The sequence below is a fragment of the Gordonia sp. NPDC003422 genome (assembly GCF_053588675.1).
Genome location: NZ_JBSFQL010000003.1, coordinates 1 through 56,765, shown reverse-complemented (window position 1 = coordinate 56,765; position 56,765 = coordinate 1). Strand labels below are relative to the sequence as shown.

Here is a 56,765-nt window from a genome sequence, read left to right as displayed (position 1 = left end):
GCCTGCGCGGCAAACCGCATCGACAGCACCGCCCCGATCGCAAAGTTGGGCGCGATGAGCACGCCGGTGCCGGGACTGTCGGCCAGCCAGCCCGCCACGATGCGCAGGCGCTCCTCGGTGAAGCCGGTGGTTCCGACCACAGCGTGAATCCCGTTGGAGATGAGGAACTTCAGGTTGTCCATGACGACGTCGGGGTGGGTGAAGTCGACGACGACCTCTGTGTCGGTGTCGGTGAGGAACTCGAGCGCATCGCCCTTGTCGACACCGACGGTGTACGTGAGATCGTCGGCCCGATCGACCGCGGCGACGATCGCCTGGCCCACCTTGCCGGCACTGCCCAGCACACCTGTCCGGATACCGCTCGCCATCTCTGCCCTCTCGTCGTCGGTCTCGCCAAGTCAGTGTAGTGATCGAGGCCGATGGGTCCGACGGTCGGCGGGCACCTGACGGCGGAGGATTGCTGTTGTGAACTCGCCGGGCTCCTCACCCGCCCGGCCGATGACCGATCCATCTTCAGCCCAGATCGACGATTGCCCGGCGGTGTCGGCGTAGCCCTCCCCGGTCGGACCGGCGAAGCTCGCCAACACCACCGGCACCTTTGCCGACGTCGCGATGTGCTGCGCCCGACGTTCTTGCTCGTCGAGCTCGTTTCGGTGGTGCACGACACCGCACGCATAGACATCGATGCCCAACGCAGTCAGTTCTCGGGTGTGCTGTTCGATACCGGTGTCTCGGCAGATCGCCAGTCCGACACGCCATCCGTGCACGTCGATCACGGCCGGCCCAGCACCCCGCTGAAAGTGCTGCGCCTCCCCGGCACCCAGATTGACCTTTCGGTAAGCGATCCGCAGCCCATCCGCGTCGACCTGCACAGTGGCTATCGACGGGCCATCGACTGGCGCGCCGACCAACGCGATCCCGTGCACGTCGGCGCACGCGTCGATCAGCGGCCGCAGGACTGCACGATCACGCAACACGTCCACAAGTGCGGCATCGAAGCGATACCCGGTGAGCGACAGTTCCGGAAAGACGATCAGATCTGATGCGGCCGCACGGATCATCGCTGCATGCGCCGCCACTGTTGAATCCAGGTCCCCGACGACTGCGGGCTGCCCGGCAGCGACGCGAAGGATGCTCGCTGCTCCAGTCATTGCAGAAGTATCGCCGACTTGTCCCTGTATCACCGCACAACCGCGTTCCGCGGAACGGCCCCTCACCGTTCGAGCCGGCCCGGAAGCCACCCAACGCTGGTCGAGATCGACCAGCGGATGGTGCGTTCCGCGGAACGTTCAGTAGATCGGCGCGCCACCACGGCGATGGTCGAAGACGAGTGACGTGGTGGTGCCCGCGACCTCACGTCGGCCGTTGAGCATTTCGACGAACTGACGCAGGGTCTCGGTGTCGGCGGTGGCGACGTGGAGTAGGTAGTCGTCGGTGCCGGCGAGGAAGAAGACGTCGATCACCTCGTCGTGGGTGGCGATCTCGCCGACGAACCGGCGGATCTGCCCCCGGGCATCCGATTGCAGGCTCACTGCGACCATGGCGCGCAGCGGACGGCCGACCGCCGCGGGGTCGACGTCGGCGAAGAATCCTCGGATCACCCCGCTGTCGATGAGGCGCCGGACCCGGCCGTGGCAGGTGGACGGGGCGATGCCGACCCGCTGGGCGAGCTCGTTGTTGGGCATGCGAGCGTCGGTCTGCAGCAGGCGCAGCAACGCGCGATCGGTCGCGTCGAGCTCTGCGGTCTGAACATCCTTCGAAAGCGGGGGCACCAGAACCTCCTCATCTAGCTAATCTTCAGTAGCTTCCGCATCTGTGAGAATTTTATACATCAATATTGTACTGATTCCGATGTTCCTTCAGTCTGGTTACACGTTCAGCGACGAGCGTTCCCCGAAACAGCCCGAAGCACCAACACGACGAATCGGAGACATCATGCGCGTCGGAATCCCCACCGAGATCAAGAACAACGAGTACCGCGTCGCCGCGACCCCCGCAGGTGTCGCCGAACTGCACCGTCATGGCCACGAGGTCGTGGTGCAAGCCGGCGCCGGCGAAGGCTCGGCCATCGACGACCGCGACTTCAAAGCCGCCGGTGCCCAGATCCTCGGGACCGCTGCCGAGGTGTGGGAGCAGGCCGATCTCCTCCTCAAGGTCAAGGAGCCCATCGAGGCCGAGTACGGCCTCATGCGTGCCGACCAGACCCTGTTCACCTACCTCCACCTCGCGGCGAGCCGGGCCTGCACCGACGCACTGCTGTCGTCGGGTACCACCGCGATCGCCTACGAGACGGTCCGTGCTGCCGACGGCTCGCTGCCGCTGCTCGCACCGATGAGTGAGGTCGCCGGGCGTCTGGCGCCACAGGTCGGCGCCTATCACCTCATGCGATCTGAGGGCGGACGCGGCGTTCTCATGGGTGGCGTGCCCGGCACCGAACCCGCGCAGGTCGTCATCATCGGCGGTGGCGTCAGCGGCGTGAACGCGGCGACCATCGCGGTTGGCATGGGTGCGCAGGTCACCGTCTTCGACCTCGACATCACCAAGCTCCGCGCTGTCGACGCCCGATTCGGCGGACGCGTACACACCCGCTACAGCACGTCGCTCGCGCTGTCGGAGGCCATCGTGACCGCCGACCTCGTCATCGGCGCGGTCCTGGTGCCGGGCGCCAAAGCCCCTGTCCTCGTATCGAACTCATTGGTGGCGCGGATGAAGCCGGGCGCGGTGCTGGTCGACATCGCGATCGATCAGGGCGGCTGCTTCGAGGACTCGCGTCCCACCACGCACGACGACCCGACCTTCTCCGTCCACGACACCGTCTTCTACTGTGTGGCCAACATGCCCGGCACCGTGGCACGCACCTCGACGCAGGCGCTCACCGGCGCAACCCTCCCCTACGTCTTGCGCCTCGCCGATCAGGGCTGGGAGCAGGCCTGCCGGTCCGACGCCACCCTGGCCGCCGGACTCAGCACGCATGCGGGAGAGCTGTACTCACCAGAAGTCGGTGCGGCACTGGACATCCCCGTCGCAAACGCATAGTCAGAAGCGCACAGTCGTCGTGCCGCGGCGTCGGCCGCGCCAGCCGTAGCGTCGTTCGGTGATGTCGCCGTGACCGTCGTATCCGACACGCAGCACGGTCGACGCGCGGGTGCCGTAGCCGGGCATGTTGACGAAAATCGGTGACAGGTCGGCCTCGAACGCCTTGGGCACGCCGGTATCCGGCAATCGTGCCTTGTCCGGACGGCGCTGATCGGCGAGCAATTCGAGATAGGGTTCAACAGAGGATTCCGCACCCGAATCCGCCTGCACCAGAACGGCCATCGCCGCGGCGCCGTCGGTCACCTTCGGCCAGTCGCTGTCCAACGCGCCGTTCGACAGACCGTGTACTCCGTCCGACACGCGCTCGGCCCTCGGTTCTGGGCGATTGGTCATCCACCACATCTGCGCTTCGTCGGCAACGAGCAGGTTGACCGGATCGAAGTCGGCCGCGTCGGCGCGTGCAGCGAGAGCAAAGGATTCGGGCGTACCGGCCCCGAGCAGGAAGTCCACCGGCAACTCCCCACGCGAACGCACACCCAACCGCTTCGCCGGCCCGACGCGGACATTGGTGACCATCGCTGCGCGCGCAGGAGTTTCGGCGTGGATGCCCATCCAGGTGCCGCCGGCCAACACGTCACGTCCGCCGATCACCGGCAAATCCGACCATCGAGCCAGGGCCCGCGTCCGACGCCGGTGGAACTCATCGCGATTCGCCGCGACGACAAGTCGATACCGCGGGTGGGCGTTCCAGGCGAACAAGATCAGACACATGGGAACTCAGTCGCTCTGCTCACCGATCGGAACGTACTGACTCATGTTCGCCAAACGTCGTTGGGCACCGGCGATCTCCCGCACGGCTTGCGCGACCAGGCTCCGATCCAATGGGGAAAGCCGCCGCATCGACAGTTCGTCGGTGACCTGCTCACCCTGATCGAACTGCGCCACCTGATACGTCAACCGGACACGTTGCAGCACATCGAACACCTCGATGAGAGTGCCGGCCTGATCGTCGGAGAGCATTTCGCTGCCCGACGCGGCCACCAATCGCGACCGGGTGTCCAACGCACTCGACCCGACGCTCAATGCAGCCCACCGTGCGATGTTGACCACCGGCGTCAGGGCGTGGTGCTTGATGTCGAAGGTGTCGTTGCGCGTCAACACATCTCGGATCGACCGCATCCGCGCCTTGGTGGCCAGCGATTCCTGTAGCAGAAGACTCAGGGTGCGCGGGTGTGAACGCAGATCACTCAGCATCTCGCCCGCGGCGCCCGGACCGGATGCACCCCAGATCGCGCGGGCATCGAGCATCAGCGACGTGAAGATCATGCCCTTGTTCTCCAGCGGATCGTCGATCCAGCCGACCGCCGCCGTCCGCCACTGTGTGTGCGTGCGGGTGAACAGCGGCATCGACGCCAGCGCACCGTTGGTGTCGATACGCATCCCGGCGTCACGCAACACGTCGTCGAGACGCCCGAACGCCGCGCGGTAGCCGGCCACCTCGTCGTCGGACACTGAATCTGCGAGCGACACAGCAGAATCCACATCCGAACTGAGCACCGGTTCACGGCGCGCATTGCTGCCCAGCGACAACCAGGTCAGCGCTTTGGCGTTCACCGCCGGGTCGTCGGCGAGGACAAGTTCGAGGCCGCGACGCACGATGGTGTCGTTGATGAAGGACAGCACCCGGGTGATCTCGTGCACCGGCCGCCCACGACGCACGAGGTCGGCTACGAGCTGCGGCGTTCGGCGCGCGTGCCCGGCCACATCCGCGGCGGTGGTCGCGCGCGCGATCTGTCCACGCAGCGTCATCCCCGTACCGGCCGGTGCCGCAACGAAATCCGACGGTGCGACCACCCCGATCACGACACCCGCGGCATCCACCACCGGGATCACCGCCAGATTGCGTTCCAGCAATTCGGTCAGTGCCTCGACCGACGGCGTGTCGTGCGGTACGACGAGGGCAGCGGTGTCGAGCACCTCGACGAGGGGGGTGTCGAGGCTGCGCCCTTCCGCGACCACCCGCACACGGATGTCGGCGTCGGTCAGCAGTCCGTGCCGACCGTCGTCGAGCGGCACCACCATGTAGTCCTGGCCACGATCGGTCATCAGCGATGCCGCGTCGCGGACAGTGAGGTCGGGCGTACCGACGACCGGCGGTGTGCGGATCAGCTCGGCCACCGTGCCACCGACCGCATCGACGGCATCGCGCCGCCGAGCGACCGTCAGCTTGTCGACACTCCTGTCCATACCCGAAATACTAAGAGAAACGGCCCGCCATCCGGGTCACCGGATGGCGGGCCGCCTCAGATCAGACGCGCAACGATCAGGCGTCGGCGGTGGCCGCCTCGGCCGGAGCCTCGTCCTTGCTCTCGTCGACCGGGACCAGGCTGATCTTGCCGCGGTCGTCGATGTCGGCGATCTCCACACGGAGCTTGGAGCCGACGTTCACGACGTCCTCGACCTTGTTGATCCGCTTGCCCTTGCCGAGCTTGGAGATGTGCACCAGGCCATCGCGACCCGGGAGCAGCGACACGAACGCACCGAAGGCGGTGGTCTTGACGACCGTGCCCAGGAACCGCTCGCCCACCTTCGGCAGCTGCGGGTTGGCGATCGCGTTGATCCGATCGATCGCAGCCTGCGCCGACGGTCCGTCGGTGGCACCGACGAACACGGTGCCGTCGTCCTCGATGGAGATGTTGGCGCCGGTCTCCTCGGTGATGCCGTTGATCGTCTTGCCCTTGGGGCCGATCAGCTCACCGATCTTGTCCATCGGGATCTTCACGGTGGTGATGCGCGGTGCGTACGGGCTCATCTCGTCGGGCTCGTCGATGGCCTCGGCCATCACGTCCAGGATGGTCAGCCGGGCGTCCTTGGCCTGGCTGAGCGCACCCGCGAGCACCTGCGACGGAATGCCGTCGAGCTTGGTGTCGAGCTGCAGGGCGGTGACGAAGTCCTTGGTGCCGGCGACCTTGAAGTCCATGTCGCCGAAGGCATCTTCGGCGCCGAGGATGTCGGTGAGGGCGACGTAGCGGGTCTCCCCGTCGACGGTGTCACTCACGAGACCCATCGCGATACCGGCCACCGGGGCGCGCAGCGGCACACCGGCATTGAGCAGCGACATGGTCGACGCACACACCGAACCCATCGAGGTCGAACCGTTGGAGCCGAGCGCCTCGGACACCTGACGGATCGCGTATGGGAAGTCCTCGACGCTCGGGATGACCGGCGACAGGGCACGCTCGGCGAGCGCGCCGTGGCCGATCTCGCGACGCTTCGGCGATCCCACACGACCGGTCTCACCGGTCGAATACGGCGGGAAGTTGTAGTGGTGCATGTAGCGCTTGGACGTCTCGGGTCCGAGCGAGTCGATCTGCTGCGCCATCTTGACCATGTCGAGGGTGGTGACGCCCAGGATCTGGGTCTCGCCGCGCTCGAACAGGGCGCTTCCGTGCGCACGCGGGATCACGGCGACCTCGGCCGAGAGCGACCGGATGTCGGTGATGCCGCGACCGTCGATGCGGAAGTGGTCGGTCAGGATGCGCTGGCGCACCAGCTTCTTGGTGACCGAGCGGTAGGCCGCGCCGATCTCCTTCTCGCGACCCTCGAACTGCTCGCCGAGTTGTCCGAGGATGTCGTCCTTGAGCTCGTCGGTCTTCTCGTCGCGCTCCTGCTTGCCGGGGATCGTGAGGATCTCCGACAGGCGGTCCTTGGCGGCACCTTCGACGGCGTCGTAGGCATCCTGCGCGTACGGCGGGAACAGCGGGAACTCGCCGGTCTCCTTGGCCGCAGCGGCGGCCAGCGACTTCTGCGCCTCGCAGAGACGCGCGATGAAGGGCTTGGCAGCCTCGAGACCCTCGGCGACGATCGCCTCGGTCGGGGCCTGCGCGCCGCCGGCGATGATGTCGATGACGTTCTCGGTGGCCTCGGCCTCGACCATCATGATCGCGACGTCGGCGGTATCAATGGACCCGCTCGCTCCGCTCCCGGCGTCCGAATCGCCTTCACCGCCCACGATGCGTCCGGCGACGACCATGTCGAAGACTGCGCCTTCGAGCTGCTCGACGGTCGGGAACGCGACCCACTGGCCGGCCTTGTTCTCCTCGGTCGGGATCAGCGCGACGCGCACGCCGCCGACTGGACCGGAGAACGGCAGGCCCGCGAGCTGGGTCGATGCCGACGCCGCGTTGATCGCGACGACGTCGTAGAGGTCATTCGGGTTCAGGCTCATCACCGTGACGACGACCTGGATCTCGTTACGCAGACCGTCGACGAAGGACGGGCGCAGCGGGCGGTCGATGAGACGGCAGGTGAGGATCGCGTCGGTCGACGGGCGGCCTTCGCGGCGGAAGAACGATCCGGGGATACGTCCGGCGGCATACATCCGCTCCTCGACGTCCACGGTCAGGGGGAAGAAGTCGAAGTGCTCCTTCGGGTGCTTCGACGCCGTGGTGGTCGACAGCAGCATGTTCTCGTCGTCGAGGTAGGCGGTCACCGAACCGGCGGCCTGCAGGGCGAGACGCCCGGTCTCGAAACGGATGGTGCGGGTACCGAAGCTGCCATTGTCGATGATGGCGGTGGCTTCGGTGATGGCCTCGTCGTAGTCTTCGAGACCTTCGGTGGTGGTCACATCTGTCATGTGGGGTGTAGATCCCTTCGTGACGGCCGCATCGTGCGGCCGTGGTGATGGCCGCACCGGGCGGCCTGTTTATGCGGATATGGGCAGGTCACGTACACGTACTCGCGCACGCGAAAACCAGCCCAGAACGTGCCATGTGAGTCGACGGCCGGAGTGAATGCTCAGACGGCCATCGATCGAAGCGGCCGGAACACATCTGGGTTCCGGCGGCCACTACCGAGGACCGATCTTCATTCGTCGTCACGCCCGTAGGACTGCACGGCAACGATCCATCTGTCAGTTTATCATCGCGCGGTCACAGGTCTTGACAGATACAAACCGGCCGCGTCTCCCGAGGTCGGGAAACGCGGCCGGTGTGCGAAAAATGTGCGCTCAGCGACGCAGGCCGAGGCGCTCGATCAGCGAGCGGTAGCGCTCGATGTCGACCTTGGCGACGTACTTGAGCAGGCGGCGGCGACGGCCGACCAGCAGCAGCAGGCCGCGGCGGCTGTGGTGGTCGTGCTTGTGCTGCTTGAGGTGCTCGGTGAGGTCGGTGATGCGCTTGGTCAGCATCGCGACCTGCGCCTCGGGGGAACCGGTGTCGGTCTCGTGGAGGCCGTACTCGGTGAGGATGGTCTTCTTCTCGGCAGCAGTCAGTGCCATGGTGTTCTCCTGAACTTCTCAGTGCCGCGTTCGCAAACTCCTGACGTGCCGCCGCGGACTGCAGCAACGCCGACTGACCAGGCTACCAGCGGCAACCGCGGGCACCCAAATCGTCACTGCTCCGCAGTGAGAATCGCGCGCGTCTTGTCGACGTCGGCGGCGATCGCGTCGATCAGCGCATCGACGCTGGAGTATGCCTCCATCGCACGGATGCGGCTGACGAAGTCGACGGCGACGTGCTGTCCGTACAGGTCGGCCGACGCATCGAGGACGAAGGCCTCCACCGTCCGGGTGCGGCCCGAGAACGTGGGATTGGTACCCACCGACACGGCCGCCTGGTAACGCTCCCCCGGCGCCACCTGACCCACCACAGGTCCGGCGCCGAGCACCGTGAACCACGCGGCGTAGACCCCGTCGGCCGGGATCGCCGCGTACATGGGAGGCGCGACATTGGCTGTCGGAAAACCCAATTCGCGACCGCGTCCGTCACCGCGGACCACCACACCCTCAACGCGGTGCGGCCGCCCGAGCGCCTCGGCGGCGGCGTCGACATCGCCCGCGGCTACACACGACCGGATGTAGGTGGAGCTGAAGGTGACAGCATGCTCGCCGAACAACGAGATCGCCTGCACCTCGAACCCGAACTTCGCTCCGAGTTCGGTCAGCTTCGCAACGTCACCCGCGGCCTTCCTGCCGAACGTGAAGTTGGCGCCCACCACAACGTCGGCCGCGTGCAAACTCTCCACCAGCACGTCGTGGGCGAAGTCCTTCGGTGACCGCGACGCCAGTTCCGGCGTGAACGGCATCACGCAGAAAACGTCGATGCCGAGTTCCTCGGCGAGTTCGGCCCGGCGGGTCAGCGTCGTCAGTTGCGGCGGATGCGAACCTGGCCGGACAACCTCGGCCGGATGCGGATCGAACGTCATCAGCACCGACGGCACGCCACGCTCGCGCGCGGCTGTCGTCGCCGCACTGATCAATTGAGCGTGACCGCGGTGTACTCCATCGAAGACACCGATGGTGACCACGCATCTCCCCCAATCCGCAGGGATGTCGTCGAGACCTCGCCATCGCAACACGCGCACCAGCCTACGACCACGACGGTCTCCAAACCACCGACAGCCCGACGCCGTTGGCAAACAGTTCGCCCGCAATCCATCACGATGTCGGGCATCGACGCCCACGCGCTACGCCACCGCACGTCGACTCGGCTGTGCGCCCGTCGGGAACGATAGAGTCAAGGCATGCCGAATTCCCGCGCGTCTACACCGCGAACGAAACCGGCGGCCACCGAGCGACCGGTGACCGAGCTGTCGTCGGTCACCCAGGATTACCTCAAGATCATCTGGACGACCCAGGAGTGGGCCGACGTCAAGGTGACCACGAAGATGCTCGCCGAGAAGCTCGCGGTCTCCCCCTCGACGGCGTCCGAGGCGATCCGCAAACTCGCCGACCAGGGCCTGGTCTCACATGAGCGCTACGGCGCAGTGACGCTGACCGAAGAAGGCCGGACCGCGGCGATCCTGATGGTGCGCCGTCATCGGTTGCTCGAGACTTTTCTGGTTCGCGAACTCGGCTACGGCTGGGACGAGGTGCACGACGAGGCCGAGGTTCTGGAGCACGCCGTGTCCGATCGACTGATGGCTCGGCTCGACGCGAAACTCGGACATCCCGACCGGGATCCGCACGGTGATCCGATCCCGGCCCTCGACGGCTCGGTGCCCAGTCCCGACCTGCGCCTCCTATCCGACCTGGAATCCGGCGAATCCGGCACGGTGGCAAGGATTTCCGACGATGATCCGGAGATGCTCCGCTACTTCGACGAGGTCGGGGTGGCGCTCGACAGCGTTCTCACCGTCGCCGAGAAGCGACCGTTCGCGGGCACCATCACCATCTCGGTCGACGGCGACGGACAACTCGATCTCGGCGACATCGCGGCGCGGGCCATCTATCTCGCCGATCACTGATTCAGCGGCCGTCGCGGACCACCATCACAAAGACCTCACTTGTGGTCAGGACCGTCGGCAGTTCCGAAGGTCTCTGGACAGAAACGAGGCCCCTGTCGCAGCGCAAGTCCTCGGACTGGGAACCTCGTCGTCGAGCACAGAAGTCGGCGCGCCCAGATGGCAGCAACGGTGGGACCGTGGAAAACGTTGTAGTAGAACGTACCCTCTGGGCGACACCTTCTGCTACGACGTTCGCCAGTCGACCTTGAGGTGGGAAGAACGCGGCCGCCATGCGGGCCGGAGCTTCGGCGCGAGGGGCACCGCGACAACCGGTGCCGAATTGGAGAACGAAGGTGCTGCAGCACTCGCGTTCTCCAACTCAACTCGAGTTCTCGCAGCTCGAAGGCCACACCCTGTGTCGCGTCGGCTCAACTGCGTGCAGCACAGATTCTCCACCGAACACATGGTGTCCTCGGCACCTCCTTGACACGCAGCATTTCCCCAGTTCAGAGGGCTGTCACCGAACTCGTCGGATCAGCTCCCGTTGAGCGCGTCGACCCACGTCGGGATCATCGACGCTCCCCAGGCGATCAGCCAGACGACCGCCACGACCGCGGCGAGCACCACGAGCCAGGCCAGCACACGGGCCACCGCGTTACCCCTCTGGCCGATGAGGATCTTCACGAACTCGACGAAGATGTCGATCAACCGCACCAAAGTCATCATGTTGCAACGCCTTTCAGGTCCCCGATGGTCATGTCCCCGACGGCCATGTCCCCGATCGTCATGTCATCGTGACGTTGGAGAACGTCAGAACGGGCCAGCACACGATGGAACCGAGGAAGGAGATCACCTTGTCGGTGGTGCTGTCGACGTCCGACAGATGCGACGTGTGCGTCACGGTCCAGATGACGCCGATGATGAAGTAGGGAATGCCGATCAGGATCAGGGCGCCGATGAATTCCGACACCTTCATCTCGTGGTCGAGGATGCGACTGACATAGCCCCACAACGAGGTCGGCGTCGTCCGTGTATCAGACAAGAGGCTTTCCTTTGCGAATCCGGCGACGCAGGTCGCGCATCACGATGTAAAAGCCGCCGAACCGAAGTGGTCGCGGCAGAAAGCGATTGACGAAACCGACGAACAGGAAGAGGTTGTCGTAGCGTCGCTGATCGATCGGCCGCCAGCGCAAGCCCAGCTTCTCGCGGAACAGGGGTGGCAGCGAACCTATCGTCAGGAACCGAAGCAGCCCACGTAACGGCAGGCCGAGTAGCGGATTGATCATGCGAAGGTCGACGAGGTCGTTGATGAATTTCGCCTGCTGCTCGTCGTAGCTGATCCGCTCGCACGCAATGTTCCAGTAGTGGTCGAAGTCTGCGCGGGTTGCCGGCCACATGTCGTCGGTCACCTGCAACGTCGTGGCCAGCGGACGTGCACTCTGATAGAACTTCTCGGCCTGCTCCGAATCCATGCGTCCGTGCAGCAACTGGTGAGTGTCCTCGAAACCGATGAACAGGCATGCCGCGACCCACATCTGGAGTTCACGATCGAAGGCGTTGTACTTGACTGGCGACGACTCGGTGCTCCGGACCTGCCGGTGGGCCCAGTTGATCGCCTCTGCGTAGGCCGCTCGTTCGTCGTCGGTCCCCAGGATGGCCACCGCCAGATACTGTTCGGTGGTTCGGAGCCGCTTCCACGGATGCTTCATCAACGCGCCCGACTCGACCTTGGACTCCATCACGCCGTAGGCGACCTCCGGCCAGCCGAGTTGCATGGCGACATTGGCCGCCGAACCCGCTGCGGCCCAGAAATCGAACGCGTCTTCCAGGTGACCGCGAACGAAGTACTCGTCAGCACGACGCTGCGGGGTGCTGACCGTGATCCGGGTCTGCTCCACAGAGAGATGCTCTGTCGCGGTCGTGAGGTCGGGCAGATACCTACTGCCCCCTGGTCTGCGTGCCACGCTTGTCATCTCGACCCCCATCGTTGCGTGCAAAACAATCTGAATACTGGTGTAGTCAGACTAACGTGCGCCTGTTCAGGGCTACTGTCAAGCAGTTCCGACGATCGGATGCGCAATTGGGGCCATTGGTCCCGAGGGAGTACTCGGACGCATGTACTCAGCCGGCCTGAGTAGAAGCACGCATGCAGCGACGATCCGGACGGGCGACAGTTTCTGTCATGACCAATGAGATTCCTCAGTCCGCGACGACCACCGCCTACTACATTCAGGCCGCCATCGCGTTCGGCGTCAGCCTCGGCGCCTCGATCATCGGCATCGCCTATCTCCCTCTCGACGCGTGGCAACGCGGCTTCCTCGCGATCACCCTGCTGTTCCTGACCTCCAGCACATTCACCCTCGCGAAGGTGGTCCGGGATCGTCAGGAGCAGACCAGTGTCCGCGCCCGCCTCGATGGGGCCCGCGTCGAGAAACTCATCGCCGAGCACGACCCTTTCAAGGGCGTCGCCTGAACGCCTGGTCAGCGCAGGGTCGCCGGGCGCACCACCATCACCGAACTCGCCCGGCGACCTTTCTCCTGGACAAGCGCGATGGCCCGTTGTGCGGGGTCGACGACCACGTAGACACCCTTGATGCCAATCGGATCCAGCCAGCGGCCCTGACTGATCGACTCCGCCTCGTCGTTGTCGATGTCGCGGCGCGGGAACGAGATCTTGACCGCCTCGTCGATGTCGAGGCTGACGTGCGGTCGCTCGGCGACCTGCTCGAGAGTCAACGCATGATCCAGCGTGAACGGTCCGACGGCCGTCCGTCGTAGTGCTGTCAGATGCCCGCCGACGCCGAGCGCAACGCCCAGATCCCTTGCCAGTGAACGGATGTAGGTACCCGCGGAGCAGTCGACCACGACATCGAGGTCGATGAACTCGCCCTCACGCCGGATCTCGACGACCTCGAATCGCGAGACGGTCACCGGCCGGGGCGCGAGATCGAAGTCGGCACCCGTGCGTACCAGGGCGTGGGCGCGCCGACCGTCGACCTTGATCGCACTGACCTTGGCCGGCACCTGCAGGATATCGCCGGTCAAGGTGGCGATCTGTGCCGTGATCTCGCCGTCGGTCACCGATGAGGCGTCTGCCGAGGAGATGACCTCACCTTCACGGTCGTCGGTGGTGGTGGCCGCACCCAGCCGGATGGTCGCGGCGTACGACTTGGTGGTCAGCGACAGCAGGCCGAGAAGCTTTGTCGCACGCTCGATTCCGATGACGAGAACGCCGGTGGCCATCGGGTCGAGGGTGCCCGCGTGTCCCACGCGTCGAGTGTTGAAGATCTTGCGGCAGCGCGAGACCACATCGTGGCTGGTGATGCCCGCCGCCTTGTCGACGATGAGCAAACCGGCGTTCTCGATCGATGCGTCCGCCATGTCACACCAGCGCGATCGAGGTCATGATGAGGCCATCGTCGATCAGCCACCGACCCGGAAGTTCCAGCAACGGCGTTCCCCCGTCCGCCGCGGCGGGGTCGATGAGAATGCGTGTTCGGAAGGTGCCCGACGTCGCGTCGGCCTGTTCGAACGTGATGTGCGCATCCTCGAAACCGAGCCAGCGTCCGGTCACCGGAAACCATGCCTTGTAGGTGGCCTCCTTGGCGCAGAACAACAATCGGTCCCAGTGGAGGTCCGAGGATCGCGTGGCGAGCACCGCACGTTCCTCGGGGAGACTGGTGTGATCGAGCACGCCGTCGGGCAGTCGATCATGGGGCTCGGCGTCGATCCCGAGCGATCGGACCTGCATCGAATAGGCAACCACCGCACCACGATATCCATCGCAGTGGGTCAGACTGCCGACCACGCCCGACGGCCACACCGGCGATCCCTTGTCTCCGCGCAGAATCGGCTCCGGACCGAAGCCCAACTGGCCCAACGCCTGTCGGGCGCAATGGCGCGCGGTGGTGAATTCACGACGACGCTTGTCGACCGCCTTGGCTACGAGACTGCGTTCGGCCGGCAACGGTTCGAGTCCGGGCGGATCCGAGAAGGCCTCGGCGGACGCGACTCCCGCGGGCACCAATCGTTCGATCACGAATTCTGACTCCCTGCTCGTCGTGCGCGCCGCTCCTCGATCCGCCGCCGGAACTCGGCGGCGCGCTCAGCATAGTCGGGTGGGAGTTCGAACCGGGCACCGTGCTCGGGAAGGTCTTCGGGCCGCAGTCCCTCGTCGGGGATGATCTTGCGCAGCAACGGTTGCGGCAGCCCCCGACGCTTCCATTCGCGTGGGTAGCCGACGGACACCTCTTCGAACCGGATGTCGTCGTACCAGGTGGTCCGCGGGATGTGCAGGTGCCCGTAGACGCAGCAGGCCGCATTGAAGCGGGTATGCCAGTCCGCGGTCAGTTCGCTGCCGCACCACAGCGCGAATTCTGGGTACATCAGGGCGTCGGTGGGTTCGCGGCGCAGCGGCCAGTGGTTGATCAGGACCGTCTTCTCGGCGGGGTCGAGCGCTTCGAGCCGCGTGCGCGTCGACTCGATCCGAGCACGGCCCCAGGCGTCGCGCGTTCCGAACGGCTCCGGGGACAGCAGGAACTCGTCGGTGGCCACCACATTGCGCTCGCGCGCCAACGCGAGCGCGGTGAGTTTGTTCGCGGTGCCCTCGGGCCGGAAGGTGTAGTCGTAAAGCAGGAACATCGGCACCACCCGCACCGGTGGCGTGCCGTCGCCCGGGTCGAACAGCGGGTAGATGTCCTCGGGTGTCACGACGCCGAGGTCGCGGCACGCCTGCACGAGGTAGTCGTAGCGGGCCACGCCGAACACCTGGAGCGGATCTTTGGCAGTCGTGTAGAGCTCGTGATTACCGGGCACCCACACGACGGTGTGGAAACGGGTGCGCAGACGGCGGAGGGTGTCGACGATGTCGTCGGTGCGCTCGGCCACATCGCCGGCGACGATCAGCCAGTCGTCGGGTGAGGACGGCCGGATCTGGTCGACGATGTGCTCGTTACCCCGATGCGCGACGTGCAGATCGCTGATCGCCCACAGAGTTGCCACAAGGATCCATCGTGCCAGACCGAGTGGTACCGACGCCGCTCCGCACGCATCGATCCGCATCCGAGGGGCCGACGTGAGAAACTTCACCGGTGTCCTACGGCGTGAGCGACCCGACCTGGCGTCCGCCGACGCCCAAGCCTGGTTTTTCTGATCGCGGCCCGTGGCTGGTGCGCGGGATCATCAGCACGATCCTGCTGGTCGCACTCTTCATGGGATACGCACTCGGACTGCAGGTGGTCAGCGAGATGGAACCGGCGCCCGACTGGGGTTTCTGGTTCGTCGAAGCCGGCTTCTGGGTCGCCTTCGTCCTCGTCCTGCTGATCTGGGGCCGCAAGGTCGCCCAGCGCATTCTGTCCGCCGTGGTCGCGATGATCTTCGGCGCGGCCTACCTCGTGCTGGTCAGTCCGACCTTCCACCGCTGGCTCTTCGTCGACCTCGATCTCAGTGCTGATGACCTGGCCCGCATCGAACCGTGGGTGGCGAGGTCGATCTATGCGGCGCTCTACTGCGGATGCATCTTCGGGTGGACCATTGCCCGTCGACGCAGCGGATTCGCGTTCCTCGGCATCTTGATCGTCGGTCCGCTCATCGCCGTTGCTGCGTGGCAGATACCGAAGATCGACTGGACGGCAGACGCTCCGGCTGTTTTCTACCAGCAGTCCGCGGTCGACTTGGCCGTCGTGGTCGGTGGCATTCTCATTTTCTGTGTGGTCGACGCGTTCCGTCTGTTCGGCCGATCGTCCGACGGCCCAGGCACGACGCAGCCACCGGCCAACCAGTGGCAGTCGCAACCCACCCAGGCATTCGACCCCCACTATCAACAGCCCGCCTACCAGCAGACCCGCTACGACGATCGCAGGCCACCAGGCGCCTGGTGATCAGGCGGTCTCGGCACCCACGCGATGCCACCGCCCGGACCTGATGCGCCAGACCACCGTGGCGAGACGCACCAGCATGAACACCACCAGCCCCGACCAGATGCCGGCCAGGCCCCAGTCGAACACCAGCGACAGCCAGATCAGCGGGAGGAATCCGAGCAGCGCGCCGGCCAGCGTCGCCGTTCGCAGGAACGCGGCGTCGCCGCTGCCGAGCAGCACGCCGTCGAGCGCGAACACGACGCCGGCAATCGGCAGCATCGCGACGAAAAACCACCACGGCACGCCGATCGCGTCGAGAATCGCGGCGTCGGAGGTGAAGACGCGGGGAATGATCGACGCCCCCGCCGCGAACACGCCGGCGGCAAGCCCGGCGGCGACCAGCGATACCACGGTCACGCGTCGTGCGACCGATCCGGCGGCCCGCACACTGCCGGCACCGAGCGCCGCGCCGACGAGCGCCTGGGCGGCGATCGCGAGCGAGTCCAGGAACAGCGACATGAATTCCCACAGTTGCAACACCAACTGGTGAGCGGCGACCTGTGCGACACCGAAGCGTGCGGCGACCGCAGCGGCCGACAGAAAGCAGATCTGGAACGAGAGACTGCGCACGACGAGGTCGCGGGCCATCACCAATTGCTTGACGATCACCGGCCACCGCGGCCGCAACGCCGACCACGCGGAATCCGTTGTGCCGCCGATGCTCTCGCGCATGATGCGGACCGTGAACAGTAGACCGGTCAGCGCTTGGCCGACGACGTTGGCCACCGCGCTGCCGGGCAGACCCAGTCGCGGAAAGGGTCCGACGCCGTGCACCAGGCCGACGACGAGTACCGCGGCCACCGACAGCCCGACCGCCACGTAGATCACCGGGCGACGGGTGTCCTGGACGCCGCGCATCCATCCGTTGCCCGCCATCGACAGCAAGATCAGTGGCACGCCGAAGACAGCGATCCGCACCCACCCGGCGGCGTCGTCGGCCACGACAGCGGCATCCGGCGACGATGAGCCGACCAGCGCTCGCAGCACCATCGGAGCCAGCGGATAGGCAACCGCGACGATGGCGACGCCGACCCCGAGTGCAATCCAACTCGCTTGCACACCTTCGACAATCGCGCCCGGACGGTCGCCCGCACCGAATCGTCGGGCCGATCGGGCAGTCGTTCCGTAGGACAGGAACGTGAGCTGGGTACTGATGATGGAGAGCACCAGGGTGGCCACGGCCAGCGCGGCGAGTTCGTCACCGCCGAGTCGTCCCACAACGGCCAGGTCGAGCAGCAGGTAGAGGGGTGGCGCGATCAGCACGGCCAGCGCCGAGACCGTCAATGTGGCGATCCGCCGCACGCCCGCGTCGCCGATGTCGGTCAGAGCGACGTCACCAATCGGGCGACCACTTCCGCGGCTGTCCCCTCGTCGCTGTATCCGGACGCCTGGCGATGACCACCACCGCCGTGTGCGCGCGCAATCGGCACGAGGTCGACGATGTCCTTGGAGCGCAACGACACCGTCCACTTCCCGGGCTCGATCTCCTTGAACACCGCGGCCACCTCCGCCTCGCCGGCGGTCCGCACGATATCGATCACGCTCTCGGACTCCGACCAGCTCATCCCGGCCAGCGCCTGCTGATCCACCACGGCGTACACGAGACCTTCGCCGTTGCAGGCGTCCGGTTCCAGCCGAGCCGACCCCAGCACCTCCGACATCATGGTGAACCACACGAACGGGTGCGTGTCGAACAGAGCCCGGCTCCACTTACGGGCGTCGACACCCATATCCAGCAGCCGTGCCGCGACCCGGAACGACTCCGGCCGAGCCCACTTGAACGACCCGGTGTCGGTCGTCAGACCTGCATACAGGCAGGTGGCGATGTCCTCGTCGAGTTCGACGTGCAGTTCGTCGAGGACCTGCAGCACCAGCAGCGCCGTGCAATCGGCGTGCGGGTCGATGAAGTCGAGGTCGCCGAAACCCGTATTCGACGCGTGATGGTCGATCGTGATCGACCGCTCCGCCGCACGGAACGACGCTTCCAGCGCCTCGAGCCGATCGGCCGTGGCCGCGTCCACGGACACGGTCACCGGATGCCCGTGCACGTCACCGGCGTCGACGAGCAGCTTGCTGCCGGGCAGGCGACCGAGGACTGCCGGCAGCTGCTCGCCGCCGGGATAGGAGACCTCGACCTCGACACCCAGACGGTCGAGCGCGAGCCCGAGCGCCAGGCCGCTACCGATCGTGTCGGCATCCGGGCGCACGTGACACAGGATCGTCACCGCCTTCGCTGCGGCGAGTTCGGCGGCGATCTCCGCGGGCGAAGAAGGACTCACTCGTGGGTACCCTCTTCGTCGGGGGTGCGGTACGGATCGGCATCGCCGGCCGGGCGGGCGTCGCGCGCCTGCCGGGCGACGAGTTCATCGTTGGCGCGCGCCCGTGCGACCAGTTCCTCCATCTGCCGCGCCGCGTCGGGCACGGTGTCGAGGACAAATCGCAGGGTCGGCGTGAAACGAACGCCGGTTCCGGCACCGACCTTGGACCGCAGGACACCGGTCGCCTTCGCGAGCCCCGCCGCCGCACCGTCGAAATCGGGTTCGACGTCCAGGGATTCGCCCATCACCGTGTAGTACAGGGTCGCGTCATGCAGGTCTCCCGATACACGCGCATCGGTGATCGTCACGTAAGCCAGTCTCGGGTCCTTGATCTCGTGCGCGATCGCAGACGCCACGATCGACGAGATCCGCTTGGCCAAGCGCTGTGCCCGTGCCGGGTCAGCCATCTCCAGTCCTCCCTCGCGGTGTGAAAAAAGGTACTCCCCTTCCCGATTTGGCACCGCGTTGCGGGCTGTTCGGGAAGGGGAGCAGGTCATGCGTCAGTCGCGTGCCTTCTCCTGCAGCTCATACGACTCGATGACGTCGCCGACCTTGATGTCCGAGTACGTCAGCGTGAGACCGCATTCGTAACCGTCGCGGACCTCGGTCACATCGTCCTTCTCCCGCTTGAGCGAGGCGATGGTGAGGTTCTCGGCGATGACGATGTTGTCACGCAGCAAGCGCGCCTTGGCGTTGCGCCGGACGATGCCCGACTGCACCAGACAGCCGGCGATGTTGCCGACCTTCGACGACTTGAAGATCGCGCGGATCTCGGCGCGGCCGAGCTCCACCTCTTCGTAGATCGGCTTGAGCATGCCCTTGAGCGCGCTCTCCACCTCGTCGATGGCCTGGTAGATCACCGAGTAGTATCGGATCTCGACGCCCTCACGGTTGGCCAGCTCGGTGGCCTTGCCCTCCGCGCGGACGTTGAAGCCGATGATGATGGCATCCGAGGCCGCCGCCAGGTTGACGTCGGTTTCGGTGACACCACCGACACCGCGACCGATGACGCGCAACTGCACCTCGTCGTCGATCTCGATACCGAGAAGCGCCTCTTCGAGGGCCTCGACGGTACCGGCGTTGTCGCCCTTGAGGATCAGGTTCAGCTGACTGGTTTCCTTCAGCGCCGAATCCAGGTCCTCGAGGCTGATCCGCTTGCGGCTGCGTGCGGCCAGCGCGTTGCGCTTGCGCGCATTGCGGCGGTCGGCGATCTGCCGAGCGGTGCGGTCCTCTTCGACGACGAGCAGGTTGTCACCCGCGCCGGGCACCGACGTGAAGCCGATGACCTGAACCGGGCGCGACGGCAGTGCCTCGGGCACGTCCTCGCCGTGCTCGTCGACCATGCGTCGGACGCGCCCGTAGGCGTCGCCCGCGACGATCGAGTCGCCGACCTTGAGCGTTCCGCGCTGCACGAGCACGGTCGCCACCGGACCGCGACCGCGGTCGAGGTGCGCCTCGATGGCGACGCCCTGGGCGTCCATGTCCGGGTTGGCACGCAGATCCAGCGATGCATCTGCGGTCAGCAACACGGCCTCGAGCAGAGCGTCGATGTTGGTGCCCTGCTTGGCAGAGATGTCGACGAACATCGCCTCGCCGCCGTACTCCTCGGGAATGAGGCCGTACTCGGTGAGCTGACCGCGGATCTTCGACGGGTCGGCGCCTTCCTTGTCGATCTTGTTGACCGCCACCACGATCGGCACGTCGGCCGCCTGCGCGTGGTTGATCGCCTCCACCGTCTGCGGCATGACGCCGTCGTCGGCGGCGACCACCAGGATCGCGATGTCGGTGCTCTTGGCACCGCGGGCACGCATGGCGGTGAACGCCTCGTGACCCGGGGTGTCGATGAACGTGATCAGGCGGTCGTCACCGTTGAGGTGGGTGTTGACCTGGTAGGCACCGATGTGCTGGGTGATACCACCGGCCTCGCCCTCGCGGACGCTGGCATTTCGGATGGTGTCGAGCAGTCGGGTCTTACCGTGGTCGACGTGGCCCATGACGGTGACCACCGGCGGGCGCTGTTCGAGATCCTCGTCGTCGCCCTCGTCCTCGCCGTAGGTGAGGTCGAAGCTCTCGAGGAGTTCGCGATCCTCGTCCTCGGGGCTGACCACCTGCACGGTGTAGTTCATCTCCGAGCCGAGCAGCTCCAGCGTCTCGTCATTCACCGACTCGGTGGCCGTGACCATCTCGCCGAGGTTGAACAACGCCTGGACCAGCGATGCCGGATTGGCGTCGATCTTGTCGGCGAAGTCCGACAGCGACGCACCGCGAGCGAGACGGATGGTCTCGCCGTTGCCGCGGGGCAGCCGAACGCCACCGACGGCCGGTGCCTGCATGTTCTCGTACTCGGCGCGTTTCGCCCGCTTCGACTTGCGACCCTTGCGCGGGGCCCCACCGGGGCGTCCGAAGGCACCAGCAGCGCCACCGCGACCGCGGCCACCGCCGCCGCCACCCGGACGTCCGCGGAAGCCACCACCGGGAGGACCACCGGGAGCACCGGTCGGCGCACCGCCACCGCCGCGGTAGCCGCCACCACCGCCGGCGCCGCCACGGCCACCGCCCGGACCGCCACGGCCGGGACGACCGGCGTCGGGGCGACCGGCGCGACTGGGCATCGCACCCGGATTCGGGCGCGGGGGCATGCTGCCGGGACTCGGACGGGGTCCGCCCTGGCCGGGAGCCGGACGGCCCCCGCCGGGACGCGGACCACCCTGACCGGGAGCGGGACGACCGCCGCCCGGACGCGGACCACCCTGACCGGGGCCGGGGCGCGGAGCCACCGGACGCGGCGCGGGGGCCGGAGCAGACGAGTACGGGTTGTTGCCGACGCGAGGCGCACGCGGTCCCGGCTTGGGACCGGGACGCGGACCCGGTGTCGCAGACCCCGGCTTGGTCGAACCCTGTTGGGCCGGTGCGGACTGCGCCGATCCCGACTGGGCGGCCGGTGCGGCAGGCTTCGCCGAGGCCGCCGGGGCACTCGGAGTGGGCGGCGGGGCCTGTGCTGCTGCGGGGGCCGGTGCCGACGCCGCAGGAGCGGGAGTGGCCTCGGCCACGGGGGCCGGCTTGGCAGCTCCTGGCTTGGGTCCCGGCGCGGGCGCCGGACGAGACGGCGCACCCGGCTTGGGAGCGCCGTTGGCACGGGGGCCGGGCTTGGCGCCCGACGATGCGGACGGCTTTGCGCCACCGTCCTTGGCGGATCCCCCGTCGCTACCGGGGAAGGATTCACGCAGTCGACGGGCCACGGGGGCCTCAACGGTCGACGACGCCGATTTGACGAATTCGCCCTGCTCCTTCAGCCGCTCGAGCACTTGCTTGCTCGTCACGCCGAGTTCCTTGGCCAATTCATGCACGCGGGCTTTGCCTGGCACTGCTCTCCTCACTTGGAGGCCGAGCGGCTTGCCCGCCACGGCCTCGATTTATGTCCGATACATGCTCATCGTGGGGACTTCACGGGGTGCTCATGTCTTCTGCTACCTGTTCCGGCTCCGGAGAGCCTTGTGTGTCGATGACCGCACCGAGCTGTTCGGTGAGGTCCGCCGGGTCCACAGCCAGGCCGCGTACCCGAAGTGCCGGTGCGAACGCCCTACGTCGCATCGCTGCGGACAAACAGTCCGCCCGCGGATGCAACCAAGCGCCCCGACCCGGCATGGTCTTCGCTCGATCGACGACGATCACCGGCGACCCGTCGCGTACAGCCACGACGACCCGAGCCAGTTCTGAAGCCTCTGCCCGCTGCCGGCATCCGATACACGTTCGGACGGGCCTGCGGCGAGCGGAACGATCACGTCGGCCTCCGTTGGACGGAACCGACGACTTTCGCTGAACCATCGATCAGTCTAGCGCGAACCTGTCGCTCCAGGACAACTGGCCGTCACCGACCCTGTCCCGGGTCGCCCTCGGCGTCGGCATCCGACCGGATGTCGATGCGCCAGCCGGTGAGGCGGGCGGCGAGTCGGGCGTTCTGTCCTTCCTTGCCGATGGCGAGCGACAGCTGATAGTCCGGCACCACCACCCGCGCCGCCTTGGCGGCCGCATCGACGACGTTGACCGAGACAACCTTCGCGGGCGACAGTGCATTCCCGACGAAGACGGCGGGATCGGTGTCGAAATCGATGATGTCGATCTTCTCGCCGGCGAGTTCGCTCATCACGTTGCGCACTCGCTGACCCATCGGGCCGATGCAGGCTCCCTTGGCGTTGAGTCCGGCGACCCCGGTGTGCACCGCGATCTTGGACCGGTGACCCGCCTCCCGCGCGACCGCGACGATCTCCACCGACCCGTCCTCGATCTCGGGAACCTCCAGCGAGAAGAGTTTGCGCACCAGGTTGGGGTGTGTCCTCGACAAGGTGATCTGGGGGCCACGCGGTCCGCGCGAGACCCCGACCACGTAGCACTTGATGCGCTCGCCGTGGACGTACGACTCGCCCGGGACCTGTTCGGCAGGCGGGATCACGCCCTCGGTGCTGTTGGCGTCGCTGCCGATCTGCACGATCACCATCCCGCGCGCATTCGCCCGGGCATCCTGTTGGACCACCCCGCCGACGATCTCACCCTCGTGGGTGACCAGGTCACCGAAATTCTTCTCGTTCTCCGCGTCACGAAGACGCTGGAGGATGACCTGCCGCGCCGTCGTGGCGGCGATCCGGCCGAAGCCTTCGGGGGTGTCGTCCCATTCGTGGACGACGTCGCCGTTCTCATCGAGCTCCTGCGCCATCACGCGCACCGCGCCGGTCTTGCGGTTCACGTCGATCCGCGCGTGCGGCGCAAATCCCTCGGTGTGGCGATAGGCCGTCAGCAACGCGGTCTCGATGGCCGTGATGACGGTGTCGATCGAGATCCCTTTGTCGGCCTCGATCATGCGGAGGGCGTTGATGTCGATGTTCATGCGGGCTGCGCTCCTATTCATTTGTTCTGTGTTCACTTGTCTGGACTGTTCACTTGTCTGCTGCGCGGACCCTGGCCTCGATCTCGGCGGTGTCGAGGCCACACATTTCCAGTTCGGCAACGCTCGGGCGGCTGAAATCGACCTGCACGACCGCCTTGGTTATGGAGTTGAGATCAACGGTCGCGACGTCGAGCCGACCCTTGCGGTTGACGACGATCGACACCTGGTCGTCGGTGATCGGTCCGACGCGGCCGGCGATCGTCGCCTTCCCGCCATCGGAACCGCTGTCGACGACGACCTTGCGCCCACGGGCGCGGCGCCAATGCCGCGGCAGGGTCAGCGGGCGATCCACTCCGGGGGAGGTGACCTCCAACGTGAAGGGGGTGTCGGCGAGGTCCGGTGCGGCATCGAGTACCTCGCCGATCTCGTTGCTCAGTTCGGCGAGCACATCGAGGTCGCTGCCGCCGTCGCGGTCGACCACAATCGAGAATTCCTCTTGCCCGTCCCGGGTGCGGACCACCGCGTCCTCGAGGTCGAAACCCCGATCCGTGACCAGCTTTTCGACGAGTTCGCGCAACCCCGCTGAACCGATCGGCATCGCACTCTCCTCGTCTTCACTTGTCGTGTCTGGCGGGTGGATCGACGCGGCCGCACCGCGATCGTGGCGGCGTTCGCGCGCACCTGCCTGTCACATCGTAATGGATTCACCCGGCGCCCCATGCCATCGCCCGACTGGCATCATGTGTCGGGTGAGCCCATCAGTGAGTCGACGGTCCGTGCTGCGTGGCGGACTCGCCGTGACCGCCGGAGTGACACTGGCCGGCGTGTCCGCGTGCGGCGACGAAGGCCCGTCCGCCGAGCAGCTGACCGCCGAGGCGCTCCTACCGTTGGCGCGAACCGCGCAAGACGATTCGGATACCGCCCGCACGCTCATCCCGGCGCACGCGGATTACGCCGCAGCACTGGCGGTGGTGGCCGATCAGCGCGCGGCGCACGGGCTGGCCTTGAGGGAGGAGATCACCCGCCTGCATCGCGACACCGCAAAGCAACTCGAGGCCGCCGCGTCCTCGTCGACCACATCGGTGGCACCCACGCCCGGCAGCCCCGCGGTCACCTCCGTCGACGGATTTCGGGGGCAACTGCGACTCTCGGCTCGCCAGGCCCATGACGCCGCGATCGTCCGCAGCGGCTACCCCGCCGGCCTGGCCGGTTCGGTCGCCGCGTCCGTGAACGCGATGGTCGAGGTGCAGTTGGCATGAGCAGCACCATCGATGCACTGGTGGCGGCGGCCAACGCGGAGAACGCGGCCATCTTCACCTACGGGGTGATCAGCGCCTACGTGTCGTCGGCCCGACGCGCGGAGATCAGCGACCAGCTCGCCGCCCACCGTGCGCAACGCGACGGGGTGAATGCCGCCATCAGCGCCGCCGGCGGCACCCCTCCGGAAGCGGCGTCCGGCTACACGCTGCCGGTCCAGGTCAGCAACCCGGTGACCGCGGCACGCGCGGCCCTCGCTGCCGAAACAGACTGTGCCACTGCCTATCGTGTGGTTCTCGAACAATCCGAATCGGATGTCGCGCGCCGGATCGGCGTCGACGGACTCACCGCATCGGCGCTCGACATCAGCTACTGGCGACGCGCGTTGGCGATCACGCCGGTCACGGTGACCTTCCCCGGCAGTCCCACGTAGTTCACAGGGTGGTGGACTCCGTCGGTCAGCCGCGGACGGCAGCCACCACGGCGTCGACGGCGCCGTCGACTGCGACCTCGGTGGTCTCTCCGGTGAAACGATCGCGAATTTCGATGGTGCCGTTGGCGTATCCGCGGCCCACCACCACCACGGTCGGCATGCCGAGTAGTTCGGCGTCCTTGAACTTCACTCCCGGGGACGCCTTGCGGTCGTCGAGCAGGACCGACACCCCGACTGCGTCGAGATCCTCGGCGAGTTCGTTCGCACCGGCGATGGCTGCCTCGTCCTTGTTGGCGATCACGAGATGCACGCCGAACGGCGCCACCTCGCGGGGCCAGCGAAGCCCCTTGTCGTCGTGGCACTGCTCGGCGATGACCGCGACGAGACGGGAGACGCCGACGCCGTAGGAACCCATCGTCAGGCGGACGGGCTTGCCGCTCTCGCCAAGCACGTCGACCTCGAAGGCGTCGGTGTACTTCTGACCCAACTGGAAGATGTGCCCGATCTCGATGCCCTTGGCCGACACCAGCGGCCCCTTGCCGTCTGGTGACGGATCGCCGTCGCGCACCTCGGCGGCCTCGATGGTGCCGTCGGCGACGAAGTCGCGGCCCGCGACCAGGTTCACCACATGCTTGCCGGGCTCGTCGGCGCCGGTGATCCACCTGGTGCCGTCCACCACCCGCGGGTCTACCAGGTAGCGAACACCGTTGGCCTGCAGTCCCTTCGGACCGATGTAACCCTTCACCAGGAACGGGTTGGCGGCGAAGTCTGCGTCGGTGAGCAATTCGACCTCGGCCGGTTCGAGCGACGCTTCCAGACGCTTGAAATCGACCTCCCGGTCTCCGGGGACCCCCACGCCGAGCAGTTCCCAGTCGCCGCCCGGCTCCCGCGTCTTCACCAGCACGTTCTTGAGGGTGTCGGCGCCCGTGAAGGTACCTTCGAGTGCTTCGTTGGCCCACGCGACAAGGGTGTCGATGGTCGGGGTGTCACCGGTGTCGTGCGCCACCGCTGCAGGTGCGTCGTCGAACGGGATCGCTTCGGGTGCGGGCGTGATGACCGCCTCCACGTTGGCCGCGTAGCCCGATTCGATGCAACGGACGTAGGTGTCCTCGCCGACCTCGCTCTCGGCCAGGAACTCTTCCGAGGCGCTACCGCCCATCGCGCCGGACGTCGCGGCGACGATGACGTACTTGACTGCCAGCCGCGCGAAGATCCGCTGGTAGGCGTCGCGGTGCGCGATGTAGGCGGCCTTGAGACCGTCGTCGTCGAGGTCGAAGGAGTACGAATCCTTCATCACGAACTCGCGCCCGCGCAGAATGCCGGCGCGCGGCCGTTCCTCGTCGCGGTATTTGGTCTGGATCTGATAGAGGATCACCGGCAGATCCTTGTACGAGGAGTACTCGCCCCGGACCAGCTGCGCGAACAGCTCCTCGTGGGTGGGCCCGAGCAGCATGTCGGCGCCCTTGCGATCCTTCAGCCGGAACAACGCGTCGCCGTACTCGGTCCAGCGGCCGGTGGTCTCGTAGGGGTCGCGCGGCAAGAGCGCGGGAAGCAGGATCTCCTGCGCGCCGATGTTGTCCATCTCCTCGCGGACCACGTTCTCCACGGCCTTGAGGACGCGCACGCCGAGCGGCAGCCAGCTGTATACGCCGGGCGCGGCGCGACGGACGTATCCGGCGCGGACGAGGAGCTTGTGGCTGGGCACCTCGGCGTCGGCCGGATCGTCGCGCAGGGTTCGCAGGAACAGGGTCGACATGCGTGTGATCACGGCCCCGAGTTTAGTTAGGGTGTGGCGGTGCTCGTCATCCTGCCTCCCTCCGAGACCAAATCCGACGGCGGCGCCGGCGCGCCGCTCGACCTCGACACCCTCGCCTTCCCCGAGCTCAATCCGATTCGCAAGCGGATCGGCGAGGCACTCGTCGCTCTCTCGTCGGACCTTGACGCGAGCCGACGAGCACTCGGGCTCGGGGCGACACAGCTCGCCGAGGCCGATCGCAACGCCGACCTCTGGCTCTCCCCTACCCGGCCGGCCATCGAGCGGTACACGGGCGTTCTCTACGACGCACTCGATCACCGGTCGCTGACGCGCGCGGGCAAGACGAAGGCGGCCGATCGGCTTGCGATCGGTTCGGCTCTGTTCGGTGTGGTGCGCAGCTCGGACATGATCCCGGCGTACCGCCTGTCCGGTGGGTCGAAGCTTCCGGGCATGAGAACGCTGGCCGCCGAATGGAAGCCAGACCTGTCCGACGCACTCGACGCCGTCGACGACTTCGTCGTCGACCTGCGGTCTGGGGTGTATCAGCAACTTGGCCCGGTGCGCGGCGCGGTGACCGCGACCGTGGTCACCGAAGCCGCAGACGGATCACGAAAAGTGGTGAGCCACTTCAACAAGCACTACAAGGGACTCGTCGCACGTGAGCTGGTGCGCACGCGGCGAAACCTCCGCGACGTGAACGCACTCGCCGCGGTGCTGGCAGACGCCGGTCAGCGAGTCGAGATCGCCAACGCACTCGAGATCGTCGTGATCACCGACTGAGTGTTCGGATCAGCGCCGCGGCCGGCACCCCCGACAACCGGAGCCGAATCGGAGAACGCGAGTGCTGCAGCACTCGCGTTCTCCAACAGGACACAGAGTGTCAGGCGCGACTCCTCGACAGGCTGTATTTCCCCCAGTTCAGAGCGGTGGTCACCGAGCTCGTCGGATCAATCGAATTCGAAGCGAGTGGCGCCACCTGGCTCGACGGTCTGCAGCACGGTCGCTCCGGTGATCGTCACCTTGTACACCCGCCACGGTGGCGGTCCCGCCGACGGCGCGCTGAAGTCGGCAGTCAATGCGATACCGCTGTCATCGACCCGACATGGCCAGTCGACCGCCCACAATGCCGCCATCTCGGCGACCACTTCGGGGTCATCGACGATCGCGGCCGTACCCTGCAGGACGACGTCGAACTCCTGTGTGGCCAACGACAAGCTGCAGCGCGGATCCCGAGCCACATTGCGCCCCTTGCGTGTCGATGCGCCCGTCTCGAACCACAGCGCGCCGTGGTGCCAGAGCGCACCGACACCGGTGACGTGCGGGCTGCCGTCGGCGTTGATGGTGGCGAGCCACCATGTATGCCGGTCGGGACCGCTGGTTCCCGGTACCTGGTCGACTCCACGGTCGAGTGTTTGCGCGACGGGCTCCCAGCTGAGGGTGTCGAGCTCATACAGTTCGGCGAGATTTGTGGCTTTCATACGGGTTCTGACTCGTTCGGTCGACGACAGTCATCGGTCCCACGCGCCGCTATCCTCGACGCAATGCTGGTGTGGATCAACGGAGCCTTCGGCGCAGGTAAAACCCAGACCGCCTTCGAACTGCATCGGAGGCTGCCCGGCTCGCATGTGGCCGACCCCGAGCTGATCGGTTACGGCATCCACAGGATGCTGCCGCCCGCCGCGCGAAACGACTTCCAGGATCGACCTCAGTGGCGAACGGCCGTGGTCGCAACCCTCGCCGACGCCGTCGACGCTTCAGACGGCCCGGTGATCGCGCCTATGACCCTTGTCGTACCCGCGTATTTCGATGAGATCATGGACGGACTGCACTCCCGTGGAATCGACGCCCGACACTTCGCGCTGTGCCCGCGACCGGAGACCCTGCGGCGTCGGCTCCGGCAGCGCAGCGGGTATGCGTTGGGACGGGTCGTCGGCCGCTCCGAGACCTGGGCGATGGCACAGATCGATCGGTGCGTCACGGCGCTGTCCTCGGAACGCTTCGCACACCACATCTCCAACGACGACCTCAATGTCGATCAGGTCGTGGAGTTGATCGCCGAGAAGCTCGGCGTCGAACTCTCGGGTGAGCGGCTATCGGCCGCGCGGTATCAAGTCCGCCGTCTCACCGTCGGAGCTCGCCACATCCGGTTCTGAATCGGGTTCGGGCTCGATCGGGTCCGCACTCCCACCGATGCGCCGCGGACTGACGACCGCGAGGAGGACGGCACCGACGAGCACGACGATTCCCATCACGAGGCAGGCCGACGCAACGGCGCTGTCGAAGGCCGCGGTGGCCTGCACCCGAATAGATTCGGCCAGAACAGGATTCATCGCTCCGATCTTGTCGGCGACGACGAGTGCCTCGGCGAGTGTGCGCGACACCGGCGCCGCGATGTCGTCACCGCCGGGCACGGAGGCGAGTTGGTCGAGCAACGGCGCGAGATGGTGTGCATATCCGGACGCCACCACACTTCCGGCCACCGCGATGCCGATGGCGGCGCCGAGCTCACGGCCGGTGTCGTTGACCGCCGACCCGACGCCCTGCGACTCGGCGGGTGTGTTGGACATGATCGCGGTGGTCGGTGGTGCGGTCGCAAACCCTTGGCCGAAGGCAACCACCATGGTCATCGGCAGCACCCCGAGGTAGGTCGAATAGTCGATGACACCCATCAACACCATGCCGAGTCCCGTCAGCGCGTTACCCAAGACGAGCACGTACCGAAGATTGACGCGCACGGCGAGCCACGCGCTGACCGGTGACATCACCATCAGCACTGCGACGATCGGCAGCATCGCCGTCGCCGCCATCAACGCCGACATGCCGATGCTCAGCTGAAGTTGCTGCAACAGAACGAAGAAGATGCCCAGCGATGCGAAGAACTGCAGGACCACACACAGGAAACCCGCCGAGAACGCGCGATTCACGAACAGGCGCATGTCGAGCAACGGGTTCGACGATCTCAACTCCGCGATCACGAACACCACGCCGAGCAGTACGCCGCCCACGAGGCACCCGATTACCAGGACCGAATCCCATCCGTGCCCGGGCGCCTCGAGAAGTCCGACGACGAACAGCGCAACACCGGCCGGTGCGAGCAGCGATCCCACGACGTCGAACCTGCCGGGATGCTCGTCGCGCGAGGTGCCGATGGTCATGGCCAGGAAGGTGAGTAGCGCAGCGAAACCACCGAGCACGAGCAGGATCGACTGCCAGTCGAAGAACTCCAGTAGGAGCCCGGACAGGAAGAATCCCGCCAGTCCCGACGCGCCGGCCACCGCGGCCCATATGGCCACCGCCATGTGCCGACGATCCGCGGGCATGTGCGAGGTCAACAGCGACAGCGTCGCCGGCATGATCAGGGCTGCAGCGACTCCACACAGCGCTCGCGACGCGATGAGTTCCCACGGTCCGTCCAGGACCACGGCCACCAGTGAGCCCACGGCAAACAAGGCAAGTCCCACGATCATGACGCCGCGTCTGCCGCGTCGGTCGCCGATCGCACCCGCCGGGAGCAACAGCGCGGCGAGTGCCACCGTGTAGGCATCCACCAGCCAGGTGAGTTGCGACGACGTGGTCTGTATGTCGGCCGCGATGTAGGGCAATGCGAGATTCAGCGCGGTCATCGCTGCCATCACCAACCCGAGCGCCGAGCAGACCACGATCACCAACCAGGTCGCCGACGCTCGCGGAGCCCAACCCACCTCCGGGAACGGCGCCTTCTTGACCACGCTTGTCGTCACACTCGTCATCGATGCCCCTCCCAAACGAGACGATGCGTCTCGTCTCGCTCCCACGGTAGGTCATCATCTCGCACCGAGTGAGGGATTCGCCTCGATACGATGACCGGGTGAGCGTTGGCCATGTCTCGGAGCACGATCCGGTACCGGTGCGTCGACGCAGCGAACGGTCGCGCCTGGCGATCCTCGAGGCCACCCGGGCACAGCTCATGGAGCGCGGCTTCGACGGCCTGACCATCGAGGGCGTCGCAGCGGCTGCCGGTGTCGGGAAGCAGACCATCTATCGCTGGTGGCGCAACCGCACCGCACTGGTCGCCGATGTGCTCGCCGACGAAGCGGCAGCCATCTCCCCCGAGATCCCGTTCAGCGGCGGGCTCATCGAGGACCTGACGGCGTGGACAGGCCGCGTCGCCGACATCCTTGCCACCGAGCAGGGTCGCGCGATCGTTCGCACGTTGTCGGCAGCAGGTCTCGAGGATGCCGCAACCGAGGAGCGGTTCAAGGCCAGTCTGAGCGAACCCATGCGCGAGAAGATTCGGGCGCGATTTGCCGCCGCCGACTCGCCCGTCGGGGCCGCAGCCGCCGAATCGGCGATGGATGCGATCGTCGGCGGCATGCTGTTCGCCGTGTTGCTCGACGGCGCGGATTTCCGACGCGAACGTGCCGAGTTGCTCGCGCAGATCGTCGTCACCGGAGCTGTGTCTCTCGCGGACTGAACAGCGGCGGGGAAATCAGTCCTCTGGATCGACCGACATGCCGGCGTCAGCGGCTTCCTGAGCGGCCTGCCCCTCGGCGACTTCCTCCGGCGTGAACCGCATGAACAGCACGACGATTGCGGCAAGTACTGCGATCCCCGCGCAGCACGCGAACGCGAGCCCGTACCCGTCGGCCTGGGCGGCGAGTTGCACCGGATTCATGGCCTCCACCGGACCGGTGGTACCGCCCTGCGACAGCGCACGCGACGTCACCATCGCACCGACCGCGACCAGACCGATCGCGCCGCCGAGGTTCTGCGCGACCTGGGCGAGCGCGGTCAGCGGGCCGATCTCGTTCGGTCCCACGCCCGCCACGACCGACAGCGTCAACGGGATCACGGCGAGGCCCACACCGAAACCGATCGTCACGACCGGCAGTCCGATGCTCGGGAAGTAGTCGGGCATGTCGGTGGCGATCGACGATGCGTACAAGCAGCCGAACAGGATCACCGCGCCACCGGCAAGCACGAGCCACCGCGGCTGGATCATCAACGACAGCTTCGACGCGAACGCCGCCGCAATCCCGAGCCCCAAGGCGAACGGCACCACGGCCAGACCGCTCTGGATCGGCGAGTACTTCAGGATTCCCTGCAGATAGAGGGAGATGAACACCGCCATACACATCATGATCATGCTGGCCAACAGGATCGCGACCAGGGCGGCCACGCGGCTCGTGTTGTCGAACAGCACGAACGGCAGGATCGGGTTGGCCGCCCGACGCTCCACGACGATGAACGCGGCCAGGGCCAGCGCACCCAGAACGAACGAACCGACGACGATTGGTCGGGTCCAGCCGTTGGGCCCCTCATTGACCGCGAGTACCAGCAGGGTGCAGCCCAGCGTTCCGAGCACCGCACCCGGCACGTCGAGCGCCAGCCGCTCTCCCTGCGATTCGCGGAGCACGAAGACTGCGCCGATCGCTACGAGAAGTCCGATCGGGACGTTGATCAGGAACACCAATCGCCACGACAGTTCGGTGAGCACGCCGCCGAGAATCAATCCGGCCACCGACCCGAGACCGGTCATCGCCGCATAGATGGCGAAGGCCTGGCTCCGGGCCTTGCCGGGTGCGAAGGTGGTGGCGACCAAGGCCATCGCCGTGGGTGCCGCGATCGCCGCAGACGCACCCTGCAGTGCACGCCCGATCACCAGGCTCGGCTCATTCCACGCCAACCCGCACAGCAGGGAGGTCAGGGTGAACAGTGTGACGCCGACGATGAACATCCGTTTGCGGCCGAATGCGTCACCCAACCGTCCACCGAGCAGCATCAGGCCGCCGAAGGCGAGGACATAGCTGGTGATAATCCAGTTGGCGCTCGATTCCGAGAGCGACAGCGAGTCCCGGATCCGCGGCAGCGCCAACGCGGCCACCGTGCCGTCGAGCACCATCAGGAGCTGCATACCCGACAGGACGAGGATCGCGGGGCCGAAGACACGACGGTATTCCGGTTGCGCCGTGGGCGTCTGATGCCACGTTCCGGAAGTCGCCATAACGGACGACGCTACCGCCCGATGGGCGTCATATGCCAATCCCCATTGGTCTGGTCGATTGTCCTACCGCGACAACTAGACCGCTCCTTCGGTGAATCCGGCGACATCCCCGACGATGACGATTGCGGGCGGTCGGAGCCCTTCGGCGGCCGCCACCGCACCCGCACCCGCCAGGTCGGTGCGCAGCACCCGCTGCGTCGGCAGCGACCCGTTCTCGATCATCGCGACCGGTGTCGTCGCAGGCCGTCCGCCGGCCAGTAGTGCGTCGGCGAACACCTCGACGCGTTCGACGGCCATCATCAGGACGAGGGTGCCGCGCAGCTTGGCCATCGCCGACCAGTCGATCAGCGAGTCCGGATGTCCCGGCGGGACGTGCCCGGAGGCGATGACGACCTCGTGGGTCACCCCACGATGGGTGACCGGGATACCGGCCGCGGCCGGTGCCGCGATCGAACTGCTGATACCGGGTACGACCGTCACCGGTACGCCCGCGTCGACACAGGCCTGCAGCTCCTCGAAACCTCGGCCATAGACATAGGGGTCGCCGCCTTTGAGGCGGACGACGAACTTCCCTTCACGGGCCTTGGCGACCAGGACGTCGTTGATGGCCTCTTGCTTCATCGCTCGGCCGTAGGGCACCTTGGCCGCGTCGATGATCTCGACCTGTGGCCCGAGCGCCGCGAGCAGTTCGGCGGGCGCGAGGCGGTCGGCGACCACCACGTCGGCCTCCATCAGCAGACGTTGACCACGGACGGTGATGAGGTCGGGGTCGCCCGGACCACCTCCGACCAGCGCGACGCCGGCCGGGTGCGGAGCGTCGTCGTCGACGGTCAGGGACCCGTCGGCGAGCGCTTTCGAGATGGCGGCCCGCAACGCCGCCGACAACCTGTGGTCGCCACTGGCGAGCACACCGAAATGCACGTCTCGATGGCGGCCCGACGCGGGCGTGACGGCGGTGCCGAACCGGGCGTCGTCGGCCCGTACGCAGAAGGTATGACGCTGTTCGGCCTCGGCGACCACGGCCGCATTCACGGCGGGATCGTCGGTACAGGCCATCGCGTACCAGGCACCGTCGAGGTCACCGGCGACGTAGGCGCGACGGTGCACCGTGACACCCGGGTAGGACTCCACGGCAGGCGTCGGATCGATGGCGATGATGTGCACGTCGGCACCCGCCGACACCAGATTGGGCAGACGTCGCTGGGCCACTGATCCACCGCCGACGACCACCACCTTGCGGCCGGTGAGGTCGAGTCCGACGAGGTAGTGGGTGCGGATCTCGTCGTCACCTGTCACAGGATGGTCGTGGGTGTCGGGCATGGCAGGAGATCCTACCGACGACCACCCCTCAGAGCGGGAGCTCCCCGGTCCGGCGGATGTGTGCCCACACGTCGGCGACGGGGACACCGAGCCGATGCGCCGACGATTCCAGCATCGCACCGAGCAGCAGCGAACTGCAGTACTCGCCCGCACTCGGGTCGTCGGCCCGGGCCCGGATCTCGTTCCACCACGTCGGGTTGTGGTCGGCAGCTGCCTCCGCCATGGCGATGGCGGTGTCGAATCCCGCGAGCACCGGGGTGGAATCCGCGATGGGTTCTCCACCGGCCGGCTGTTCGCAGCTGCCACAGCAGCCCGCGCACCCCGGGCCCTCGGGCAGGTCGGCGAGCACCTGGATGTTCAACGGCTCCATGATCGTCATGCCAGTCCCTTCGCGCGCTGCCGCTCGAGTGCGCGCTCGCGCGCGGCCTCGAACTTCTCCACCTTCACGTTCATCTGCTCGAGGAAGTCGGCGAGCAACTCGCGGTAGTGCTCACCGAGGGGACCGAAGTCGTCACGTTCAAAGATCCGCCACTTGCGCAGGACTGGCATCACGACCTCCGAAAGGTGTTGCGGCAGATCATAGATGCCGCCCTTGGCGATCAGAACCGCGTTGCGGCGGAAGTTCGGCATGGTGGCGCCGGGCATCTGGAAGTTCGAGACGATCCCGTAGATCGCGGCCATCGTCTGATCGGGCACCAGGTCGAGCGCGCCGGCGACGATGTTGCGATAGAAGAGCATGTGCAGGTTCTCGTCGGCCGCGACCCGCTGCAGCATGCGGTCGGCGATCGGATCACCGCAGGCCTTGCCGGTGTTGCGGTGCGACACCCGGGTGGCCAGCTCCTGGAAGCTCACATAGCTGACGGCGTAGAGCATGTCGAAGCTGTGGTCGCGCTGACCGTCGTCCTCGGGCAGCGGGTTGAAGCCCGACGTCATGTGCTGCATGCGGATCTCTTCGAGCTCCACCGGGTCCACTCCGCGCGTGACCACGAGGTAGTCGCGCATCACCGTGGAATGGCGCATCTCCTCCGCGGTCCACCGACCGACCCACCATCCCCACGCGTCGTCGAGGCTGAAGTTGTCGGCGATCACGCGGTGATACGACGGCAGGTTGTCCTCGGTGAGCAGGTTGGTGATCATCGCGGCCTTCGCCACGTCGGACAGCTTGGACTGCTCGGGATCCCAGTCGTCGCCGCCCAGGGCGGCGAAGTTGCGGCCCTCGTCCCACGGCACGTAGTCGTGCGGATGCCAGTCCTTGGTCATCTTCATGTGTCGCTCGACCTCGGTCTCGCACACCGGGAGCAATTCCCGGAGGAGGTCCGAGCCGGTCATTCCGGAATCGTTGAGCTCGGGTGATCCGATGAGGATGGTCACGTGCACTCCTGATCTGATGAGTTGCCTGATTCGGGTAGCTATCACTCTGCGGTGTGAAAGGTGGTGCGATCGTGGGCCCAAAGTCCCGAACCGACCGGGACCGACGTCGCGAGTTTGGCCACCGACTCCGGTAAATTCGGGGCCATGCCTGATGACAGCTCCCCAGGCCCTGACAGGCCCGTGCGCGCGTACCTCGTCGACGACCACGAACTCGTTCGACGCGGCCTGCGTGATCTGCTCGGCACCACCGGCGACATAAAGGTGGTCGGCGAGGCGGCATCCGTCCGCGAGGCGCTGGTCGGCATCTTGGCGACCAAGCCGGATGTCGCCGTGCTCGACGTCCGCCTGCCCGACGGCAACGGCGTCGAACTGTGCCGCGACGTCCGGGCCGCCGAACCGTCGATCCACTGTCTGATGCTGACCAGCTACGCCGACGACGACGCCCTGCTCGCCGCGGTCCTCGCCGGCGCGTCGGGCTTCGTGCTCAAGCAGATCCTCGGCAACAACCTGGTGGCCGCAGTCCGCACCGTCGGACGCGGCGGTTCGCTGCTCGACGATCGCAGTACCGCCGCACTTCTCGCCAAATTGCGCAACGGCAAGGAAAAGCACGATCCGCTCGCCGAACTGACCGCGCAAGAACGCGAAGTGTTCAACCTCATCGGCGAGGGCATGACCAACCGCCAGATCGCCGGGAAGATGTTCCTGGCGGAGAAGACGATCAAGAACTACGTCTCACGCATCCTGGCCAAACTCGACATGCAGCGGCGCACCCAGGTCGCGGTGATGGCCACCAAGTTGCGCGACGGGAAGCTCTGAGGCACTCAGCCAACCAGCGGCACCGACCACGTCAACGTGGTTCCGCCGCTGTGTTTTCCGTGTCGGGGCGTGGTTACCACTGTGAACGTCCCGTCGCATTCCTCGGCCCGGCGAGTCAGGTTGTCCAGTCCGCGGTAGGTGACGTCGGTGCCGATACCCACTCCGTCGTCGGTGATCTCGACCGTGAGGACGTCGTCGGCACTCACCGACACCCCGATATGCTCGGCGTGGGCGTGGCGGAGCGCGTTGCTGAGCCCTTCGCGGAGCACCGCATCGATGTGCGGCCCAAGCGATTCGGGGACGACGGTGTCGACTGGGCCGTCGAAGGACACGCTCGGCGAGATGGGCGCATGCACCGAGAGCTCGGACACGATGTCGAGCACCCGACGACGCAGCGTGGAGGTGTCGTGGTGGCCGGGCACGGTCTGCAGGTCGAAGATCGACGTCCGGATCTGCGCGATGGTGCGATCGAGGTCGGTCATGATCTGCTCGAGGCGATTGTTGACCGACTCCGGATCGGGCGATGTTCCTGCCGACGCATGCGCCAACAGCGTCTGGACCGACATGCCGACCGCGAAGAGTCGCTGGATGACGTGATCGTGCAGGTCACGTGCGATGCGATGCCGGTCCTCGAGAACCTCGAGATCGCGGGCCACCTGTTGCTGTTCGGCATAGACGACGGCGAGCGAGGCCACCTCGGCGACACCGGCGAGCCCGGCGATCTCCTCGGGCTCCCAATGAGGACGGTCGTGGTGGGTGATCAGAATCCAGCCGAAGGCGCCGGCGGCGCGCTGCAGCGGCTGCACCGTGGTCCACTGTGCACCTCGCCGCACCAACGCGGGGGCGATCTCACCGCTGCGCTGCACTTTGAGCGAGGTCGCAGACGGACTCGCGAACGCGTCGGGTTCGATCGCCGCACCCGTGTGGCCGCGGATCTCCACTTCACCCGCGTCGTCGGTGACGATGAACACATCGATGGCGCCGACCAGATCGGCGACATCGGTGCACAGGCGCGACATCGTGTCCGACAACGCTATTCCGGCAAGCGGCTCGGACCCGCGCCGGGCAACCAACTGCATCCAGCGATGACGCGTACGCGCCCGCTCGAACAGCCGCGAGTTGTCGACCGCGATGCCCGCGGCCACCGCAAGCACTGCGATCAGGGTCTCGTCGAGTTCGGTGAACTCCGATGCAGATCGCTTCTCGGTGAGGTAGATCCGGCCGAAGATGGCCCCACGGATGATGATCGGCGCACCGAGGAATGTCGTCATCGGCGGGTGATGAGGCGGAAAACCCACCGACGCAGGATGTTGGGAGAGGTCGGGGATGCGCAGGATGTGCGGGTCGTCCATCAGCACGCCGAGCACGCCGCGGCCCACCGGCAAGTCGCCCATCTGCGCACGTTGTTTCGGTGTGATCCCCGTGTACACAAAGGCGCTCAGGTCGCCATCGGGTCCGCGAACACCGAGCGCACCGTAGCGGGCGTCGACCACGCCGACCGCGACCTCGACGATCCGCTGCAACGCGTCGTCGAGGTCGAGTCCCTGCCCCACCACGAGTACCGCTTCGAGCAGGTCCCGCATCAGGGTCGGGTCGTCGGCGCCGTGGCGTGCGACGGCGTCGAGCGCTTCTCGCAGACCGCTTTCTCGCATGCTTCTGTCCCTCATGCTGCGGCCGCACTGAATATCGTTGCGGCATGGACGAAACGTCGGATCGCGTGCGGTACGGCAACCGGATGAACGTGCAGGTACGACGCATGCACAGCCATCGTCGCGACACCGTGCATCGATGCCCGGCCGTCCGGACCGGTCCACGCCCACGCCGGACCGGGGGCGTCGGCACCAACGGCAACGACGTGGCTGCGGTGGAATTCGTGGCCGGTCACGCGGTCGCCGCTGCGGTACAGCACCGAATCACCGACGGCGACGGCGTCTCGGTAGCCGAGCGTCAGCGTCGGACCGAAATGCCCCTCGATGTCGAGGACTCCGCTCATCGGATGACCGTCGAGATGGGTCGACAGGTAGAGCAGGCCCGCACATTCCGCCTGCACAGGACCACCGCGGCGGACGTGGTCGCGCAATCCGTGACGAAGGATCTCGTTGGCCGCCAACGCTTCTGCATGCTCTTCCGGGAATCCGCCACCGATCACCACGCCCCCGGCACCAGCCGGGAGTGGGTCGTGCAGCGGATCGAAGCCGACGACCTCCGCGCCAGCGGCACGCAGCATCTCGGTGTGCTCGGCATAGCCGAAGGTGAAAGCTGCACCCCCGGCCACCGCGATCAGTGGGGTCCGGGCCGGTGATTGGACTGCCTCGACCGCATCGCCCGCCGACCACGCCCCGACGATCGGCGGCGACGCAGTCTGCGCCGCAGCGACAATCGCGGGCAGATCGAGAGATGCAGCCACTCCACGGGCCATCGCGTCGACAGCGGCCATCGCCTCCGCGCTGCGTTCGGCGGCGGGAATCAAGCCCAGGTGACGAGACGGGACCGCCAGGGACGGATCACGGCGCAGCACACCGAACACCGGCATACCCACGCGCGAACATGCCTGCCGCAGAACTGCTTCGTGACGCTCGGACCCCACACGGTTGAGGATCACCCCCGCGATTCGGACCGACGGCTCGTAGCTGAGGAATCCGTGCAGCACTGCCGACAAGGACTGACTATGACCCGCGGCGTCGACCACGAGGACGACGGGGGCCCCGATCAGTGTGGCGACGTGCGCAGTCGAACCCCGACCGAGCAGATCCGAGTCACCGGAGTCGTCACCCAGAACGATACGGCCGTCGAACAGACCCATCACGCCTTCGACGACGGCGATGTCCGCGCCCGCGCACCCGGCCGCAAACAGCGGCGCAATCAGCTCGGCCCCAACGAGATTCGGGTCGAGATTGCGTCCCACCCGACCCGCGGCGACCGCGTGATAGCCGGGGTCGATGTAGTCGGGCCCGACCTTGAACGGCGCCACCCGATGCCCGGCGGCCCGCAGCGCACCGACGAGTCCGGTGGTCACGGTCGTCTTACCGCTGCCCGATGAGGGTGCGGCGATGACCACGGCTGGAATCCCGGCGTTCACCGAAGCGCCCTCACCATTCGATGCCCTTCTGGCCCTTACGCCCGGCGTCCATCGGGTGTCGTACCTTACGCATCTCGGTGACGAGATCAGCGGCGTCCATCAACGCCTGCGGCGCACGACGCCCGGTGATCACCACATGCTGGCGGTCGGGACGTGCGGTGAGTGCGTCGATCACCTCGTCGGTGTCCACCCAGCCCCAGTCCAGTGGGTAGGTGAACTCGTCGAGGACATAGAAGTCGTGTTCGTTCGCCGCGAGTCGCCGGGCGATCTCCGTCCACCCGATCCGGGCCGCCTCCGCATGGTCGTCGGTGTGCTCGGTGTTGGCCCGCAACCACGACCACCCCTGCCCCATCTTGTGCCACTCGACCGGACCACCCGCGCCGGTGGAGGTGTGCACCTCCCCGAGCGCCAGCATCGCCGACTCCTCGCCCACCTTCCATTTCGCGCTCTTGACGAACTGGAACACCGCGACCCGCATCCCGGCATTCCAGGCACGCATCGCCATCCCGAATGCGGCGGTGGACTTTCCCTTGCCGTCGCCGGTGTGCACGGCGAGTACCGGCGTGTTGCGGCGTTGCCGGGTGGTGAGGCCGTCGTCGGGGATGGTGGCGGGAACTCCCTGTGGCACAGTCTGTCTCCTCGATCGCGGGCGTGATCAGGCTGCCGGGTGGGATCGGTGCAACGCCGAGCGCGACAGCTCGTCGATCGCCATCAGCTCGCCACCGAGGTGCGCTGCGAGGTCGGCGGCCAAACCCAGCCGGACCATCCCCTGTTCGCAGTCGACGACGACGCTGTCGACACCCCGGCGCGCGATGTGCGCCGCTGCACCGCGGGCGCGGGCGGCGGCGTCGGGGCCCGCGGTGGCGCGACCATCGGTGAGCACCACCAGCAGCGGACGACGCTCGGGCTCGCTGCGGCGCGATCGCTCGATCACGTCGGCCGCCATCAACAGACCTTCGGCGAGCGGAGTCCGACCGCCCGTGCGGACGTCGGCGAGTCGGCGTACGGCGATGTCCACGGACTTGGTCGGGGGAACCACCAACGACGCCTGCGTACCTCGAGCGACGACGACGGCCACCCGGTCGCGTCGGGTGTAGGAGTCGCGGAGCAGGTCGACGCACAGCTCCGACACCGCCGCCAGCCGTCGCCGCGCGGTCATCGACCCGCTGAGGTCGACGACAAACACCACGAGGTTCGACTCCTGACCGACGCGCTGTGCGGCGCGCAGGTCGGGTTCGACGATCCGGGGTCGCGGAGCCGAACGCGCCGCCGCATTGAGCACAGTTGCGAACAGGTGCACCGGGCGACCCCGTTCGAAGTCGATGGCGTGGGTGGTCTGGCCGCGACGGCTGCGGGCGCGCGAGCGGCGCCCAGGTTCGCCGTCGCCGATCCCTTCGACCCGCAGCGTGCGCAGACGCCGACCGGTCGGCGTGGTCGCAGGCCCGAACTGGGGTCCTGGAGCGTTGTGCGACGTCGATGATTCGCTGTCGGATGGCGCGTCGATGGCTTCGGGAGCAGGGGATTGGCTCGTGCCGCCTTCCGGCGGATTCCCCTGCGGCCCATCCCCATCCGGTCCGCCATCATCTGGACCATCATCATCTGGACCATCAGCGTCTGGGCCATCAGTGGGCGGCCCGGCTGCGGAGTCGCCGGCGTCCATCGCGTCGTCGAGTTGCTCGTCGGTGAGCCCCGACTCGTCAAACGGGTTGCGGCGCCGACGATGCGGGAGCGCAAGCGCCACCGCGGCGCGCACATCGGACTCGTCGACGGTGTCGACACCACGCCACGCGGCGTGCGCCGCGGCCGTTCGTGCGACCACGATGTCGCCGCGCAGGCCGTCGACCTCGAGGTGGGCACAGATCCCCGCTATGCGACGTAGTTCGGCGACGGGCAGCTCAACCGAGGCCACCGCGGCCCGTGCCGACGAAATCCGTTCGGCCAGTTCATGTTCGTCGTCGGCATGCTCGGCAACGAAGGTCTCCGGGTCGGCGTCGAAGGCCATGCGTCGCGCGATGACCTCCACGCGCTCGTCGATGTCCTTGCCTGCCACCACATCTACCGCGAGACCGAACCGGTCGAGCAACTGCGGTCGCAGCTCACCCTCCTCCGGATTCATCGTCCCGACCAGGACGAAATCGGCGGATTGCGTGTGCGACACACCATCTCGCTCGATGGTGACCCGACCGCTCGCCGCCGCGTCGAGCAAAACGTCGACGAGATGGTCGGCCAACAGGTTGACCTCGTCGATGTAGAGCACACCGCCGTCGGCGCGTGCAAGCAGACCCGGTGTGAAGTCCGCGCGACCATCCCGCAGCACCGACGTCAGATCCAGCGAACCGATCACCCGGTCCTCGGTGGCGCCGATCGGCAGTTCCACCACCCGGCCCCGGCCGGCATGGTCGGAGAGGAGCGGGCCGAGACCACGCACGATGGTCGATTTGGCGGTGCCCTTCTCGCCGCGGATCAGCACGCCGCCGATGCCCGGCGAGACCGCCGAAAGAATCAGCGCAAGCTTCAACTGCTCCTGGCCGACGACTGCGCTGAACGGGAACCGCGCACGGGACTCTGAGTCGCGCGAGTCAGTCATGCGTCACCACGCACCATCGAGACGTGTGGAATGCCATCCTCCAGGTACTCGTCACCCTCGGCGACAAAGCCGAAGGTGGCGTACATCTGCGTCAGATAGGTCTGTGCCTCGATCCGGCACGGCCGCTCGCCGACCTCGGCCAGCGCGGTCTCCATCAGCCTCGTCGTGAGGCCCTGCCCGCGATATGCCCGGTCGGTGCAGACCCGTCCCACCCGGAACATGGTCCCGCCATCGGAGGCGGGCGGATCCTCGAGCAGACGCAGGGTCGCCAACACGGCACCGTCGTCGTCGGCCACCCACAACTGCCGGGTGGTCGGCTCGAGGTCCCGACCGTCGAGTTCGGGATACGGACACGACTGTTCGACCACGAAGACATCCACCCGCAGCCGCAGGATGCGGTAAAGCGTCTCGACGTCGAGGTCGAGGGCCCAACTCCGGTGCACCTGTCCAACTGCGGTCATGATGTCGTGACTATCACACCCGTGGGCGTTCGCATACCCGCGTCGATCAGCCTGCAGTGGCCGGCGCGAGGGTCTCCTGCACGGTCGTCGGCGCCGCCACACCACGGGCGTCGGTGAGCTGCAGGCTGGCGTTGGTCCAATCCCACACCTCCCGATAGAGGTCGCGGTTGCCGGACAGCTTCTGCCCGAACGACGGGATCATGGTCGTCAGCTTGGCCGACCAGCCTGCGTACTCCTGCGGGAAGCACTTCTCGAGGACCGACAGCATCGCAGGCACCGCGGTCGACGCGCCCGGCGAGGCGCCGAGCAGGCCCGCGATGGTGCCGTCACCCGCCGCGACGACGGCGGTGCCGAATTCGAGGCTGCCGCCCACACCGGTCTTGCGGATCACCTGCACGCGCTGACCTGCGGTGATCGTCTCCCAGTCGGAGCCGTCGGCACGCGGGACGAACTCCGAGAGTGTCTTGACCCGGTCGGCGAAACTCGCGGCGAGCTCGCCGAGCAGGTACTTCACCAGACCCATCTCCTGGGTGCCGACCGACAGCATCGGCAGCAGGTTGTTGGGCTTCACCGAGAACGGGAGGTCGGTGATCTTGCCGCTCTTCAGGAACTTCGGCGACCAGCCCGCGTACGGGCCGAACAGCAGTCCCGGCTTGTGGTTGATGACGCGGGTGTCGAGGTGCGGCACCGACATCGGCGGCGCACCGACGGCGGCCTGCCCGTAGACCTTGGCCTGGTGCTCGCCGATCAGGTCGGGGTTGGTGCAGCGGAAGAACTCGCCGGACACCGGGAAACCACCGAAGCCCTTGGCCTCCTTGATGCCCGATTTCTGCAACAGGTGCAGTGCGCCGCCACCGGCTCCGACGAACACGAACTTGGCGTGCACCGTGAGCTTCTCGCCGGTACGGGTGTTCTTGACCTTGACGATCCAGCTGCCGTCGGACTGCTTGCTGAGGTTGGTGACCGAGTGGCCGAAGAAGATGTCGGCGTTCTGTCCGACGTAGTTGAGGAGCTGCTGGGTCAGCGCACCGAAATCGACGTCGGTGCCCTCGGTGAACCAGTTGAGGGCGATCGGATCGGCGAAGTCCCGACCGGCGGCCATCAGTGGGAGCCGGTCGGAGAAGACGGCCGGGTCGTCGATGAATTCCATGCCCTCGAACAGGGTTTCCCGGGACAGCTTGTCGTGACGCTTGCGCAGATACTCGACGCCGGCGTCGCCGTGGGTGAACGCGACGTGCGGGATCGGATTGATGAACTCGCTGGGGCTGCCGAGGATGCCCTCGTCGACTGCGTGTGCCCAGAACTGGCGCGACACCTGGAACTGCTCGTTGATGGTGATCGCCTTGTCGATGTTGACGTCACCGTCGGCCGTCTTCGGCGTGTAGTTCAATTCGCACAGCGCCGAGTGCCCGGTACCGGCGTTGTTCCACGGATCGCTGGACTCCGCGGCGGCGGCATCGAGGCGCTCGAAGAGCGCGATCGACCAGTCGGGCTGCAACTGCCGGATCAGCGCTCCGAGGGTCGCGCTCATGATGCCCGCGCCCACCAGCGCGACGTCAGTCTTGATCACCGGTTTCGACACCTGGACTCCACTTCACTGTTTGCAGTTCGACGCACTGCTTGCACTTCCACGATCTAGGGCCATTGTTCCCCATCACCCCCACCGAATCGGAATCGACCTGGACAAGTGTGGGCTGGGCGACACAGCCGACGACGATCCGACATCACTATGGTGGACGTCGTGACCGCTTCCCCAGGCACCGATTGGCAGCCGGACCGTTTCCTGGACCACTACCAGCTTCGCACCATCCCACTGGGACCCGACCCGGACGGCGAGGACCCCATCACCGCGACCCTCGTGCGGAAACCGTCGAACGAACCGCCCGAAGAACGCCCCCGAGGAGCCGTCCTCTACATCCACGGCTTCACGGACTACTTCTTCCACGAACCTCTCGCCGACCACTTCCACCACCGCGGATACGCCTTCTACGCGATCGACCTGCGCAAGTGCGGACGATCACTCGGTGAGCAGCACACCCCGCATTTCACCACCGACCTCGACGCGTACGACGAAGAACTCGACAAGGCGCTCGACATCATCACCGCCGAAGTGGGCGCCGACACACCGATCCTCGTCGCAGCGCATTCGACCGGTGGCCTCATCGCCTCCCTCTGGCTGGATCGGCTGCGCGGCTCCGACCCCGCGCGTCATGCCCGTGTCGACGGTCTGCTGCTCAACAGCCCCTGGTTCGACCTGCAGGGTGACGCGCTGCTGCGGACCCTTCCGATCACGATTTTGATCAAGGCGGTGGCCGCGGTTGCGCCCAAGCGAGTCATCCCGCGTGAACTCTCGGGTGTCTACGGCGAGAGCATTCACGAGAGCGTGAACGGCGAATGGTCCTATGACCTCACGGTGAAGCCTCTGGGCGGATTCCCGGTGACCTTCGGCTGGCTCGACGCGGTCCGCACCGGTCAGCGCCGACTACATCGCGGTATCGACGTGGGTGTGCCGTCACTGGTCCTTCGATCAGACAAAACACACTTCTCGCGCCGCTATTCGGAGTCGGTCGACGTTGCTGATGTCGTGGTCGATGTCGGCCACATCGCGCGCTGGAGTGGCTGTCTCGGCGATCGCGTCTCGGTGGTGCCCATTCCCGGCGCACGGCACGACGTGTTCCTCTCCCGAGCGCAGGTTCGGGAAAGCGCCTACCGCGAGGTGGACGGCTGGCTCGGCCACGTCGTGGAGCCGACGCGGGGGGTCAACGCATGACCGCGACGACGGTGACCCAGGTGGTCGATCTGGCCATCATCGGCTCCGGCAGCGGCAACTCCATCCCCGACGACCGGTTCGCCGAGAAGTCCATCGCCATCTTCGAGGAAGGCGTCTACGGCGGCACCTGCCTCAACGTCGGTTGTATCCCGACAAAGATGTTCGTCTACGCCGCCGAAGTCGCCGAGATCGCGGCGCACGCCGATCGACTCGGTGTGCACGCGCGCGTGGAATCCGTCGACTGGCCGGCGATCGTGGACCGGGTGTTCGGCCGGATCGATCCGATCTCGGCGGGCGGTCGGGAGTATCGCGAACAGCGGTGCGAGAACATCACCGTCTACTCGTCGCATGTCGAGTTCGACGGCCGCGACGACCAGGGCCGCTATCGGCTGGTCACCGCCGACGCCCTGGTACTGGCGTCCGAGGTGGTTCTGGCCGCGGGATCGCGCCCGACCATCCCGCAGCCGATCGCCGATTCCGGCGTCCGCTACCACACCAACAACGACGTGATGCGGCTGCCGAAGCTACCCGAGCACCTGGTGATCGTCGGAAGTGGTTACATCGCAGCCGAATTCGCGCACGTGTTCGGCGCGCTGGGCAGCCGGGTGTCGATGATCGCCCGCAGTGGGCGCCTGCTGCGCAAGCTCGACGACGACATCGCCACCCGCTTCACCGAATTGGCGTCGGCCAAGTGGGACGTCCACCTCGATGCAACACTGGCCGGAGCCGAGAACCTGCCCGACGGCCGCGTACGAATCGGCCTCGGCGATGGCACGTCGCTCGACGCCGACGCGCTGCTGGTCGCGACCGGCCGCGAACCCAACGGCGACCGGCTGGGTCTCGGATCTGTGGGCATCGACCTCGACGCCGAGGGTCGGGTCGTCTGCGACGAGCACGGTCGGACCGCCGCCCGTGGCGTGTGGACCCTCGGCGACGTGAGCTCGCCGTATCAGCTCAAACACGTGGCCAACCACGAGGAACGGGTGGTGCAGGCCAACCTCCTGAAGGGTTGGGACGCAGCGGATCTGGCGAGCTTCGACCACCGGTACGTACCTGCGGCCGTGTTCACTCACCCGCAGATCGCGTACGTCGGGATGACCGAGGCCCAGGCTCGCGCGTCGGGTCGCGACATCACCGTCAAGGTGCAGGCCTACGGCGATGTGGCCTACGGCTGGGCGATGGAGGACACCTCCGGCTTCTGCAAGCTGATCGCCGAACGCGGCACCGGAGAACTGTTGGGCTGCCACATCATCGGACCGCAGGCACCGACGGTGATCCAGCCGGTCATCCAGGCGATGTCCTTCGGCCTGCGCGTACCCGACATGGCCCGTGGCCAGTACTGGATTCACCCCGCCATGCCCGAGGTGCTCGAGAACGCGCTGCTCGGTCTCGACATCTGAGAGGCACCGCGAGCCGGTCGCGGAAACCGCACTTGTCGCCAGAAACCTCAGGTGTGGCCACAAACCACTGGTGCGCCTCGGGTTTCTGACCAGACACGCGGTTTCTGAAAATCGCCGTCGCCACAAGAAAGTAGGGGAAGAAACCTCTTCCCCTATCCTTGGTGTCCTCCCCCAGAAATTTCTCGCGGACGACTATGAAACCCGGGGAAGAAGTTCTTCCCCTAGATTTTGCGGGCAGGACGCTGGCGCATTTCCCCAGTTCAGCGGTTGGTCACCGAGCTCGGCTAATTCAGAACACCGCCGACCGCAATGCGATCTCGCTGGCGAGGGCGGGCGCGGCATTCTGCGGAACCCAGTGGTCGACGTCGGGGAGTTCGCAGAACCGGAACTCGGAGTAGACGTAGCGCGCCGACCCGGTGGCCGGCCCTCGGCCGATCGACGGGTCGCTGTCGCTCCACACCAGGGTGGTCGGGATCTCGACCGGACCGCAGGACATGTTGGCGGAGATGTCCGACACGAGGTTGGCGCGGTACCAGTTGACCGCCGCGGTCATCGCGCCCGGCTCGCGCAGCGGAGGTATCTCCTCGGCACTCACACCCAACTGCTGCAGCCACGCACCGCCCTTGGCGAGGAATTTGTCCTCGATGCCTTCGGTGACGAATTCCTTGATGTAGGACGATCTCTCACGCTGATCGCCGTCCTTCACCGCCTCCCGCATCGCGCTCGGATGGCCCATCGACACCGCCACCAGGCCGGTGAACCGATCCGGATGGTTGGCCGCCAGATGCCAGGCGACGACACCCCCGAAGTCGTGTCCGACGAGGATCGCGTAGCTCACCTCGAGCGCGTCGAGCAGGCCGACGGCATCGGACACGATGTGCTTCATCCGGTAGGCATCCACGTCGTCGGGGCGCGCACCCGGGCTGTAGCCGCGCTGATCGGGGACGATGGTCCGCAGGCCCGATTCGTGCAGCCTCGGTACCACCGCGTCGTAGCACGAGCCGTTGACCGGAAACCCGTGTAGCAGCAGCACCCAGGGTCCCCGGTCCGGTCCGCCGATGCGGACATCGAAGGTGAGGTCTCCGACGGTCACCGACCGCAGTTCTGTCTCCACCCGCCCCACGATAGGTGACCGATACGACAACTGCGGTGACACTCGGTGCCCAAACCGGTCGTGGTCATTCGGACGGTTCCAGGCGATGGGTGATCGTCGGCATCACCGGCGGGCCGTCGGCGATGATGTCCACGACCGCGGACATGTCGATGTTGGCGGTGATCAGATCAGCCATCAAGTCGACCTGCGCCTGCCGGATGGCGCCGACATCGATGTCGGGCGCAGGCTCGAACCCGGGCTTACCGGCCTCTGCTGCGACGCGTCGCAGCAGGTCACGGCGGAAATCGTTGTTGGCAAGGAGTCCGTGCCAGTGGGTCCCACGGACCGCTCCGCGCGTGGCACCCTCTCCTCCGTGGACGTCGTCGACGAGCCACACGTCTTCGGTGGAGCCCACGATTCGTCCGTGATGGATCTCATAGCCCTCGACACGGTGCCCGTCCACGGCGCCGGCGACCCGTCGCAGCGTCTTCCCCGAGTCGAATGTCACGTCGAGGTCGAGGATGCCCAGACCGTCGACTCGTCCGGCACCGGACTCGACCGGATCGTCGATGCTGCGGGCCAGCATCTGAAACCCGCCGCAGATCGCCACGATCGGAGCACCCCGCCGGACGCGCGCCACCAGGGCGTCGCCGATGCCCCGCGCCGTCAACCAGCCCAGGTCGGAGACCGTGGCGCGGGTCCCGGGCAACACCACCAGGTCGGCGGCATACACGCTTCCCGGGTCGTCGACCCAGGTCACATCCACTCCTCGTTCACACGCGAGGGCCTCCACATCGGTGGAGTTCGAGATTCGCGGCAACCTGATCGCCGCCACCGACAATCGTTCTGGGCCACCCGAGGCGATCTCGTCGAGCGGTCCGACGCGTCGACCGACCGGCGCGTTGAGCGAGTCCTCGGCGTCGAGCCACAGATCGTTGGCATACGGAAGCACACCGAGGGTGCTCCGGCCGGTCAGTTCCCGCAGGCGCTCGAGTCCGGGTTCGAGTATCAAGGGATCCCCGCGGAACTTGTTGACGACAAAGGCGGTGATCAGTGCCTGATCAGCCGGGTCGAGGATCGCCGTCGTGCCGAACAGGTGGGCCAGCGAACCGCCCCGATCGATATCGGTGACGAGCAGAACCGGAAGCCGATGCCGTTGTGCCAGACCAAAATTGGCGATGTCGGTGCGACGCAGGTTGATCTCGGCGACCGAACCTGCCCCCTCGGCGATCACGACGTCGAAGTCACGTCGCAGCGACTCGAACTCGTCGGCGACCACGTCGGCGAGACGTCCCCGCCAACGCACGTAGTCCGCAGCACCCACTTCGCCCGCAGGTTGTCCGCGCAGCACCACGTGCGAGCGGCGATCGCCTCCCGGCTTCAGCAGGACGGGGTTGAATCGGGTCGACGGTTCCAGGCCACACGCAAATGCCTGTAGTGCTTGGGCTCGGCCGATCTCACCCCCGTCCGGGGTGACCACAGAGTTGTTGGACATGTTCTGCGCCTTGAACGGCGCCACGCGGACGCCGAGTCGGTTCAGCGCCCGGCACAGACCTGCGACGACCAGGCTCTTCCCGGCGTCGCTGCTCGTCCCACCGACGAGCATCGCACCGCGCAGTCCTGTCACGACGCCAGGGTACGGCGAGCGACTCGCGTGTCGTCACCGGCACCGCGGCTTGGCATGGGATTTCACCCACACGCTATCGTGTGGCCACGGGCGCGGTTCGGGGTGAGCTGCCCAACTAGCAGGTAGGGGGTGAAGCGTGGTTGCCTTGCAACCCGGTGCTCGATTCGCCGGATATCGCATCATCCGCCTACTCGGCGAGGGCGGGATGGGGCAGGTCTACCTCGCCGAACATCTGTCCCTGGGCCGTCTCGAAGCCCTCAAGATCATCTCGGCCAACCCCACCGACCCCACCTTCCACGAACGGTTCGGCAACGAGGCCCGTACAGCGGCAGCGCTGGACCATCCGGGAATCGTGACGCTCTACACCTACGGCGTCGAGAACGGTAGCCCATGGTTCTCGATGAGTTACCTCGAGGGCAGCGACCTCAACGCCAGCCCCGCCCTGCCGCCCGCGGACGTGTCGACGATTGTCACCAAGGTCGCCGAGGCCCTCGACTACGCCCATGGCCGCGGCGTGATCCACCGGGACATCAAACCCGCCAACATCTTGGTGCGCAGGGACCAGTCTGGTCGGATCTCGCGGGTCACAGTGCTCGACTTCGGGATCGCCCGCCTGATCGACTCGGCGAAGATGACGGCGACCAATCTGTTCATCGGCACTCTCGCGTACGCGGCGCCGGAGCTGCTGACCGGCGTCGACGCCGGGCCGGCCTCGGACCAATACGCGCTGGCCTGCACGGCTTTCCAATTGCTGACCGGCCGGCAACCGGTTGCCGGGGACACTCCGGCGACCTTGATCACCGGGCATCTGTCCGGCGGCATACCTCGCCTGAGTGCACAGAATCCGTCCCTCGCCTGGCTCGACCCGGTGTTCGCACGAGCGCTGGCGAAGCGGCCCGAAGACCGCTACGCCTCCTGCTCGGATTTCGCCGCGGCGTTGGCACGTGCGGTCGCGACAGCATCCCCGGACGTCACCCGTGTCGCTGCACCCACACCCCCGCAGCCGCCATCGACCTCGCCCCCACGGCAAGGACCGTCCGGACCACACCCCGGCCCATTCACGCCGTCGGGCCGACCACCAACCGCCATGCAGCCGGTCAACGGGCCCTATCCGGGATACGGTCTCACCGGTCCGCCGCCGAACTACTACCAGGGCATCGGGCCGCAGCCCGGCATGCCACCGGGCCCCTCGTCCGGCCGCCGCTACGGTCTGATCGTCGCTGCAGTGATCGGCGTGCTCGTCGTCCTCGGGGCGATCATCGGGACCACCGTCGCGCTGACCGGCGGAAACGATGACGATTCGACCACCACAACGGCCGGTGAATCGACCGAGTCCACGTCGAGTTCCGCGGCTCCCGCATCGGGGGTACTACAGAGTGTCGCGGCCGGCGGCGACACCACGTGCGCGGTGAAACTGGGCAACGTCTATTGCTGGGGCAACAACGAATACGGGGCGGTCGGCGACGGCACCACCACAAACCGCACCGTGCCCACCCGCGTGCCGGGCATCAGCAACGCCACCCAGGTGAGCGTGGGTGGCCTGGGTACCACCTGTGCGGTGGCAGGCGGCCAGGCCTACTGCTGGGGTTACGGGATCGGCGAGGGACGCTCGGCAACCAGTCCGACACCGATCACTGGCCTGGGAACGGTCACGAAGATCTCCGCGGGCCTCACCATCTGCGCGATCAGCGATGCGAAAGCATACTGCTGGCGCAACAACATAGACGGGCAGGTCGGCACCGGCAACACCGCATCGGTGTCCACGCCGACCCTGGTGGCCGGTATCTCCGACGTCACCGACATCGACACCGAACACACGACCCCCTGCGCCATTGCCGGCGGAGCCCCGTATTGCTGGGGTAACAACGACAAGGGGCAGGTCGGCGATGGCACCACCGCCAATCGCTACACACCGACGAGGGTGTCGGGGCTGACCACGGCGACTTCGATCGGGACGAGCCTGTACTCGTCGTGCGCGGTGTCGGGCGGTGACGTCTACTGCTGGGGCTCCAACAGCGACGGCGAGCTCGGCGACGGAACCAAGACCAACCGGCTGACACCCACAAAGATCGCCGTGAGCGGAGCCACCTATGTGTCCGCCGCCGCCTACTCGGGTTGCTCCGCGGCGAGTTCGTCGGCGTATTGCTGGGGTAATCGCAGTGCGGCCACCGACGGCACGCCTGCGCGAGTCGACGGCGTCGACAACGTCACGGCAGTGTCCATCAGCAGTGCCACGGTGTGCGCCATCTCGGGTGACGATCTCTACTGCTGGGGCCTCAACGGCGACGGCCAAGTCGGCAACGGAACCACCGAAACCATCCAGACGCCGGTCAAGGTCACCTTGCCCTGACCGAGCCTGGCCCGACGTGTAATGGTGCCGACGGGTACTGACGCCCTACTGGGCCGCCGCGATCCGGGCGCGCTGCGCGACGAACATCCGTACGAGGTTGGTGTTCACATCGGGACCCACCGTCGGCCCGGTGGTGCTGGTGAGGCCATACCCGGCCTTGAAGGAGGTACCCCGCTCGACACCGAGCAACAGTTGGTTCACGACGGACACCGTGGTGGTTCCCTGAACGACGGTCACGACCATGCGCACCGCGTTGTAGGGGCTGGTGATACCGGGCAAGGTGATCCGCTCCATGGTCACTCTCGCCGGGATGTCCTTGCCGTCGTCGCGGATGGTCACCCCGAACGCTGCGCAGGTGGCCAAGATCCTCGCGAAGTTGTCGGTGTAGTCGAGGTCGATGCTCTTCTTGACACCCGCGGTGTAGCTTTGGTCGCCGCCACCGCTGATGTCTGCCTCGATCTTGCGTTCGGCCCTGTCGACCCCCGGCTCGTCTCGATCGTTGTTCTTGACGAAGTCCTGGCATTCCGGGTTGTCGACGGTGATGTCGCTGTCGTCATCGTCGGGGCCGGTCTCCAGCGAGAACTTCCCGCCGGCGAGTGGTGGGAAATCCGCTTCCGGCAGCACGAGCTGGGCGGCCGTCGCGGTCGGCAGCACAGCCGTCGTCGTGGTTGTCGAAGCGGTCGAGGTTGCGCTGGTCGAACCGGATGCGGGCGAGCCCGCGTCGGATGAATCGTCACCGCAGGCGCCGATCGTCAGGACCATTCCGACCGACACGGCGATGCCGGCGATCGTCTTCGGAGTCCGGCCACAACCTCGCCGGTTCGGTGACCGCCGTGCCGTCTGAACCTCGGTAGCACCCATGGCCTCGACCTCTCGTCTCTTCGCTGTGAAAGAACGGATTCGGACACAGAATAGGCGCGCGACACCCGGCGGCGGGCGAGAATGTGCTCAGTCGGCGGCAGGGATGCACGCCGGAACGCACAATCCGCGCTGCACGGACCCCCGACCGTCAGGCGTCGGGCAGGGTGAGGATCTCGGCTCCCTGGTCGGTGACGACCAGCGTGTGCTCGAATTGCGCGGTCCACCGCCGGTCGGCGGTCACCACGGTCCAGCCGTCGTCCCACAGCTCCCAGGGCAGCGCGCCCAGGTTGATCATCGGCTCGATCGTGAAGACCATGCCGGGTTCGATCACGGTGTCGACGTTGGGCTCGTCGTAGTGCAGGACGACGAGGCCGTTGTGGAAGGTCTCGCCGATGCCGTGCCCGGTGAAGTCGCGAACCACGTTATAGCCGAACCGATTCGCGTACGACTCGATCACCCGGCCGATCACGTTGAGCTCTCGACCCGGTTTCACCGCCTTGATCGCGCGTTCGGTGGCGATACGGGTGCGCTCGACGAGATCGGCGGCCTCCTGGGATACGTCGCCGGCGAGGAAGGTCGCATTGGTGTCGCCGTGCGCGCCGTCGATGTAGGCGGTGACGTCGATGTTGACGATGTCGCCGTCGGCGATGACCGTCGAATCCGGGATGCCGTGGCAGATCACCTCATTCAGTGATGTGCAGCACGATTTCGGGAAGCCCTTGTAGCCCAGGGTCGACGGGTACGCACCGTGATCGATCATGTACTCGTGAGCGATCCGGTCGAGCTCGTCGGTGGTGACCCCCGGAGCGACGGCCTTACCGGCCTCGGCCAGCGCGTTGGCGGCAATCCTGCTGGCGATCCGCACCTTCTCGATGGTCTCCGGCGTCTGGACCCACGGCTCGCGGCCCTCGTTGACGGTCGCTTTCCACGCGTACTCGGGACGTTCGATCGATTCGGGTACCGACAGGGTCGGCGAGACGACACCGGGCTTCAACGGGGCGCGGACAGACATGGGAACCAGTTTATGTGAGAGCCGACGGGCGACGGTCGGCGGCGCGGCCACGACGAAGGTGACAACACCGCACTCACTAAGGTGACAGTAACAACGCACCGCAATAGCAACGACACCGCATCGGAGGGCGAAGGACACCATGGGCCGGATCGGCACTCTCGTGCGAGCGACTGCGGTGCTCGTCGCGCTCGCATTCGTGGCGATCACCGCGACAGGTTGCTTTGTCGCACCGATCGAGCAGGCGCCGACATCGGTGGCCCCGGCCGAACATCTGCGTGATGGTCCGCAGACGGCGACCCTCCCGTCCGACGACGTGGAACCGATCGCCACCGATCCGCCGGCGCGACTACCGGTGACGGTCGATTCGCTGCGCTACGGCAAGGTCACGGTGACCGACGTCAGCCGGATCATCGCGGTCGACCGTAATGGCACGCTGGGCACCCTCGTGTTCTCGCTGGGCCTGGGCTCGCACGTGGTGGGTCGGGACACGTCGACCGCTTTTCCATCGGCGCTGCGACTGCCGGTCGTGACCAACCGCGGACACACCCTGAACGCGGAATCCGTTCTCGCGCTGGCCCCGACGATCCTGCTGGTCACCGACGCCACCCTGCCGCAGACCGCGGTGGATCAGATTCGCAGTTCGGGTGTGACGGTCGTGGTGTTTCCCGGTGCGCGCAATCTCGCGTCCAACAACGCGCTCACCCGTGCGGTCGCGACCGCGCTCGGTGTGCCCCGGGAAGGCGAACTCCTCAACGCACGCACCAATTCCGAGTTGGCAGCAGCCCGACGACTGGTGCCTTCACCGTCCGGGGATCCGGTGATGGCCTTCATCTACATTCGCGGACCCGCGATCCTGTACCTGCTCGGTCCGGGTTCCGGTGCCGACGACTTGATCGCCGCCGTCGGCGGACGCGACGCCGCCGAACACGCACACATCGACGAACCGCTGACGCAGGTGAACGCGGAGGTCATGCTCGCGGCGAATCCCAATGTGATCCTGGTGATGACCGAAGGCGCCGCGACCGTCGGCGGACCGGACGGTGTTCTCGCCCTGCCGGGTATCGCGGAAACCGACGCCGGCCGTCATCGTCGCGTCGTGCAGATGGACCAGACCAAGATCCTCGCGTTCGGACCGGAGGTCGGCGAGGTCGTCGCCGCATTGGCACGGGCGATCTACACATGAGTGCGCCGACGACGACACCGCCCACGACCCGATCGCGACACCGCACCCGCAATGTGGTGGTGGTCGCGGCCATGCTGCTCATCACCGCGATCCTGGTTCTCGTGTCGGCGGGCACCGGGCAGGTCGTGGTACCGCCGTCGGAAGTCCTGGGGTCGCTGCTGCACCACTTCTACCTCGACGTCGGGCCACTGCCGAGCCATCCGCTGGGCGAGGCCGCCCTCTGGAACGTCCGCTTCCCACGCATCGTCCTGGGGCTGCTGGTCGGGGCCGCGCTGGGTGCAGGCGGTTGTCTCCTGCAGGGCGTGCTCGCGAATCCCCTGGCCGAACCCGGCATCATCGGCGTCTCGTCGGGAGCCGCGGTCGGCGCGTGCCTGATGATCGTCATGACCGGCGGAACCACCGTGGGCGAAGGGACCCTCTCCGCCAACTGGGCAATCGCCGGCGCCGCGTTCGTCTTCGGTCTCTTCACCGCATTCGCCATCTACATCCTCTCGCTGCGGGACGGCTCGTCGTCGGCAATCATGTTGATACTGACCGGCATTGCGGTCAACGCGTTCGCACTCGGCATCATCGCCTACCTCACCTCGGTGGCGAGCACCGAACAGCGCGAGCAGATCGTGTTCTGGCAACTGGGCTCACTCAGCGGCAAGGGCTGGAACGAAGTGTGGGTGTCGGCACCCCTGATCGTCGCCGGCATCGCCGCGTCGATGATCCTCGTCCACAAGCTGGATCTGCTTGCGCTGGGCGAGATCCAGGCCGCCTCGCTCGGTGTGAACGTGGAATTGGTCCGACGTCAGGCGATCGTGCTGGTCTCCATCCTGACCGCCGCTGCGGTGGCGTTCGCGGGCATCATCATGTTCGTGGGTCTCGTGGTCCCCCACGTGATGCGGCTCATAGTCGGTCCTCGACATTCGATCTTGTTGCCCACCAGCGTGATCGGCGGAGCGCTCGTCATCACCGCCGCCGACCTCGCGGCGCGTGCGGCTCCCGGAGTAGGCGAACTGCCGATCGGGGTGTTCACGGCGCTGATCGGCGGCCCGGTGTTCTTCGTCCTGTTGCGCCGCAGCCGGCACGCCGGAGCGGGCTGGTGAGCCCCGACACGACGGGGATCCTGGCGCAGGACGTGTCCGTCGAACTCGGTGGTCGCGACGTGGTGCGCGAGGTGTCGCTGCACGTCCACCCGGGAGAGTTGGTCGCGCTCGTCGGCCCCAACGGCTGCGGCAAGTCGACCCTGCTGTCGGTGCTGTCCGGCACGCGCGCGCTGCGCCGTGGACAGGTGTGGATCGACGGGATCGCGATCGGCTCGATCCCGATGCGGGAGTTGGCCCGTCATCGATCACTGGTCACTCAACAGAATCGCGCGGACACGCCGTTTACCGTGGCCGAGGTGGTCGAGATGGGTCGCTACCCGTGGCTGCGCACCCCCGATGCGGCCCGCTCTCCGGAGATCATCGACGACGCGATGCGACGCTGCGACCTCACCGACATCGCCGATCGGCCCTTCTCGCAGTTGTCCGGCGGCCAGCAGGCCCGGGTGTCGCTGGCCCGCGCCGTCGCCCAGGACACCCCGGTGATGATGCTGGACGAACCGACCGCGGCCCTCGACATCCGGCATCAAGAGCAGGTTCTCGACATCCTGCGCGCGCACCGCGACGACGGTGCCGCGGTACTCCTCGTCGTCCACGACCTTTCACTCGCGGCCGCCTACGCCGACCGGGTCGCGGTCATGAAGGAGGGCAAGTTGCTCGCCGCCGGCCCGACCCGCGAGGTGATGACGCCCGAATTGCTCACGGAGACCTACGATCATCCGGTCGAGGTCATCGAGCACGACGGACGATTGCTGGTCCTGCCGCATCGGTGAGGCCGGACCGGCCGAGGTGCTCAGAACCGCTATCTGCCGCCCACGAAACTAGGGGAAGAAAACTCGTCCCCTGGCGGATTCAGGCGGTGGATGCAACAGGACCTGATTCGGATCCTGACGGTGGTGAGTTTAGTAGCTCGTCGAGTTTTTCGGCGGGGCTGGCCCAC

General features: G+C 66.7%; 54 protein-coding genes (1 of these 54 running past the window's edge). 16 read left to right on the top strand and 38 right to left on the bottom strand.

Annotated features, from left to right (window positions below; genetic code table 11):
- The 3 genes from dapB to ACWDTF_RS03635 form a co-directional block, all read right to left on the bottom strand.
- Nucleotides 1–368, bottom strand: partial view of a 4-hydroxy-tetrahydrodipicolinate reductase gene (gene dapB / locus ACWDTF_RS03645; protein ID WP_355276009.1) — the beginning only. It extends 385 nt beyond the left edge of the window; the window shows 368 of its 753 coding nt (coding positions 1–368); its start codon is at nt 366–368; its stop codon lies beyond the left edge, outside the window.
- Between the two features lie 30 nt (nt 369–398).
- Complete coding sequence (locus ACWDTF_RS03640) at nt 399–1,151, bottom strand: carbon-nitrogen hydrolase family protein (protein WP_355276007.1); 753 nt, start codon at nt 1,149–1,151, stop codon at nt 399–401.
- A gap of 138 nt (nt 1,152–1,289) precedes the next feature.
- A complete protein-coding gene (locus tag ACWDTF_RS03635; protein WP_355276005.1) occupies nt 1,290–1,772 on the bottom strand; it encodes an Lrp/AsnC family transcriptional regulator in 483 nt (160 codons plus the stop codon).
- A 163-nt stretch (nt 1,773–1,935) separates the two neighbouring features.
- On the opposite strand from ACWDTF_RS03635, the gene ald reads away from it, so the two are divergent.
- Complete coding sequence (gene ald, locus ACWDTF_RS03630) at nt 1,936–3,036, top strand: alanine dehydrogenase (protein WP_449754015.1); 1,101 nt, start codon at nt 1,936–1,938, stop codon at nt 3,034–3,036.
- Here ald and ACWDTF_RS03625 read toward each other — a convergent pair whose 3' ends face one another.
- From ACWDTF_RS03625 to ACWDTF_RS03605, 5 genes are all read right to left on the bottom strand, one after another.
- Nucleotides 3,037–3,807 (bottom strand): NRDE family protein, encoded by a 771-nt coding sequence (locus ACWDTF_RS03625; RefSeq protein WP_449753968.1) that lies wholly within the window; start codon nt 3,805–3,807, stop codon nt 3,037–3,039. It lies immediately after the preceding gene.
- A 6-nt stretch (nt 3,808–3,813) separates the two neighbouring features.
- Complete coding sequence (locus tag ACWDTF_RS03620) at nt 3,814–5,283, bottom strand: putative nucleotidyltransferase substrate binding domain-containing protein (protein ID WP_449753967.1); 1,470 nt, start codon at nt 5,281–5,283, stop codon at nt 3,814–3,816.
- A 76-nt stretch (nt 5,284–5,359) separates the two neighbouring features.
- Nucleotides 5,360–7,672, bottom strand: coding sequence for a polyribonucleotide nucleotidyltransferase (locus ACWDTF_RS03615; RefSeq protein WP_240856931.1), 2,313 nt, complete (start codon nt 7,670–7,672; stop codon nt 5,360–5,362).
- Nucleotides 7,673–8,044: 372 nt separating this feature from the next.
- Nucleotides 8,045–8,314: a 30S ribosomal protein S15 gene (gene rpsO, locus ACWDTF_RS03610; protein ID WP_240856930.1), complete on the bottom strand. Its 270-nt coding sequence runs from the start codon at nt 8,312–8,314 to the stop codon at nt 8,045–8,047.
- A gap of 113 nt (nt 8,315–8,427) precedes the next feature.
- Nucleotides 8,428–9,393, bottom strand: a complete 966-nt coding sequence (locus tag ACWDTF_RS03605) for a bifunctional riboflavin kinase/FAD synthetase (protein ID WP_355275996.1) — start codon at nt 9,391–9,393, stop codon at nt 8,428–8,430.
- Nucleotides 9,394–9,558: 165 nt separating this feature from the next.
- On the opposite strand from ACWDTF_RS03605, the gene ACWDTF_RS03600 reads away from it, so the two are divergent.
- On the top strand, nt 9,559–10,281 hold the full coding sequence (locus ACWDTF_RS03600) for a metal-dependent transcriptional regulator (RefSeq protein ID WP_355275994.1): 723 nt from the start codon (nt 9,559–9,561) through the stop codon (nt 10,279–10,281).
- Between the two features lie 513 nt (nt 10,282–10,794).
- Here ACWDTF_RS03600 and ACWDTF_RS03595 read toward each other — a convergent pair.
- The 3 genes from ACWDTF_RS03595 to ACWDTF_RS03585 are packed head-to-tail and all read right to left on the bottom strand — an operon-like array spanning nt 10,795 to nt 12,233.
- Complete coding sequence (locus tag ACWDTF_RS03595; RefSeq protein WP_355275992.1) at nt 10,795–10,986, bottom strand: hypothetical protein; 192 nt, start codon at nt 10,984–10,986, stop codon at nt 10,795–10,797.
- 58 nt (nt 10,987–11,044) lie between these two features.
- Nucleotides 11,045–11,236 carry a hypothetical protein gene (locus ACWDTF_RS03590; RefSeq protein WP_449754014.1) on the bottom strand — a complete coding sequence of 64 codons (192 nt, stop codon included), beginning with the start codon at nt 11,234–11,236 and terminating at the stop codon, nt 11,045–11,047.
- A gap of 58 nt (nt 11,237–11,294) precedes the next feature.
- Complete coding sequence (locus ACWDTF_RS03585; protein ID WP_355275990.1) at nt 11,295–12,233, bottom strand: oxygenase MpaB family protein; 939 nt, start codon at nt 12,231–12,233, stop codon at nt 11,295–11,297.
- 209 nt (nt 12,234–12,442) lie between these two features.
- Between ACWDTF_RS03585 and ACWDTF_RS03580 the strand changes: the two genes are divergently transcribed.
- A complete protein-coding gene (locus tag ACWDTF_RS03580) occupies nt 12,443–12,733 on the top strand; it encodes a YiaA/YiaB family inner membrane protein (RefSeq protein ID WP_240856925.1) in 291 nt (96 codons plus the stop codon).
- An 8-nt stretch (nt 12,734–12,741) separates the two neighbouring features.
- Here ACWDTF_RS03580 and truB read toward each other — a convergent pair whose 3' ends face one another.
- From truB to ACWDTF_RS03565, 3 genes are read right to left on the bottom strand one after another with little or no spacing between them, the layout of a single operon-like run.
- The gene (gene truB / locus ACWDTF_RS03575) at nt 12,742–13,641 is read right to left on the bottom strand and encodes a tRNA pseudouridine(55) synthase TruB (RefSeq protein ID WP_355275988.1); all 900 of its coding nucleotides are present in this window, start codon (nt 13,639–13,641) and stop codon (nt 12,742–12,744) included.
- Nucleotide 13,642: 1 nt separating this feature from the next.
- Nucleotides 13,643–14,299, bottom strand: a complete 657-nt coding sequence (locus ACWDTF_RS03570; RefSeq protein ID WP_240856923.1) for a 4'-phosphopantetheinyl transferase family protein — start codon at nt 14,297–14,299, stop codon at nt 13,643–13,645.
- Entirely contained in the window at nt 14,296–15,261 is a 966-nt protein-coding gene (locus tag ACWDTF_RS03565; protein ID WP_355275986.1) for a metallophosphoesterase family protein, read from the bottom strand. The genes ACWDTF_RS03570 and ACWDTF_RS03565 overlap by 4 nt, the downstream gene beginning before the upstream one ends.
- Before the next feature lie 89 nt (nt 15,262–15,350).
- Here ACWDTF_RS03565 and ACWDTF_RS03560 point away from each other — a divergent pair, with 89 nt between their 5' ends.
- Nucleotides 15,351–16,139, top strand: a complete 789-nt coding sequence (locus ACWDTF_RS03560; protein WP_449753966.1) for a hypothetical protein — start codon at nt 15,351–15,353, stop codon at nt 16,137–16,139.
- Here ACWDTF_RS03560 and ACWDTF_RS03555 read toward each other — a convergent pair whose 3' ends face one another.
- The 7 genes from ACWDTF_RS03555 to rimP form a co-directional block, all read right to left on the bottom strand.
- A complete protein-coding gene (locus ACWDTF_RS03555) occupies nt 16,140–17,519 on the bottom strand; it encodes an MATE family efflux transporter (protein ID WP_449754013.1) in 1,380 nt (459 codons plus the stop codon).
- Entirely contained in the window at nt 17,501–18,457 is a 957-nt protein-coding gene (locus ACWDTF_RS03550) for a DHH family phosphoesterase (protein WP_355275984.1), read from the bottom strand. Before ACWDTF_RS03550 ends, ACWDTF_RS03555 begins: the two co-directional genes overlap by 19 nt.
- Nucleotides 18,454–18,903, bottom strand: a complete 450-nt coding sequence (gene rbfA, locus ACWDTF_RS03545; protein ID WP_240856920.1) for a 30S ribosome-binding factor RbfA — start codon at nt 18,901–18,903, stop codon at nt 18,454–18,456. Before rbfA ends, ACWDTF_RS03550 begins: the two co-directional genes overlap by 4 nt.
- Before the next feature lie 93 nt (nt 18,904–18,996).
- Nucleotides 18,997–21,861 (bottom strand): translation initiation factor IF-2, encoded by a 2,865-nt coding sequence (gene infB, locus ACWDTF_RS03540; protein WP_449753965.1) that lies wholly within the window; start codon nt 21,859–21,861, stop codon nt 18,997–18,999.
- A 79-nt stretch (nt 21,862–21,940) separates the two neighbouring features.
- A complete protein-coding gene (locus ACWDTF_RS03535) occupies nt 21,941–22,321 on the bottom strand; it encodes a YlxR family protein (RefSeq protein WP_240856918.1) in 381 nt (126 codons plus the stop codon).
- 43 nt (nt 22,322–22,364) lie between these two features.
- Complete coding sequence (gene nusA / locus ACWDTF_RS03530) at nt 22,365–23,378, bottom strand: transcription termination factor NusA (protein WP_240856917.1); 1,014 nt, start codon at nt 23,376–23,378, stop codon at nt 22,365–22,367.
- Between the two features lie 49 nt (nt 23,379–23,427).
- Complete coding sequence (rimP, locus tag ACWDTF_RS03525; protein ID WP_240856916.1) at nt 23,428–23,976, bottom strand: ribosome maturation factor RimP; 549 nt, start codon at nt 23,974–23,976, stop codon at nt 23,428–23,430.
- 142 nt (nt 23,977–24,118) lie between these two features.
- Between rimP and ACWDTF_RS03520 the strand changes: the two genes are divergently transcribed.
- Nucleotides 24,119–24,637: a twin-arginine translocation signal domain-containing protein gene (locus ACWDTF_RS03520; RefSeq protein WP_240856915.1), complete on the top strand. Its 519-nt coding sequence runs from the start codon at nt 24,119–24,121 to the stop codon at nt 24,635–24,637.
- Nucleotides 24,634–25,068 carry a ferritin-like domain-containing protein gene (locus ACWDTF_RS03515; protein ID WP_355279061.1) on the top strand — a complete coding sequence of 145 codons (435 nt, stop codon included), beginning with the start codon at nt 24,634–24,636 and terminating at the stop codon, nt 25,066–25,068. Before ACWDTF_RS03520 ends, ACWDTF_RS03515 begins: the two co-directional genes overlap by 4 nt.
- Nucleotides 25,069–25,093: 25 nt before the next feature.
- Here ACWDTF_RS03515 and ACWDTF_RS03510 read toward each other — a convergent pair whose 3' ends face one another.
- Nucleotides 25,094–26,824 carry a proline--tRNA ligase gene (locus ACWDTF_RS03510; protein ID WP_240857030.1) on the bottom strand — a complete coding sequence of 577 codons (1,731 nt, stop codon included), beginning with the start codon at nt 26,822–26,824 and terminating at the stop codon, nt 25,094–25,096.
- A 39-nt stretch (nt 26,825–26,863) separates the two neighbouring features.
- Between ACWDTF_RS03510 and yaaA the strand changes: the two genes are divergently transcribed.
- Nucleotides 26,864–27,604 (top strand): peroxide stress protein YaaA, encoded by a 741-nt coding sequence (yaaA, locus tag ACWDTF_RS03505; protein ID WP_355279060.1) that lies wholly within the window; start codon nt 26,864–26,866, stop codon nt 27,602–27,604.
- Between the two features lie 167 nt (nt 27,605–27,771).
- On the opposite strand, the gene ACWDTF_RS03500 is transcribed toward yaaA, so the two are convergent.
- The gene (locus tag ACWDTF_RS03500) at nt 27,772–28,302 is read right to left on the bottom strand and encodes a pyridoxamine 5'-phosphate oxidase family protein (protein WP_449753964.1); all 531 of its coding nucleotides are present in this window, start codon (nt 28,300–28,302) and stop codon (nt 27,772–27,774) included.
- 63 nt (nt 28,303–28,365) lie between these two features.
- On the opposite strand from ACWDTF_RS03500, the gene ACWDTF_RS03495 reads away from it, so the two are divergent.
- A complete protein-coding gene (locus ACWDTF_RS03495; protein ID WP_449753963.1) occupies nt 28,366–28,977 on the top strand; it encodes an AAA family ATPase in 612 nt (203 codons plus the stop codon).
- Here ACWDTF_RS03495 and ACWDTF_RS03490 read toward each other — a convergent pair.
- Nucleotides 28,915–30,573, bottom strand: a complete 1,659-nt coding sequence (locus ACWDTF_RS03490) for an MFS transporter (protein WP_449753962.1) — start codon at nt 30,571–30,573, stop codon at nt 28,915–28,917. The genes ACWDTF_RS03495 and ACWDTF_RS03490 overlap by 63 nt on opposite strands.
- Nucleotides 30,574–30,671: 98 nt before the next feature.
- On the opposite strand from ACWDTF_RS03490, the gene ACWDTF_RS03485 reads away from it, so the two are divergent.
- Nucleotides 30,672–31,277 (top strand): TetR/AcrR family transcriptional regulator, encoded by a 606-nt coding sequence (locus ACWDTF_RS03485; protein WP_240856910.1) that lies wholly within the window; start codon nt 30,672–30,674, stop codon nt 31,275–31,277.
- Nucleotides 31,278–31,292: 15 nt separating this feature from the next.
- Here the strand turns inward: ACWDTF_RS03485 and ACWDTF_RS03480 are convergent, their stop codons facing one another.
- The 4 genes from ACWDTF_RS03480 to ACWDTF_RS03465 form a co-directional block, all read right to left on the bottom strand.
- Complete coding sequence (locus ACWDTF_RS03480; protein ID WP_240856909.1) at nt 31,293–32,807, bottom strand: DHA2 family efflux MFS transporter permease subunit; 1,515 nt, start codon at nt 32,805–32,807, stop codon at nt 31,293–31,295.
- A gap of 75 nt (nt 32,808–32,882) precedes the next feature.
- Entirely contained in the window at nt 32,883–34,127 is a 1,245-nt protein-coding gene (cobA, locus tag ACWDTF_RS03475; RefSeq protein WP_240856908.1) for a uroporphyrinogen-III C-methyltransferase, read from the bottom strand.
- A 28-nt stretch (nt 34,128–34,155) separates the two neighbouring features.
- Nucleotides 34,156–34,506 (bottom strand): hypothetical protein, encoded by a 351-nt coding sequence (locus ACWDTF_RS03470; RefSeq protein WP_240856907.1) that lies wholly within the window; start codon nt 34,504–34,506, stop codon nt 34,156–34,158.
- Nucleotides 34,503–35,498: an acyl-ACP desaturase gene (locus ACWDTF_RS03465; protein ID WP_240856906.1), complete on the bottom strand. Its 996-nt coding sequence runs from the start codon at nt 35,496–35,498 to the stop codon at nt 34,503–34,505. The genes ACWDTF_RS03470 and ACWDTF_RS03465 overlap by 4 nt, the downstream gene beginning before the upstream one ends.
- A 144-nt stretch (nt 35,499–35,642) precedes the next feature.
- On the opposite strand from ACWDTF_RS03465, the gene ACWDTF_RS03460 reads away from it, so the two are divergent.
- Nucleotides 35,643–36,314 carry a response regulator transcription factor gene (locus tag ACWDTF_RS03460; RefSeq protein WP_240856905.1) on the top strand — a complete coding sequence of 224 codons (672 nt, stop codon included), beginning with the start codon at nt 35,643–35,645 and terminating at the stop codon, nt 36,312–36,314.
- Nucleotides 36,315–36,319: 5 nt separating this feature from the next.
- Here the strand turns inward: ACWDTF_RS03460 and ACWDTF_RS03455 are convergent, their stop codons facing one another.
- From ACWDTF_RS03455 to mqo, 6 genes are read right to left on the bottom strand one after another with little or no spacing between them, the layout of a single operon-like run.
- Nucleotides 36,320–37,966 carry a GAF domain-containing sensor histidine kinase gene (locus ACWDTF_RS03455; protein WP_240856904.1) on the bottom strand — a complete coding sequence of 549 codons (1,647 nt, stop codon included), beginning with the start codon at nt 37,964–37,966 and terminating at the stop codon, nt 36,320–36,322.
- A gap of 11 nt (nt 37,967–37,977) precedes the next feature.
- Nucleotides 37,978–39,393: a cobyrinate a,c-diamide synthase gene (locus ACWDTF_RS03450; protein ID WP_240856903.1), complete on the bottom strand. Its 1,416-nt coding sequence runs from the start codon at nt 39,391–39,393 to the stop codon at nt 37,978–37,980.
- A 10-nt stretch (nt 39,394–39,403) separates the two neighbouring features.
- Nucleotides 39,404–40,021: a cob(I)yrinic acid a,c-diamide adenosyltransferase gene (cobO, locus tag ACWDTF_RS03445; protein ID WP_240856902.1), complete on the bottom strand. Its 618-nt coding sequence runs from the start codon at nt 40,019–40,021 to the stop codon at nt 39,404–39,406.
- Nucleotides 40,022–40,048: 27 nt separating this feature from the next.
- On the bottom strand, nt 40,049–41,980 hold the full coding sequence (locus ACWDTF_RS03440) for a VWA domain-containing protein (protein WP_449753961.1): 1,932 nt from the start codon (nt 41,978–41,980) through the stop codon (nt 40,049–40,051).
- Complete coding sequence (locus tag ACWDTF_RS03435; RefSeq protein WP_240856900.1) at nt 41,977–42,441, bottom strand: GNAT family N-acetyltransferase; 465 nt, start codon at nt 42,439–42,441, stop codon at nt 41,977–41,979. The genes ACWDTF_RS03440 and ACWDTF_RS03435 overlap by 4 nt, the downstream gene beginning before the upstream one ends.
- Before the next feature lie 46 nt (nt 42,442–42,487).
- Nucleotides 42,488–44,023: a malate dehydrogenase (quinone) gene (gene mqo / locus ACWDTF_RS03430; protein ID WP_240856899.1), complete on the bottom strand. Its 1,536-nt coding sequence runs from the start codon at nt 44,021–44,023 to the stop codon at nt 42,488–42,490.
- A gap of 147 nt (nt 44,024–44,170) precedes the next feature.
- On the opposite strand from mqo, the gene ACWDTF_RS03425 reads away from it, so the two are divergent.
- Entirely contained in the window at nt 44,171–45,211 is a 1,041-nt protein-coding gene (locus ACWDTF_RS03425) for an alpha/beta fold hydrolase (RefSeq protein ID WP_433259116.1), read from the top strand.
- Entirely contained in the window at nt 45,208–46,611 is a 1,404-nt protein-coding gene (locus ACWDTF_RS03420) for a mycothione reductase (RefSeq protein ID WP_449753960.1), read from the top strand. Before ACWDTF_RS03425 ends, ACWDTF_RS03420 begins: the two co-directional genes overlap by 4 nt.
- Before the next feature lie 289 nt (nt 46,612–46,900).
- On the opposite strand, the gene ACWDTF_RS03415 is transcribed toward ACWDTF_RS03420, so the two are convergent.
- Together ACWDTF_RS03415 and ACWDTF_RS03410 are read right to left on the bottom strand one after the other, a co-directional pair.
- Nucleotides 46,901–47,725 (bottom strand): alpha/beta fold hydrolase, encoded by an 825-nt coding sequence (locus ACWDTF_RS03415; RefSeq protein WP_374246621.1) that lies wholly within the window; start codon nt 47,723–47,725, stop codon nt 46,901–46,903.
- 64 nt (nt 47,726–47,789) lie between these two features.
- Complete coding sequence (locus tag ACWDTF_RS03410; protein ID WP_240857027.1) at nt 47,790–49,310, bottom strand: cobyric acid synthase; 1,521 nt, start codon at nt 49,308–49,310, stop codon at nt 47,790–47,792.
- Between the two features lie 157 nt (nt 49,311–49,467).
- Here ACWDTF_RS03410 and ACWDTF_RS03405 point away from each other — a divergent pair, with 157 nt between their 5' ends.
- Nucleotides 49,468–51,681, top strand: a complete 2,214-nt coding sequence (locus tag ACWDTF_RS03405; RefSeq protein WP_449753959.1) for a protein kinase domain-containing protein — start codon at nt 49,468–49,470, stop codon at nt 51,679–51,681.
- A gap of 45 nt (nt 51,682–51,726) precedes the next feature.
- Here ACWDTF_RS03405 and ACWDTF_RS03400 read toward each other — a convergent pair whose 3' ends face one another.
- Together ACWDTF_RS03400 and map are read right to left on the bottom strand one after the other, a co-directional pair.
- Nucleotides 51,727–52,542: a hypothetical protein gene (locus ACWDTF_RS03400; protein ID WP_240856895.1), complete on the bottom strand. Its 816-nt coding sequence runs from the start codon at nt 52,540–52,542 to the stop codon at nt 51,727–51,729.
- 148 nt (nt 52,543–52,690) lie between these two features.
- Nucleotides 52,691–53,554, bottom strand: a complete 864-nt coding sequence (gene map / locus ACWDTF_RS03395) for a type I methionyl aminopeptidase (RefSeq protein WP_433259111.1) — start codon at nt 53,552–53,554, stop codon at nt 52,691–52,693.
- A 139-nt stretch (nt 53,555–53,693) separates the two neighbouring features.
- On the opposite strand from map, the gene ACWDTF_RS03390 reads away from it, so the two are divergent.
- The 3 genes from ACWDTF_RS03390 to ACWDTF_RS03380 are packed head-to-tail and all read left to right on the top strand — an operon-like array spanning nt 53,694 to nt 56,598.
- Nucleotides 53,694–54,737, top strand: coding sequence for a heme/hemin ABC transporter substrate-binding protein (locus ACWDTF_RS03390; protein WP_240856893.1), 1,044 nt, complete (start codon nt 53,694–53,696; stop codon nt 54,735–54,737).
- On the top strand, nt 54,734–55,828 hold the full coding sequence (locus ACWDTF_RS03385) for a FecCD family ABC transporter permease (protein WP_355279081.1): 1,095 nt from the start codon (nt 54,734–54,736) through the stop codon (nt 55,826–55,828). Before ACWDTF_RS03390 ends, ACWDTF_RS03385 begins: the two co-directional genes overlap by 4 nt.
- Nucleotides 55,825–56,598, top strand: coding sequence for a heme ABC transporter ATP-binding protein (locus ACWDTF_RS03380; protein WP_433259107.1), 774 nt, complete (start codon nt 55,825–55,827; stop codon nt 56,596–56,598). Before ACWDTF_RS03385 ends, ACWDTF_RS03380 begins: the two co-directional genes overlap by 4 nt.
- Nucleotides 56,599–56,765: the final 167 nt, after the last annotated feature.

What these genes read in the sequence shown, in the direction of transcription:
- ACWDTF_RS03640 (WP_355276007.1), bottom strand. Translation starts at nt 1,151, where the DNA reads ATGACTGGAGCAGCGAGCATCCTTCGCGTCGCTGCCGGGCAGCCCGCA.
- ald (WP_449754015.1), top strand. Translation starts at nt 1,936, where the DNA reads ATGCGCGTCGGAATCCCCACCGAGATCAAGAACAACGAGTACCGCGTC.
- ACWDTF_RS03625 (WP_449753968.1), bottom strand. Translation starts at nt 3,807, where the DNA reads ATGTGTCTGATCTTGTTCGCCTGGAACGCCCACCCGCGGTATCGACTT.
- ACWDTF_RS03620 (WP_449753967.1), bottom strand. Translation starts at nt 5,283, where the DNA reads ATGGACAGGAGTGTCGACAAGCTGACGGTCGCTCGGCGGCGCGATGCC.
- ACWDTF_RS03615 (WP_240856931.1), bottom strand. Translation starts at nt 7,672, where the DNA reads ATGACAGATGTGACCACCACCGAAGGTCTCGAAGACTACGACGAGGCC.
- rpsO (WP_240856930.1), bottom strand. Translation starts at nt 8,314, where the DNA reads ATGGCACTGACTGCTGCCGAGAAGAAGACCATCCTCACCGAGTACGGC.
- ACWDTF_RS03600 (WP_355275994.1), top strand. Translation starts at nt 9,559, where the DNA reads ATGCCGAATTCCCGCGCGTCTACACCGCGAACGAAACCGGCGGCCACC.
- ACWDTF_RS03595 (WP_355275992.1), bottom strand. Translation starts at nt 10,986, where the DNA reads ATGATGACTTTGGTGCGGTTGATCGACATCTTCGTCGAGTTCGTGAAG.
- ACWDTF_RS03590 (WP_449754014.1), bottom strand. Translation starts at nt 11,236, where the DNA reads ATGAAGGTGTCGGAATTCATCGGCGCCCTGATCCTGATCGGCATTCCC.
- ACWDTF_RS03585 (WP_355275990.1), bottom strand. Translation starts at nt 12,233, where the DNA reads ATGACAAGCGTGGCACGCAGACCAGGGGGCAGTAGGTATCTGCCCGAC.
- ACWDTF_RS03580 (WP_240856925.1), top strand. Translation starts at nt 12,443, where the DNA reads ATGACCAATGAGATTCCTCAGTCCGCGACGACCACCGCCTACTACATT.
- truB (WP_355275988.1), bottom strand. Translation starts at nt 13,641, where the DNA reads ATGGCGGACGCATCGATCGAGAACGCCGGTTTGCTCATCGTCGACAAG.
- rbfA (WP_240856920.1), bottom strand. Translation starts at nt 18,903, where the DNA reads ATGGCTGACCCGGCACGGGCACAGCGCTTGGCCAAGCGGATCTCGTCG.
- ACWDTF_RS03535 (WP_240856918.1), bottom strand. Translation starts at nt 22,321, where the DNA reads ATGGTTCAGCGAAAGTCGTCGGTTCCGTCCAACGGAGGCCGACGTGAT.
- nusA (WP_240856917.1), bottom strand. Translation starts at nt 23,378, where the DNA reads ATGAACATCGACATCAACGCCCTCCGCATGATCGAGGCCGACAAAGGG.
- rimP (WP_240856916.1), bottom strand. Translation starts at nt 23,976, where the DNA reads ATGCCGATCGGTTCAGCGGGGTTGCGCGAACTCGTCGAAAAGCTGGTC.
- ACWDTF_RS03520 (WP_240856915.1), top strand. Translation starts at nt 24,119, where the DNA reads ATGTGTCGGGTGAGCCCATCAGTGAGTCGACGGTCCGTGCTGCGTGGC.
- ACWDTF_RS03515 (WP_355279061.1), top strand. Translation starts at nt 24,634, where the DNA reads ATGAGCAGCACCATCGATGCACTGGTGGCGGCGGCCAACGCGGAGAAC.
- ACWDTF_RS03510 (WP_240857030.1), bottom strand. Translation starts at nt 26,824, where the DNA reads ATGTCGACCCTGTTCCTGCGAACCCTGCGCGACGATCCGGCCGACGCC.
- ACWDTF_RS03500 (WP_449753964.1), bottom strand. Translation starts at nt 28,302, where the DNA reads ATGAAAGCCACAAATCTCGCCGAACTGTATGAGCTCGACACCCTCAGC.
- ACWDTF_RS03495 (WP_449753963.1), top strand. Translation starts at nt 28,366, where the DNA reads ATGCTGGTGTGGATCAACGGAGCCTTCGGCGCAGGTAAAACCCAGACC.
- ACWDTF_RS03490 (WP_449753962.1), bottom strand. Translation starts at nt 30,573, where the DNA reads ATGACGAGTGTGACGACAAGCGTGGTCAAGAAGGCGCCGTTCCCGGAG.
- ACWDTF_RS03480 (WP_240856909.1), bottom strand. Translation starts at nt 32,807, where the DNA reads ATGGCGACTTCCGGAACGTGGCATCAGACGCCCACGGCGCAACCGGAA.
- cobA (WP_240856908.1), bottom strand. Translation starts at nt 34,127, where the DNA reads ATGCCCGACACCCACGACCATCCTGTGACAGGTGACGACGAGATCCGC.
- ACWDTF_RS03470 (WP_240856907.1), bottom strand. Translation starts at nt 34,506, where the DNA reads ATGACGATCATGGAGCCGTTGAACATCCAGGTGCTCGCCGACCTGCCC.
- ACWDTF_RS03460 (WP_240856905.1), top strand. Translation starts at nt 35,643, where the DNA reads ATGCCTGATGACAGCTCCCCAGGCCCTGACAGGCCCGTGCGCGCGTAC.
- ACWDTF_RS03455 (WP_240856904.1), bottom strand. Translation starts at nt 37,966, where the DNA reads ATGCGAGAAAGCGGTCTGCGAGAAGCGCTCGACGCCGTCGCACGCCAC.
- ACWDTF_RS03440 (WP_449753961.1), bottom strand. Translation starts at nt 41,980, where the DNA reads ATGACTGACTCGCGCGACTCAGAGTCCCGTGCGCGGTTCCCGTTCAGC.
- ACWDTF_RS03435 (WP_240856900.1), bottom strand. Translation starts at nt 42,441, where the DNA reads ATGACCGCAGTTGGACAGGTGCACCGGAGTTGGGCCCTCGACCTCGAC.
- ACWDTF_RS03425 (WP_433259116.1), top strand. Translation starts at nt 44,171, where the DNA reads ATGGTGGACGTCGTGACCGCTTCCCCAGGCACCGATTGGCAGCCGGAC.
- ACWDTF_RS03420 (WP_449753960.1), top strand. Translation starts at nt 45,208, where the DNA reads ATGACCGCGACGACGGTGACCCAGGTGGTCGATCTGGCCATCATCGGC.
- ACWDTF_RS03410 (WP_240857027.1), bottom strand. Translation starts at nt 49,310, where the DNA reads ATGCTCGTCGGTGGGACGAGCAGCGACGCCGGGAAGAGCCTGGTCGTC.
- ACWDTF_RS03400 (WP_240856895.1), bottom strand. Translation starts at nt 52,542, where the DNA reads ATGGGTGCTACCGAGGTTCAGACGGCACGGCGGTCACCGAACCGGCGA.
- map (WP_433259111.1), bottom strand. Translation starts at nt 53,554, where the DNA reads ATGTCTGTCCGCGCCCCGTTGAAGCCCGGTGTCGTCTCGCCGACCCTG.
- ACWDTF_RS03390 (WP_240856893.1), top strand. Translation starts at nt 53,694, where the DNA reads ATGGGCCGGATCGGCACTCTCGTGCGAGCGACTGCGGTGCTCGTCGCG.
- ACWDTF_RS03385 (WP_355279081.1), top strand. Translation starts at nt 54,734, where the DNA reads ATGAGTGCGCCGACGACGACACCGCCCACGACCCGATCGCGACACCGC.